Annotated in this window: 52 protein-coding genes, 2 tRNA genes and 2 riboswitches (1 of these 56 only partly in view); of the genes, 21 read left to right on the top strand and 33 right to left on the bottom strand. The window is 73.4% G+C overall.

Annotated features, from left to right (window positions below; genetic code table 11):
• Positions 1 to 844: the beginning of a methionine--tRNA ligase gene (gene metG / locus Q6350_RS13400; protein ID WP_305066448.1), read on the bottom strand. It extends 953 nt beyond the left edge of the window; the window shows 844 of its 1797 coding nt (coding positions 1-844); its start codon is at positions 842 to 844; its stop codon lies beyond the left edge, outside the window.
• Positions 845 to 948: 104 nt separating this feature from the next.
• Here metG and Q6350_RS13395 point away from each other — a divergent pair, with 104 nt between their 5' ends.
• Both Q6350_RS13395 and Q6350_RS13390 read left to right on the top strand, forming a co-directional pair.
• Positions 949 to 1521 carry an isochorismatase family protein gene (locus Q6350_RS13395; protein WP_304603221.1) on the top strand — a complete coding sequence of 191 codons (573 nt, stop codon included), beginning with the start codon at positions 949 to 951 and terminating at the stop codon, positions 1519 to 1521.
• A gap of 176 nt (positions 1522 to 1697) precedes the next feature.
• Positions 1698 to 2207, top strand: a complete 510-nt coding sequence (locus tag Q6350_RS13390) for an LURP-one-related/scramblase family protein (protein WP_304603220.1) — start codon at positions 1698 to 1700, stop codon at positions 2205 to 2207.
• Positions 2208 to 2281: 74 nt separating this feature from the next.
• On the opposite strand, the gene rsmI is transcribed toward Q6350_RS13390, so the two are convergent.
• Positions 2282 to 3154 carry a 16S rRNA (cytidine(1402)-2'-O)-methyltransferase gene (gene rsmI, locus Q6350_RS13385; protein ID WP_305066445.1) on the bottom strand — a complete coding sequence of 291 codons (873 nt, stop codon included), beginning with the start codon at positions 3152 to 3154 and terminating at the stop codon, positions 2282 to 2284.
• Positions 3155 to 3202: 48 nt separating this feature from the next.
• Between rsmI and Q6350_RS13380 the strand changes: the two genes are divergently transcribed.
• Positions 3203 to 5185, top strand: coding sequence for a dolichyl-phosphate-mannose--protein mannosyltransferase (locus Q6350_RS13380; RefSeq protein ID WP_305066443.1), 1983 nt, complete (start codon positions 3203 to 3205; stop codon positions 5183 to 5185).
• A gap of 19 nt (positions 5186 to 5204) precedes the next feature.
• On the opposite strand, the gene Q6350_RS13375 is transcribed toward Q6350_RS13380, so the two are convergent.
• From Q6350_RS13375 to Q6350_RS13325, 11 genes are all read right to left on the bottom strand, one after another.
• Positions 5205 to 6653 carry a family 20 glycosylhydrolase gene (locus Q6350_RS13375; protein WP_304603217.1) on the bottom strand — a complete coding sequence of 483 codons (1449 nt, stop codon included), beginning with the start codon at positions 6651 to 6653 and terminating at the stop codon, positions 5205 to 5207.
• Positions 6654 to 6677: 24 nt separating this feature from the next.
• Positions 6678 to 8282 (bottom strand): hypothetical protein, encoded by a 1605-nt coding sequence (locus Q6350_RS13370; RefSeq protein WP_305066440.1) that lies wholly within the window; start codon positions 8280 to 8282, stop codon positions 6678 to 6680.
• A 55-nt stretch (positions 8283 to 8337) separates the two neighbouring features.
• Complete coding sequence (locus Q6350_RS13365) at positions 8338 to 9447, bottom strand: GGDEF domain-containing protein (RefSeq protein ID WP_305066438.1); 1110 nt, start codon at positions 9445 to 9447, stop codon at positions 8338 to 8340.
• Positions 9448 to 9582: 135 nt separating this feature from the next.
• The gene (locus Q6350_RS13360) at positions 9583 to 9861 is read right to left on the bottom strand and encodes a metal-sensitive transcriptional regulator (RefSeq protein WP_171247119.1); all 279 of its coding nucleotides are present in this window, start codon (positions 9859 to 9861) and stop codon (positions 9583 to 9585) included.
• Between the two features lie 141 nt (positions 9862 to 10002).
• Complete coding sequence (locus Q6350_RS13355; protein WP_304603214.1) at positions 10003 to 10869, bottom strand: sulfite exporter TauE/SafE family protein; 867 nt, start codon at positions 10867 to 10869, stop codon at positions 10003 to 10005.
• A 16-nt stretch (positions 10870 to 10885) separates the two neighbouring features.
• Entirely contained in the window at positions 10886 to 11494 is a 609-nt protein-coding gene (locus Q6350_RS13350; RefSeq protein ID WP_304603213.1) for a rhodanese-like domain-containing protein, read from the bottom strand.
• A 71-nt stretch (positions 11495 to 11565) separates the two neighbouring features.
• Positions 11566 to 12975 (bottom strand): rhodanese-like domain-containing protein, encoded by a 1410-nt coding sequence (locus Q6350_RS13345; protein ID WP_304603212.1) that lies wholly within the window; start codon positions 12973 to 12975, stop codon positions 11566 to 11568.
• Between the two features lie 286 nt (positions 12976 to 13261).
• Positions 13262 to 14116, bottom strand: a complete 855-nt coding sequence (locus Q6350_RS13340; protein WP_304603211.1) for an aldo/keto reductase — start codon at positions 14114 to 14116, stop codon at positions 13262 to 13264.
• Positions 14117 to 14343: 227 nt separating this feature from the next.
• Positions 14344 to 14416 (bottom strand) — tRNA-Ala (locus Q6350_RS13335).
• A 96-nt stretch (positions 14417 to 14512) separates the two neighbouring features.
• Positions 14513 to 15664, bottom strand: coding sequence for a DUF4231 domain-containing protein (locus tag Q6350_RS13330; RefSeq protein ID WP_304603210.1), 1152 nt, complete (start codon positions 15662 to 15664; stop codon positions 14513 to 14515).
• Between the two features lie 80 nt (positions 15665 to 15744).
• Positions 15745 to 16383 carry a GNAT family N-acetyltransferase gene (locus Q6350_RS13325; protein ID WP_369810856.1) on the bottom strand — a complete coding sequence of 213 codons (639 nt, stop codon included), beginning with the start codon at positions 16381 to 16383 and terminating at the stop codon, positions 15745 to 15747.
• Between the two features lie 64 nt (positions 16384 to 16447).
• Between Q6350_RS13325 and Q6350_RS13320 the strand changes: the two genes are divergently transcribed.
• Positions 16448 to 17104: a 5-formyltetrahydrofolate cyclo-ligase gene (locus tag Q6350_RS13320; RefSeq protein ID WP_171247112.1), complete on the top strand. Its 657-nt coding sequence runs from the start codon at positions 16448 to 16450 to the stop codon at positions 17102 to 17104.
• A 16-nt stretch (positions 17105 to 17120) separates the two neighbouring features.
• Here the strand turns inward: Q6350_RS13320 and Q6350_RS13315 are convergent, their stop codons facing one another.
• Positions 17121 to 19778, bottom strand: coding sequence for a penicillin acylase family protein (locus Q6350_RS13315; RefSeq protein WP_370375398.1), 2658 nt, complete (start codon positions 19776 to 19778; stop codon positions 17121 to 17123).
• Positions 19779 to 19849: 71 nt separating this feature from the next.
• On the opposite strand from Q6350_RS13315, the gene Q6350_RS13310 reads away from it, so the two are divergent.
• The 3 genes from Q6350_RS13310 to mscL all read left to right on the top strand — a co-directional run bounded on the left by Q6350_RS13310 (position 19850) and on the right by mscL (position 21477).
• Positions 19850 to 20167 (top strand): FmdB family zinc ribbon protein, encoded by a 318-nt coding sequence (locus tag Q6350_RS13310; RefSeq protein ID WP_171247111.1) that lies wholly within the window; start codon positions 19850 to 19852, stop codon positions 20165 to 20167.
• 94 nt (positions 20168 to 20261) lie between these two features.
• Positions 20262 to 20921, top strand: a complete 660-nt coding sequence (locus Q6350_RS13305; protein ID WP_304603208.1) for an SAF domain-containing protein — start codon at positions 20262 to 20264, stop codon at positions 20919 to 20921.
• 154 nt (positions 20922 to 21075) lie between these two features.
• Complete coding sequence (gene mscL / locus Q6350_RS13300) at positions 21076 to 21477, top strand: large conductance mechanosensitive channel protein MscL (RefSeq protein ID WP_369810854.1); 402 nt, start codon at positions 21076 to 21078, stop codon at positions 21475 to 21477.
• A 64-nt stretch (positions 21478 to 21541) separates the two neighbouring features.
• Here mscL and Q6350_RS13295 read toward each other — a convergent pair whose 3' ends face one another.
• Together Q6350_RS13295 and Q6350_RS13290 are read right to left on the bottom strand one after the other, a co-directional pair.
• Positions 21542 to 21757, bottom strand: coding sequence for a hypothetical protein (locus Q6350_RS13295; RefSeq protein ID WP_304607582.1), 216 nt, complete (start codon positions 21755 to 21757; stop codon positions 21542 to 21544).
• Positions 21758 to 21788: 31 nt separating this feature from the next.
• Positions 21789 to 25919 carry a hypothetical protein gene (locus tag Q6350_RS13290; RefSeq protein WP_305066435.1) on the bottom strand — a complete coding sequence of 1377 codons (4131 nt, stop codon included), beginning with the start codon at positions 25917 to 25919 and terminating at the stop codon, positions 21789 to 21791.
• 297 nt (positions 25920 to 26216) lie between these two features.
• On the opposite strand from Q6350_RS13290, the gene Q6350_RS13285 reads away from it, so the two are divergent.
• Positions 26217 to 27431 carry an MFS transporter gene (locus Q6350_RS13285; protein WP_246246580.1) on the top strand — a complete coding sequence of 405 codons (1215 nt, stop codon included), beginning with the start codon at positions 26217 to 26219 and terminating at the stop codon, positions 27429 to 27431.
• Between the two features lie 104 nt (positions 27432 to 27535).
• On the opposite strand, the gene Q6350_RS13280 is transcribed toward Q6350_RS13285, so the two are convergent.
• From Q6350_RS13280 to Q6350_RS13265, 4 genes are all read right to left on the bottom strand, one after another.
• Positions 27536 to 28051 (bottom strand): DinB family protein, encoded by a 516-nt coding sequence (locus tag Q6350_RS13280; protein ID WP_305066434.1) that lies wholly within the window; start codon positions 28049 to 28051, stop codon positions 27536 to 27538.
• 119 nt (positions 28052 to 28170) lie between these two features.
• Positions 28171 to 29610: a transposase gene (locus Q6350_RS13275; RefSeq protein ID WP_305066433.1), complete on the bottom strand. Its 1440-nt coding sequence runs from the start codon at positions 29608 to 29610 to the stop codon at positions 28171 to 28173.
• 46 nt (positions 29611 to 29656) lie between these two features.
• Positions 29657 to 29729, bottom strand: a tRNA-Arg gene (locus tag Q6350_RS13270).
• 84 nt (positions 29730 to 29813) lie between these two features.
• Complete coding sequence (locus tag Q6350_RS13265) at positions 29814 to 31052, bottom strand: ROK family protein (RefSeq protein ID WP_305066432.1); 1239 nt, start codon at positions 31050 to 31052, stop codon at positions 29814 to 29816.
• Between the two features lie 95 nt (positions 31053 to 31147).
• Here Q6350_RS13265 and xylA point away from each other — a divergent pair, with 95 nt between their 5' ends.
• Together xylA and Q6350_RS13255 are read left to right on the top strand one after the other, a co-directional pair.
• Entirely contained in the window at positions 31148 to 32311 is a 1164-nt protein-coding gene (gene xylA, locus Q6350_RS13260) for a xylose isomerase (protein WP_304603203.1), read from the top strand.
• Between the two features lie 124 nt (positions 32312 to 32435).
• Positions 32436 to 33932 (top strand): xylulokinase, encoded by a 1497-nt coding sequence (locus Q6350_RS13255; RefSeq protein ID WP_305066430.1) that lies wholly within the window; start codon positions 32436 to 32438, stop codon positions 33930 to 33932.
• A gap of 10 nt (positions 33933 to 33942) precedes the next feature.
• Here the strand turns inward: Q6350_RS13255 and Q6350_RS13250 are convergent, their stop codons facing one another.
• Both Q6350_RS13250 and Q6350_RS13245 read right to left on the bottom strand, forming a co-directional pair.
• On the bottom strand, positions 33943 to 34512 hold the full coding sequence (locus Q6350_RS13250) for a dihydrofolate reductase (RefSeq protein ID WP_304603201.1): 570 nt from the start codon (positions 34510 to 34512) through the stop codon (positions 33943 to 33945).
• Between the two features lie 2 nt (positions 34513 to 34514).
• Positions 34515 to 35333: a thymidylate synthase gene (locus Q6350_RS13245; protein WP_305066429.1), complete on the bottom strand. Its 819-nt coding sequence runs from the start codon at positions 35331 to 35333 to the stop codon at positions 34515 to 34517.
• A 45-nt stretch (positions 35334 to 35378) separates the two neighbouring features.
• On the opposite strand from Q6350_RS13245, the gene Q6350_RS13240 reads away from it, so the two are divergent.
• The 6 genes from Q6350_RS13240 (at position 35379) to Q6350_RS13215 (ending at position 40438) form a co-directional block, all read left to right on the top strand.
• Entirely contained in the window at positions 35379 to 35981 is a 603-nt protein-coding gene (locus Q6350_RS13240; protein WP_305066428.1) for a hypothetical protein, read from the top strand.
• Between the two features lie 36 nt (positions 35982 to 36017).
• Positions 36018 to 36485: an OsmC family protein gene (locus Q6350_RS13235; RefSeq protein WP_171247100.1), complete on the top strand. Its 468-nt coding sequence runs from the start codon at positions 36018 to 36020 to the stop codon at positions 36483 to 36485.
• A gap of 11 nt (positions 36486 to 36496) precedes the next feature.
• A complete protein-coding gene (locus Q6350_RS13230; RefSeq protein WP_304603198.1) occupies positions 36497 to 36979 on the top strand; it encodes an SRPBCC family protein in 483 nt (160 codons plus the stop codon).
• A 10-nt stretch (positions 36980 to 36989) separates the two neighbouring features.
• The gene (locus Q6350_RS13225; protein ID WP_304603197.1) at positions 36990 to 37817 is read left to right on the top strand and encodes a hypothetical protein; all 828 of its coding nucleotides are present in this window, start codon (positions 36990 to 36992) and stop codon (positions 37815 to 37817) included.
• A gap of 10 nt (positions 37818 to 37827) precedes the next feature.
• The gene (locus Q6350_RS13220) at positions 37828 to 39114 is read left to right on the top strand and encodes an aminotransferase class I/II-fold pyridoxal phosphate-dependent enzyme (protein WP_305066427.1); all 1287 of its coding nucleotides are present in this window, start codon (positions 37828 to 37830) and stop codon (positions 39112 to 39114) included.
• Positions 39115 to 39373: 259 nt separating this feature from the next.
• Positions 39374 to 40438, top strand: coding sequence for a hypothetical protein (locus tag Q6350_RS13215; protein WP_305066426.1), 1065 nt, complete (start codon positions 39374 to 39376; stop codon positions 40436 to 40438).
• A gap of 146 nt (positions 40439 to 40584) precedes the next feature.
• Here Q6350_RS13215 and Q6350_RS13210 read toward each other — a convergent pair whose 3' ends face one another.
• Genes Q6350_RS13210 through ehuB form a run of 4 tightly spaced genes read right to left on the bottom strand, consistent with a single transcriptional unit; the run spans position 40585 to position 43762 of the window.
• Positions 40585 to 41373, bottom strand: a complete 789-nt coding sequence (locus Q6350_RS13210) for an amino acid ABC transporter ATP-binding protein (RefSeq protein ID WP_171247096.1) — start codon at positions 41371 to 41373, stop codon at positions 40585 to 40587.
• 28 nt (positions 41374 to 41401) lie between these two features.
• On the bottom strand, positions 41402 to 42046 hold the full coding sequence (ehuD, locus tag Q6350_RS13205; protein ID WP_171247095.1) for an ectoine/hydroxyectoine ABC transporter permease subunit EhuD: 645 nt from the start codon (positions 42044 to 42046) through the stop codon (positions 41402 to 41404).
• Positions 42043 to 42795 carry an ectoine/hydroxyectoine ABC transporter permease subunit EhuC gene (gene ehuC / locus Q6350_RS13200; RefSeq protein WP_304603194.1) on the bottom strand — a complete coding sequence of 251 codons (753 nt, stop codon included), beginning with the start codon at positions 42793 to 42795 and terminating at the stop codon, positions 42043 to 42045. Before ehuC ends, ehuD begins: the two co-directional genes overlap by 4 nt.
• A gap of 4 nt (positions 42796 to 42799) precedes the next feature.
• Positions 42800 to 43762 (bottom strand): ectoine/hydroxyectoine ABC transporter substrate-binding protein EhuB, encoded by a 963-nt coding sequence (gene ehuB / locus Q6350_RS13195; protein ID WP_304603193.1) that lies wholly within the window; start codon positions 43760 to 43762, stop codon positions 42800 to 42802.
• A gap of 240 nt (positions 43763 to 44002) precedes the next feature.
• Here ehuB and Q6350_RS13190 point away from each other — a divergent pair, with 240 nt between their 5' ends.
• Entirely contained in the window at positions 44003 to 44758 is a 756-nt protein-coding gene (locus Q6350_RS13190) for a GntR family transcriptional regulator (protein ID WP_305066425.1), read from the top strand.
• A gap of 19 nt (positions 44759 to 44777) precedes the next feature.
• Here the strand turns inward: Q6350_RS13190 and Q6350_RS13185 are convergent, their stop codons facing one another.
• A complete protein-coding gene (locus Q6350_RS13185) occupies positions 44778 to 46256 on the bottom strand; it encodes a serine hydrolase (RefSeq protein ID WP_305066424.1) in 1479 nt (492 codons plus the stop codon).
• A gap of 106 nt (positions 46257 to 46362) precedes the next feature.
• On the opposite strand from Q6350_RS13185, the gene Q6350_RS13180 reads away from it, so the two are divergent.
• Both Q6350_RS13180 and Q6350_RS13175 read left to right on the top strand, forming a co-directional pair.
• Positions 46363 to 47382 (top strand): ATP-binding cassette domain-containing protein, encoded by a 1020-nt coding sequence (locus tag Q6350_RS13180; protein ID WP_305066423.1) that lies wholly within the window; start codon positions 46363 to 46365, stop codon positions 47380 to 47382.
• Positions 47379 to 48203 carry an ABC transporter permease gene (locus Q6350_RS13175; RefSeq protein WP_171247090.1) on the top strand — a complete coding sequence of 275 codons (825 nt, stop codon included), beginning with the start codon at positions 47379 to 47381 and terminating at the stop codon, positions 48201 to 48203. Before Q6350_RS13180 ends, Q6350_RS13175 begins: the two co-directional genes overlap by 4 nt.
• Before the next feature lie 58 nt (positions 48204 to 48261).
• Here Q6350_RS13175 and Q6350_RS13170 read toward each other — a convergent pair whose 3' ends face one another.
• The 5 genes from Q6350_RS13170 to Q6350_RS13150 all read right to left on the bottom strand — a co-directional run bounded on the left by Q6350_RS13170 (position 48262) and on the right by Q6350_RS13150 (position 53624).
• Complete coding sequence (locus tag Q6350_RS13170; protein WP_305066422.1) at positions 48262 to 49269, bottom strand: DUF559 domain-containing protein; 1008 nt, start codon at positions 49267 to 49269, stop codon at positions 48262 to 48264.
• 123 nt (positions 49270 to 49392) lie between these two features.
• Positions 49393 to 50343 (bottom strand): universal stress protein, encoded by a 951-nt coding sequence (locus tag Q6350_RS13165; RefSeq protein WP_304603187.1) that lies wholly within the window; start codon positions 50341 to 50343, stop codon positions 49393 to 49395.
• A 201-nt stretch (positions 50344 to 50544) separates the two neighbouring features.
• On the bottom strand, positions 50545 to 51393 hold the full coding sequence (locus tag Q6350_RS13160) for a C40 family peptidase (RefSeq protein ID WP_305066420.1): 849 nt from the start codon (positions 51391 to 51393) through the stop codon (positions 50545 to 50547).
• A gap of 2 nt (positions 51394 to 51395) precedes the next feature.
• Positions 51396 to 51560, bottom strand: a riboswitch (cyclic di-AMP (ydaO/yuaA leader).
• A gap of 263 nt (positions 51561 to 51823) precedes the next feature.
• On the bottom strand, positions 51824 to 52621 hold the full coding sequence (locus tag Q6350_RS13155; protein ID WP_304603185.1) for a C40 family peptidase: 798 nt from the start codon (positions 52619 to 52621) through the stop codon (positions 51824 to 51826).
• A 2-nt stretch (positions 52622 to 52623) separates the two neighbouring features.
• Positions 52624 to 52787, bottom strand: a riboswitch (cyclic di-AMP (ydaO/yuaA leader).
• Between the two features lie 135 nt (positions 52788 to 52922).
• Entirely contained in the window at positions 52923 to 53624 is a 702-nt protein-coding gene (locus tag Q6350_RS13150; protein ID WP_304603184.1) for a metal-dependent transcriptional regulator, read from the bottom strand.
• 39 nt (positions 53625 to 53663) lie between these two features.
• On the opposite strand from Q6350_RS13150, the gene serC reads away from it, so the two are divergent.
• Entirely contained in the window at positions 53664 to 54791 is a 1128-nt protein-coding gene (gene serC / locus Q6350_RS13145) for a phosphoserine transaminase (RefSeq protein ID WP_304607567.1), read from the top strand.
• Between the two features lie 42 nt (positions 54792 to 54833).
• On the opposite strand, the gene Q6350_RS13140 is transcribed toward serC, so the two are convergent.
• Entirely contained in the window at positions 54834 to 56147 is a 1314-nt protein-coding gene (locus Q6350_RS13140; RefSeq protein WP_305066418.1) for an MFS transporter, read from the bottom strand.
• 84 nt (positions 56148 to 56231) lie between these two features.
• Here Q6350_RS13140 and Q6350_RS13135 point away from each other — a divergent pair, with 84 nt between their 5' ends.
• Positions 56232 to 56699: a hypothetical protein gene (locus Q6350_RS13135; protein ID WP_304603181.1), complete on the top strand. Its 468-nt coding sequence runs from the start codon at positions 56232 to 56234 to the stop codon at positions 56697 to 56699.
• Positions 56700 to 56780: the final 81 nt, after the last annotated feature.

Below are 56780 nucleotides of genomic sequence, written 5' to 3'. Positions count from 1 at the left end.
AGTCACGCCAGGCCTCGGGCGTGCCCCGGCGGCGGGCCCACTCGATGGAGCTGGACAGGTAGCCGATGACGGCGTCGAACCAGACGTACAGGCGCTTGTTCGGGTTGTCCTGCCACCCGTCGAGCGGCACGGGGATGCCCCAGTCGATGTCGCGCGTCATGGCGCGCGGGCGGACGTCGTCGAGCAGGTTGCGGCTGAAGTTCAGTACGTTCTGCCGCCACCCGGTGCGCGTCTCGAGCCAGGAGGCGAGCGCGTCGACGAAGGCCGGCAGGTCGAGGAAGAAGTGGTTCGACTCGACGAACTTCGGCGTCTCGCCGTTGATGCGGCTGCGGGGGTTCTTCAGGTCGATCGGGTCGAGCTGGTTGCCGCAGTTGTCGCACTGGTCGCCGCGCGCCCCGTCGTAGCCGCAGATCGGGCAGGTGCCCTCGATGAAGCGGTCGGGCAGCGTGCGGCCGGTCGACGGCGAGATGGCACCCATCGTCGACTTCTCGACCATGTAGCCGTTCTGGTGGACGGTGCGGAACATCTCCTGCACGACGGCGTAGTGGTTGCGCGTCGTGGTGCGGGTGAACAGGTCGTAGCTGAGGCCGAGCGAGGTCAGGTCCGCGACGATCACGCGGTTGTACCGGTCGGCAAGCTCTTGCGGGGTCACGCCCTCCTGCTCGGCCTGGACCAGGATCGGGGTGCCGTGCTCGTCCGTGCCGGACACCATCAGCACGTCGTGACCCGCCATCCGCATGTGCCGGCTGAAGACGTCGGAGGGAACGCCGAAGCCGGCGACGTGGCCGATGTGCCGCGGACCGTTGGCATAGGGCCATGCCACGGCCGAGAGGATGTGGGTCATGGCCCGAATCCTACTGGCCGGGCCGCCCGGGGGCCGTCGCGTCTCACCGGCCGCCCGCCCGTCGGGACGGCCTCACGGGTTGCGAACGGTGGCAGAGTGGAGGCATGAGCACGCGAGCACTCCTCGTCGTCGACGTCCAGCCGACGTTCTGCGAGGGCGGCGAGCTCCCGGTCGACGGGGGCCACCGCGTCGCGCAGGACGTGGCCTCCTACGTCGCCGCCCACCGTGACCGCTACGACCTGGTCGTCACCACGCAGGACTGGCACATCGACCCCGGCGAGCACTTCAGCGACGACCCGGACTTCGTGAACTCCTGGCCGGTGCACGGTGTCGCGGAGTCGGAGAACGCCCGGCTGCACCCGGCCCTCGCCGACCTCGACGCCGACGTGACGATCACCAAGGGCCAGTACCACCACGGCTACTCCGGCTTCGACGGGACCGACGCCGACGGGCGCTCCCTGGAGCGGGTGCTGCGCGAGGCGGACGTCGACGCCGTCGACGTCGTCGGCCTGGCCGAGTCGCACTGCGTGAAGCACACCGCGCTGGACGCCGTCCGGTCGGGGTTCGCCACCACCGTGCTGACCGACCTTACCGCGCCGGTCTCGACGGAGCTGGGCGAGCAGGCGCGCCGGGAGCTGGCGGCCGCCGGGGTGGAGCTGACGCCCTCGACCCGCTGACCCCGGGACAAGGGTCACGACCCGCGGGTCAGGGCGACCCGCCGCGGGTCAGGGCGACCCGCCGCGAGTCAGGGCGAACCGCCGCCGGTCAGGACCCCGGGCGCGTGCCCGTCCTCCGGCGTGCCCCGGCACTCCCGTCACGCTACGTTGCGAAGACGTCGACTCCGGAGGTCCCGATGCCGCTGCCCCCGCCCCCTGCCGGTTGGGCCCGCTACCTCCTCAAGAGCAGGTTCGGCGTGGGCCGCGACTTCGCCGTCCTCGACCCGGACACCGGCGAGCAGTCCTGGTTCGTCGACGGCAAGGTCGGCATGCGGCCGCGGGCAGACATCCAGGACGGCGACGGCCAGGTGGTGTACACCGTCACCGGCAAGATGTTCGGCATCCCCAAGCACATGACGATCTCCGGGGCCGACGGCACCGAGATCGCCTCGCTGCACGCCAAGATGTTCTCGCCCATCAAGGACCGCATGTCCATGGAGGTGCCCGGGAGCGAGCCCTGGAGCCTCGAGGGGTCGTTCATCGAGAAGAACTACTCGGTCACCGTCGGCGGTCGGCACGTCGTGCAGATCACCCAGAAGTGGGTGACCATCCGCGACGCCTACACCCTCGACGTCGTGGACGGCGTGGACGTCGGGCTGGCGCTGGCCGTCGTGTGGGCGATCGACCGCTGGGTCGAACGGGACTGACCCGCGGCGCCCCGTCCTGAGTCGCGCCGGGTCGCCCTGAGTCGCGCCGGGATGCCCTGACCCGCCGGAGGGGGTCAGCGGGCGGGCCGAGCCGCCAGCGCGGCCTCGTAGAGGTCGCGCTTGGAGACCCCGGCGGCCGCCGCGATCTCGGACACGACGCTCTTGAGCCGTTCCCCGGCGTCGACCCGCTCCTGGACGCGCGGCACGAGCACGTCGAGGCCGGGAGCCTCCGGCGCCGGCGCCCCGCCGACGACGACGCAGATCTCGCCGCGCAGCCCCTGTCCGGCCGCGGCCCGCTCCGCCGCGAGCGCCGCCAGCTCCCCGAGCGGCCCGCGCAGCACCTCCTCGTAGACCTTCGTCAGCTCGCGGCAGACGGCCCCCGGACGCTCGGCGCCGAAGGCGTCCGCCATGGCGGCCAGGGTGTCGACGATGCGGTGCGGCGACTCGAAGAACACCATCGTGCGTCGCTCGCCGGCCAGGTCGCCGAGCCAGCGCGACCGGTCACCGGTCTTGCGCGGGACGAAGCCGTCGAACGTGAAACGGTCCGTGGGCAGCCCGGACAGCGCCAGGGCGGTGAGCACGGCGGAGGCACCGGGCGCCGACGTGACGGCCAGTCCCCGCTCGACGGCCCGGGCGACCAACCGGAATCCGGGGTCGGACACCGCCGGCATCCCGGCGTCCGTGACGACCAGGACGGTGCCGCCGTCGGCGACGACGTCGAGCAGGTCGTCGGCACGCTCGCGCTCGTTGTGCTCGTGGTACGACACGACGCGCCCGCCGACCTCGACGCCGAGCCGACCGGCCAGGGCGTGCAGGCGCCGCGTGTCCTCGGCGGCGACGACGTCGGCGTCGGAGAGCAGGCGCAGCAGTCGCGGTGAGGCGTCCTCGACGTTGCCGATCGGGGTGGCGGCCAGCACGACGGACCCGGCCTCGGGGACACGACTCATGGGGACAACTGTCCCACGGGGCGTCGTCGACCCCCTAGAGTGACCGAGGTGAGCGCCCACGATCCCGACGCCCCCGCCCACACCAGAGTGCCGCCGGAGGAAGACCCGACGGGGTCGCCGAACCGCCAGTACCCGTCCCGTCGCGAGATCCACGGGCACGACCGCCGCACCAACACCCGCGGCATCCCCGCGGTGACGGGAGCACTCCGGGCGCTGACCGGGTCCACGCCCGCGGTCAACGGCGAGGGGCGGGCCACGTCCGCGCCCGACGCCGCGGCGTCCGCGCCCGCCGACCCTCCGGCCCGCCGGCCCGAGACCGGCATGACGCCGGCCGCCGAGAGCCGCGCGGCAGCCGCGGTCGCGACCGTCACCACGGTGTCGGCGACGGCCGACCCGGCCCGGGACGACCACCCGGACGACGCCGCGCAGGGCACGACGGACGGTGCCGAGAGCGGCACGGAGCGGGCTCTCCTCGTCCGGCTGCTGGGCGAACGGCGCCTGGGCCTCGGCGCGACGTGGTCGGCCCGTCTCCACGGCTGGGTGGGGGCCGTCCTGGTCACCCTCGTGGCCGCGGTCGCCCGGCTGTGGGAGCTCGGACGGCCCGGCGCGCTGGTCTTCGACGAGACGTACTACGTCAAGGACGCCTACACCCTGGGCAGCTCGGGCACCGAGCGGCAGTGGCCGGACGACCCGAACGCCGCCTTCGAGGCCGGCGACGTCGACACCTACCTGGACCAGGCCGCCTACGTCGTCCACCCGCCGGTGGGCAAGTGGATGATGTGGCTGGGCATGGAGGCCGGCGGCGGGGCGGCGAACCCCTTCGCGTGGCGTCTGGCCTCGGCCGTCGTCGGCATCCTGGCGGTGCTGCTGCTCGTCCGGATCGCACGGCGGCTGTTCGCCTCGACGACGATGGGCCTGGTCGCCGGGTTCCTGCTGGCGATCGACGGGCAGGCGATCGTGCACTCGCGCACCGCCCTGCTCGACCAGTTCCTCATGTTCTGGGTGCTCGTCGCCTTCGGCTGCCTGCTGCTGGACCGGGAGTGGGCCCGCCGCCGCCTGGCGACGCGGGTGGCGGCCGTCCTGGACGCCGGCGGCACGGTGGACAAGTACGGGCCGCGGCTCGGGATGCGCTGGTGGCGGCTGGCGGCCGGCGTCTCGCTGGGCCTGGCGTGCGGCGTGAAGTGGTCGGGGCTGTGGTTCGTCGCGGCGTTCGGGCTGCTCACCGTCCTGTGGGACGTCACGGCCCGACGTCGGGCCGGGATCGGTCGATGGCTCGAGGACTCGGCGCTCGCCGACGCCGTCCCGGCGTTCCTGCAGATCGTCCCGGTCGCGGCGCTGACCTACGTGGCCTCGTGGTGGCGGTGGATCGCCGGCTCGGAGGGCTACTACCGCGACTGGGCCGCGGAGAACCCCGAACAGGCCGTCTCCTGGCTGCCCGACTGGATGGCGAGCCTGTGGCACTACCACCAGCAGGTGTTCCAGTTCCACACCACGCTGGACGCGGAGCACGCCTACGCGGCCGGTCCGCTGGGCTGGATCGTGCAGTGGCGTCCGACGTCCTTCTACTGGGACCGGCTCGGTGCGGGCGACGGCGCCTGCCCGGCGGGCACGGACGGCGGCTGCGCGGTCGCGGTCACGGCGCTGGGCAACCCGCTGCTCTGGTACCTGGCCGCGATCGCGCTGGTGGTCACGGTCGCCCTGGGGATCTGGCTGCGCGACTGGCGTGCGCTGGCGGTGATCTCCGGGACGATCGCCGGCTGGCTGCCGTGGTTCCTGTACGCGGACCGCACGATCTTCACCTTCTACACGATCGTCTTCACGCCGTTCGTCGTCATGACGCTGGTCTACCCGATGGTCGTCGCGCTCGAACGCACCCGATGGCGTCAGGGCAAGGGCGGCACCGCCGCGTTGATCGCGGTCGTGGTGCTGCTCATCACCCTGGTGTCGGTCGCCTTCTACCCGTTCTGGTCGGCGATGGCGGTGCCGTACGACTACTGGCGCGAGATCATCCGCTTCCAGAACTGGATCTGACCCGAGGTCGCTCCGGGTCCTACCAGGCGACCTGCGGGGTGGGGTGGAACGCCCAGCCCGCAGCCGTCCAGGACGGCGCCGACGCGGCCGTGCGGGCCGTGAACCCGTCGAAGTCCTTCCGCTCCGGGGCAGTCCAGGCGACCTCGGCGACGGCGCCCAGCCGCGGCAGCAGCATGGAGAACAGCTCGTCCCGGGTGGTGAGGGTCTCGGTCCAGATCGCGGCCGACACACCCTCGACGGCGGACGCCGGCAGCCCGTCGATCACCGCGGTGGGCTCCCACTCGTAGGCGTCGCGCAGCTCCACGTGGCCGGCCCACTCCAGCCCGAGGGGGTGCTCGGCGGTGTACTTCATGTCCAGGTAGGCGTGGTCGCCCGGTGACATGACGAAGCGGGCCCCCGCCTCGGCCGCCGCGACGAACCGGTCGAGGTCCTCGCCCCGGGGCTCCCAGTACTGCAGCAGCGTGCCGGGCTCGACCGGGCCGCGCGCCCCCTCCTGCCAGAAGATCGGCGTCTTGCCGTGCTCGCGCACGATCCGTGCGGCGAGCTCGACGAACCGCGCGAACTCCGCGACCTCCATGGTCAGCACCTCGTCACCGCCGACGTGCACCCACGGCCCGCGGGTCATGCGCGCCAGGTCACCGATGACGTCGCGCAGGAACGGTTCGGTGGCGGGGTTGTCGAACCACAGTCGCGAGAACCCGACCTCGATGCCGTCGTAGGCGTCGGTCGGCACCCCGTCGGACGTCAGCGCGCCGTAGACGTGGGTGGCGGCGTTGACGTGCCCGGGCATGTCGAACTCGGGCACGATCGTCACGTGGCGCGCCGCGGCGTACTCCTGCAGCGCCTGGTAGTCGTCCACGGTCAGGCGGCCGGCCGGGCCGCCGCCGACCTGGTGGTCGGCGGCCCTCTCCAGCTCCGGACGGGAGGGGATCTCGATGCGCCAGCCCTGGTCGTCGGTCAGGTGCAGGTGCAGCACGCGCAGCTTGAACGAGGCGACGAGGTCGACGACGGCGCGGAGGTCGTCGGGGCCGAACCAGTGGCGCACGACGTCCAGGCTCAGGCCGCGCCAGGCGTAGCGCGGTGCGTCGTGCACGACGACGGGGGCCACGACGGGTGCGCCGCCCGCGGCGGGGTGCGTCACGAGCTGGCGCAGCGTGCGGGCGGCGTGCAGGAGGCCGACGGGCGCGGCGGCGGTGGCACGGATCTCGCCCTCGCCGACCCGCAGCGTGTACCGCTCCTCGGCGTCCGAGCCGTCCGGGCCGGCGGCCGGGTCGACCTGCAGCGTGAAGGGCACGGCACGCCCCTCCGCCGGGTCGTCGGACACCGGGACGCCGGCGGCCTCGACCTGCTCGGCGACCAGCGCGGCCACGGCGGGGTCGGGGGTGTCGACGCGGATCGCGGGGACGGCGACGGGGTCGTCACCGGTCCCGGCGACGTCGGTGGGCCACGGGATGAGGGGCAGCAGCATGGGTCTCCAGTCGGGCCCGGCCGGTCAGGAAACGGTCACGAGCAACGGGGCGGGGTCCGTCGGCACGAGCTCGACGGAGCGGTAGTACTCGGGCTCCGGGCCCGCCCAGCCGGCGTGCACCCCGTCGGGCAGGCCGTCGGCCACGCGCCCCCACACCCACTCGGTCGTGGTGAGACCACCGGTCCGGTCGGCGGCGACGACGAGCTCGACCGCCTCGGTGCCGGCGGCCGTCCGGCCGAGCTGGTCACGGTCGACGACGGACTCCGGTCGCGTCTGGTGCAGGACCACCATCGTCGGGGGCAGACCGTGATTAGTTACCACCCCTTCAATATAGCGGACCACGTCCTCCACCTCGGCCGCCGACACCTGTCCGGGAGGCTGCTCGCCGTCGGAACGCCGGTCCTCCGGGTGCAGCATCACCCCCACCCCCGGCCTCGCGAGCAGGTCCTCCAGCGGCTCGACCTCCTCACGCAGGGTGGACATGCCGGCCCCCACGTCGAGCAGGACGAACTGGCCGGCGTCCCGGGCCGCGTCCACCAGGGGTTCCAGCTCGGCCAGCGGCTCCTCGGCCACCCAGTCGCCGTCCTCCCCCTCGTGGCCGGCCGCCGCGCTGGCCTGCACGACGACCGTCGGGACGACCGGCCCGCCCTCCAGGCCGGCGTAGGTGTCGGCCGCGGCCGCCGCCGCGTCGACCACCGCCGCGGGGTCGTCGCGCCGACCGCCCTCGACGCTCACGTACCGCGCCGGCAGCAGCTGCTGCGTCCCGGTCGGCAGCAGCTCGCCGCGTTCGGCCGCGGCCACCCGCCACGCGAACTCCTCCGCGCTGCCGAAGGTCGGCCCCACCCCGACGACGGCCAGCGCCTGGACGGAGTCCACGTGCTCGATGACCTCCGGGGCACCGGCGATGTCCCCGCCCGGCACCTCGTGGTCCACGGCGCCCGCGGCGCGCAGGGTGGCGATCGCGGCCTCCTGGCCGGGACGCGGGTCGGTCAGGGCGAGCACCTCGGTCAGGCGCGCGGCGGGTGAGGACGCGGGGGACGGCCGACCGTCCGCCAGCGCCGCGTCGACACGGTCACGCAGCTCCTGCTCCTCGTCCTCGGACAGCGGCTCGACGCCGGGGTCGCTCCCCGGCAGCAGCGCGGGGGTCTCCAGGGTGACCACCTCGACACCGGCCGCTCGGGCCGCCTCCGCCGCCAGCGGCTCGGGCGAGGCGCTGTCCGCCTCCCCCGGGTCGGCGCCCGGACGGACCACGACGGCGACCCGGGCGCCCAGGCGGTCCAGCTCGTCGGACACCCCGCGGTCGGACACCGCTCCCCCGACGAGCAGCGCCGGGGCACCGAGACTCTCGGCGGCCGCGGCGTGCAGGGCCCGGACGGCCCCGTCCGGCAGGTCCGCCCCGGACCCGGCCACGACGGCGACCGGCGACCGCTCGAAGATCTGCTGGCTCGCCGTCAGCGCGAGCTCCGCCGGGTCGGGCGAGTCGAGCAGCACCGTCGAGGCCGGCTCGCGGACCACGGTCCGCACCGCCGGGCCGTCGGACGGCTGCGGGCTCACCTCGTCCCCGCACGCACCGGCGAGCAGCACGACGGTCAGGGTCGACAGGACGAATCGGGCGTTCCGTGCAGGCACCAGAACATCTTCGCGTATCCGGCGCCCCCGGGTCGACAGCACCCGGTGGATCGGCTCAGACCAGCGGCGGCGCGGACGTGCTCGCGGCGCCGGCCCGCCCCTCGCGACGCGGGAGGAGCGAAGGCGCCGCCGCGGGGGTCGGCGGCGTCACCGCGGGCTCACCCGACGTGGTCGGGGCGGGTGACGGCGACCCCGGGCCGTCCGGCACGGCGGGGACGCCGTCGCGGGACCCCAGGTCCCGCGCGAGCCGCGACTCCGCCTCGACGACGAGCTCGTCCGGCGACCCGGCGCCCGCGACGGACCAGACCACCGCCGACCGCAGGTCCGGCCGGACCGGCAGGTCGTCGCCGGGCTCGGTCAGCCGTGCCAGCACGAGCCGACGCAGCTGGTCCGCCGAGGCCGCGGCGTGCACGTCGTCCATCGCCGGCAGGGTGGCGAGCACGGCGAAGCGGTCGCCGTCGACGCGGCCGGGCTCGCACCCGCGGGGCAGCCCGGTGCGCAGCCGCTGCGCGAGCGCCGTCAGCACGTCGTCGCCGACCTGCAGCCCGTGCAGGGCGTTGAGGCCCCCCATGCCGCGCACGTCGACGAGCACGAGCGCCACGCGCAGGGCCGACCCCCGGACCAGCTCGCAGCGCCGTGACAACGAGTGGTAGGTCGCACCGCGGGTGGGCAGCCGGGTGTGGGGGTCCTGCGTGGACCGGTCGGCCAGCGCCGCGACGAGGGCCCGCATGAGGTCCGCCGTCGCGGCGGTGGCCCAGTGCGACCCGGCCACCAGGACGTCGTCGTACCGGTGCGCCTCGTCGCGTTCCATCGCGCGGGTGGCGACCGTCGAGACGGAGTCCTCGGGCGAGACCGTCATCGGGGACCAGTCGGTCACGGACGCGACGGGGCGTCGCTCCAGCACGGCCCGGCCGTAGCCCAGCCGGCCCGTCAGCGCCGCCGTCAGACCGGCTCGCACCACGAGCCCCGTGCGGGACCCGCCGTCGTCGTCCTGCACGGCGACGCACGTCACCTCGGGACTGCGGAACATGACCTCGAGCTGCCCCACGGGCATCGAGGAGCCGACCACGGTGACGGGCCGGGCGAGGTCGGCGACGATGCCGGCCAGCCGGGCACCGCCCCGGACCTGTCGGTGGCGGGCGACCTCTGTGATCTCGTCGTGCACGATCGTGAGCATCGCAGCCGCGGAGGCGCGGCGGGGGCGAGGTCGCCGAGTCTTCCGGCAGTGTTCACCGTCGTTCATCCACCGGTCAGGTGGCGGCTCGTCGTCCGCCGGCCCCGACGCGGCGTCCGCCGGCGGTCAGGCCAGGGTGAGGAACAGCTTCTCGAGCTCCTCGGCGGTGAGCCCGTCCTCGGCCTCGGCCGTGCCGTCCGGGTCGTTGACGCACTCGCGCATCGCCGTGGAGACGATGACGAAGCCCGCCCGGTCGAGCGCGGTCGAGACGGCGGCGAGCTGGGTGACCACGTCGCGGCAGCTGCCGCCGTCCTCGACGGCGGAGATGACGCCGTCGAGCTGGCCCCGGGCACGCTTGAGGCGGTTGAGGATGCGGCGCTGGGTCTGCGGGTCGGCAGTGATCATCGGACGGTTCGCTCCTGGTCGACGGGTGCCGCCGGACACGAGGACGCCCCGGGGCGGACGTCAGGATACGTCCACCCCGGGGCGTTCCGGGAGGCCCCGTCCCGGACGGGCCGGGACGGGGCGGGTGGCGGCCGGGTGGCGTCAGTGCGCCGCGACCCGGCTGCGCACGGGGCACCGGGTGCCCGCCAGGCGGCACGCCACCGCGGCGACCGCGACCACGCCGGCGACGACGGCGACCACGAGGCCCCCGACGCCCGGCAGCTCCTGCACCAGGACGAACACACCCATCACGAGGACGAAGTATCCGAACCCGCGGCGCAGCGCCGCCTCGGGCACCCGGCTGCTCAGCCGGGCTCCGACGAGGGAGCCGACCACGGCCGCGACCGTGACGGCCGCGACGAGACCCCAGTCCAGGGACACCGAGGTGAGGTAGCCCGCCAGGCCGGCGAACGACTTCATCCCGATGACCAGCAGGGAGGTCCCGACCGCCACCGACATCGGCAGCCCGCCGAGGAGGACGAGCGCGGGGACGACCAGGAATCCGCCCCCGGCCCCGACCAGACCCGTGACGAGCCCGACGACGAGCCCGTCGACGATGGTCCGGCCGACCTTCAGCGTGCCGTCGTGCTCGGGCGCACGGCCGTTGCGGCGACCGCGGATCATGGCGGCCGCCGTCGCGATCATCATGGCCGCGAAGGCGATCATGAGGATCGTGCCGGGGACGTGCCCGCCGACGAGACCGCCGGCGAAGGCACCCGCCATCCCGGCTGCACCGAACAGCAGGCCGGTGCGCCACTGGACGTTGCCGCGGCGAGCGTGGGCCAGCATGCTGGTCACCGACGTCACACCGACCACCAGCAACGAGGCGGCGATGGCCTCCTTGGGCGGGAAGCCGGCGACGTAGGTCAGCAGCGGGACGGTGAGGATGGACCCTCCCCCGCCCAGCAGGCCGAGGGAGATGCCCACCACGACCGCCAGCAGGAGCACGGCCACTGTCGTGATGTCCACGATCGTCCCCCGCCGCTCAGGCGGCCCGGGCCGAGACGGCCTGCGGCGCCACCGGGATGGACCGGATGGTGTTCTCGACCGTCGGGCTGACCTCGGTGCGGTTCCACGGCGCCTTGGACAGCGCCGCGGCCATCGCGCAGGAGTCGGACAGGGCCGAGTACGTCAGCCCGGCACCGATCGCGCCGGCGAGGAAGCCGACGCGCGGGTGGATCAGCTTGCTGCCGACGAACCCGGCGAGCACGAGCGAGCCCGCGACCATCCGGACCTGGCGGTCCATGGCCCAGCGCTGGGTGCCGCGCACCACGGCGCCGCCGGCGGACTCGAACGCGGAGATCCCGCCGGCCAGCACCTCGGCGCTGGCCAGGCCGACCGCGGAGAGCCGGTCCTGCGCCTGCCCGGCACGGACGCCGGACTGGCACACCAGCACCACGCGGCCGCCGAGGCGGTCGGCGAGGTCGTGGGTGTGCTCGGACAGCAGCGGCAGCGGCACGTTGTACGAGCCGCGGATGTGCACGGTCTCGAACTCGGCCGGGGTGCGGACGTCGATGATGGTCAGCTCGTCGTCGGCCAGGCGCTGCTTCAGCTCGCCGGGCTCGATGGTGGTGACGGTGGCGGTGGAAGCCATCGGTGAGGTGGTGCCTTTCGTCAGGGGGTGGGGGACGTGCGTCGAGGACGGGGCGTGGGTCGCCGGGGCGGTCACGCGGGCTGCGCGACGCGCTGGGAGCCGCGCCAGGCGGTCCAGCCCGCGTAGCTGCCCTCGAGCTCGACCACGTCGTAGCCGGCACGGCGCAGCGCGCTCGCGGTCACGGCGTTGCGCACGCCGGACTGGCAGTACGTGACGATCGTGCCCTCGTCGGGCAGCTGGTCGAGGTTCCACAGCACACGGCCGCCGCTGAGCTGCTTCGAGCCCGGGATGTGGCCGTCGGCGTGCTCGGTCTTGTTGCGGACGTCGAGCACCAGCGTGGCGTCGAAGGACTCCAGCTCGGCCGGGGAGATCGTCCGCGGCGTGGTCATCGGCAGGCCGTCGAGCTCGGGGGTGAACCCGGCCACGGTGTCGATGCCGACGCGGACCAGGTGGTCACGCATCTCCTCGGCGTACGCCTGGTCCTCGGCCAGCAGGATCAGCGGCCGGTTCTCCTTCTCCGGGTCGTAGACCCAGGCGCCGTAGCTGGCCGCCTTGGCGATCCCGGGGACGTTGAGGCTGCGGGCGACGGTCCCGGCGTGCACGGCGTGCTGGTCGCGGGTGTCGACGAAGATCACCTCGTCCGCCTCGAGACGGCGGGCGAGGTCGTCGTTGGCCATCCGGCCGAGCGGAGCGAGGGGGCCGAGCAGCGCCGGACCGTCCTTGTTCTCGCGCTTCATCCGCCCGAAGTAGGCGTGGGCGTCGGGCTGCCCGTCCAGCAGCTCGTCGATGAAGCCCTGCTCGTCGTTGTCGCGCAGGTAGGGGGCCCACCAGGCGTTCAGGCGCTCGTAGCCGACCGTGGTGGAGGGCAGCGCGCCGAGAGCCTTGCCGCAGGCGCTGCCGGCGCCGTGGGCGGGGAACACCTGGACGTGGTCGCCCAGGGTCAGGAACTCGTCGCGCAGCGAGGCGAAGAGCTGGCGAGCACCCTCGAACCGGGTGTCGACGCCGCCCGCGGCCTCGTCGAGCAGGTCGGGACGGCCGAGGTCGCCGGCGAAGACGAAGTCGCCGGTGAGCGCGTAGCCGGGGGCGTCGCTGAAGGCACCGTCGGTCACGAGCATCGCGAGGTGCTCGGGGGTGTGGCCCGGCGTGTGGCGCGCCTCGATGGTGATGTTGCCGATCCTGATGGTGTCGCCGTGGTACAGGCGGTTGGCCTCGAAGCCGTACTGCCAGTCCTGGCCGCCCTCGCCGGAGACGTAGATGTCGGCACCGGTGGTGGCCGCCAGCTCCCGCGTGCCGGAGAGGTAGTCGGCGTGGATGTGCGTCTCGGTCACGGCCACGATCTGCATGCCGTGCCGCTGGGCGAGGTCGAGGTACTCGGCGACGTCGCGACGGGCGTCGACGACGACCGCCTCGCCCTTGGCCTGGCACCCGATGAAGTAGCTCGCCTGGGCGAGGTCCTCGTCGTAGATCCGTTCGAGCAGCATGGGAAGTGTCTCCTTGAGGTCGGTTCCGCAATGCGTTGACCCCAGTCTGACGCATACCCCCTAGGGTATTCAAGTCACACCCCCCGGGGTATGCGTCACTCTCGACCCTACTGCCCCTGAGCAGCCCCGACGACCTGGTGCGCAGCACCCGGCCGGAACCACCCCGGGAACCTCGGCGACACCGCACCCGGACACATGTCGGGGCCCCTCCGAGCGCTCGGAGGGGCCCCGACAGGACCGTCGGCCGGTCAGGCCCGCGCGGAGGCGGCGACCGGACCGGCCGGGATCACGCGCCGCTGTAGACGGGGAAGACGGCGCTCTTGCCGTAGTCCGTGAACTGCACCCGGAACAGCGTGTCCATGTCCTCGTCCGAGATCTCGAAGTCGACGTCGGCGTTGCTGCGCATGTGGTCGGGGTTGGCGGTCTTGGGCACCGGGAGCGTGCCGAGCTGCAGCGTGTACCGGATGCACAGCTGCGGGACGGTCACGCCGTACTTCTCCGCCATCGCCACGACGTCCGGGTCCTTCAGGATCTCGCCGTGCGCGATGGGCGAATAGGCCTCCACGAGGATCCCGTTGCTCTCGCAGAAGTCGAGGAGGTCGAACGGGGTGTTGCCGACGTGCACGAGCAGCTGGTTCACGTGGGGCGTGACCGTGCTGCCCTCGAGCAGGTTCTCCAGGTCCTTCTGCTCGAAGTTGGACACCCCGATCGACCGCAGCTTGCCGGCCTGGTAGGCGTCCTCGAGCGCGCGCCAGGCCTCGCGGTTGCCGTCGGCGTAGTCCCCGCCCCGGAAGTCGTCCCAGGGCTGCGGGCTGTGGATCAGCATCAGGTCGACGTAGTCCAGGCCCATCGTCTCCAGCGACGCGTCGATCGACGCGACCGCCTCGTCGTAGGACTTGACCTCGGCGGCCAGCTTCGTCGACACGAACAGGTCCTCGCGGGGAACGCCGGCGGTGCGGACACCCTCACCGACCCCCCGCTCGTTGCCGTAGGCCTGCGCCGTGTCGATGTTCCGGTACCCGATCGCGACGGCGTCGCGCACGGCCTGGGCCACCACGTCGTCCTTGATGAACCAGGTCCCCAGGCCGATCCGGGGGACGGTCACGTCGTTGGACAGGGTGTACGTCTCGTTCAGCATCATGGTGGATCGCTCCTTCGGTTCGTGCGACGCCGTCCACGCTAGAACGGGCCCCGAGAACCTGCGAGGCACCACTGGTACACCTCTCGGGGGCGAACCCCACGACGCCGGCAGGACCGTCGCGCGCCAGGGCACGGCGCGGGGAGCGTCCACCCGCATCGACGTGCAGGAACGGGCCGGAGAGACGACGAAGGCCCGGAACCGCAAGGGTTCCGGGCCTTCGTGCCGGGTGGAGCTAGGGGGATTCGAACCCCCGACCTTCTCATTGCGAACGAGACGCGCTACCAACTGCGCCATAGCCCCGTGAAGCGGTAGTCAGATTAGCACCTGGCCACCGCTTCCGACCAAATCGGGGCGGCCCCGACGACGTGACGTGCGTCGCAGCGACCGACGGCGACCTCAGCCCGCCGCGCGCCGCCGCGCCAGGATCTGGTCCAGCGGCAGGCCCAGCGTCTCCGACCGCGGGCGCGGGTCGTCACCGGCCGACGGCTCCGGCGTCGTCGCAGCCGGTCCGTCCGCCGTCGACCGTCGGCCGGCACGGTCCTCCACGGTCCACCGCTCGCTGCGGACCCGGCCGCCCTCGCCGTGGGTCGAGCCGGCGAGCGAAGCCAGCAGCCCGGCCGTCGTGGAGCCGCGCGGCGGAGCCTCCGGCTTGGTCACGTAGGTCGGCAGCGGGACCGGGACCGGGTCCCAGGGAGCACCGCCGACGCGCCACGCCGTCCCGTCCGTGCCGTCCGGCGACCCCGGGCGCTCGTCGGCGGAGCGCTCGCTGACGTCGTCGGACGTCGGAGCCTGCGGAGAGGACCTCGGTTCGTCCTCCTCGGCGGGCTCGGCCGGCCGGTCGGAGGAAGGGGCCACGGTCTCCCGCCGGTCCCGGGCCGACGTGGCCGACGGCGGCGGCTGGACGCGCGGGATCATCTGGGTGTTCGTGTCCGAGGGGTGCACCGCGTACCCGGTCACCCGGGCACGGTTGCGCGGCGCGTACGGCCCGCCGTGCGCCAGCGTGCGGCGCTGGGTCGCACGCTGCTGCTCGGCACGACGCTCGGCGCGCCAGCGGGTGTCCGACCGGCGCGAGGTCATCACCGCCAGCCGGCCCAGCACCAGCACCACCGCCAGCAGCACGGACGGCACCGCGGCGACCGGCCACGGCACGGACCCGAGGGCCACGAGCGTCCACCCGGCCGCCGTCACGAGCGCCAGCACGACGCTCAGCGCGAGCCGGCGGCGCGCACGGGCCGCCCGGCGCTCCAGCACGGCGAGCCGTGACGCCCGCACCTGCGGCGTCATGCCCGACGCCGGGCCGGAGGTGTGCGCGGACACGCGAGGCGTGCTGCCCGTCGTGGGCCCGTGCCCCGCCGCGCGGTTCGTGGGCATCACTCGTCCCTTTCCTGCTCCGTCCGCCACCGTCAGCATCCGCAGGCCGCCGGAGAACCGGTCGTCGACCCTGGCCGCGGCGAGCTCGGTCCGTCGGCGCAGCTGAAGCGGCACCCAGTAGCCGAGCCAGAGCACGAACAGTGCGATGACTGCGAGCCCGGCCGGCGACGTTTCCATGACCTGACGGTAGGCGAGGTGGGCACGCCCGGGCCGCACCACGGGGCGGCGTGTCCGCGACCTGGACGGCGCGCGAGCGTTCAGGCCTCGTCGCGGGTCCGCTGCCAGCGGCTCAGCAGCCCCCCGGGGACCTCCTCGGTGGTGAGCGCGAACGTGCGATGGTCCCGCCAGTCCCCCTGGATGTGCAGGTACCGCTCGCGCACGCCCTCGTCGCGGAACCCGAGCTTGGCCACCACCCGCAGGCTGGCGGCGTTCTCCGGGCGGATGTTGATCTCCACCCGGTGCAGCCCGACCACCTGGAAGCAGTAGTCGGTCACCATGGCCACCGCGGTCGGGGTGATGCCCCGGCCCGCCTGCTCCCGGGAGATCCAGTAGCCGATGCTCGCCGAGCACAACGACCCGTACTGGATCGACGACACGGTGAGCTGGCCGACCAGCTCACCGTCCAGCTCGACGGCGAAGGGCAGCGCCGTCCCCGCACGGGCCTGCGCGCTCAGGGCCCGGACGTACTCGCCGAACGACGACGTCCCGGGCCGGTCCCCCGGCGTCGTGGCCTCCCAGCGGTCCAGCCAGTCCGCGTTCGCACGCCGCAGCCGCATCCACGCGGCGCCGTCGCGTCGGCGCAGCGGCCGCAGCACCACCGCACCACCCGAGGGCATGTCCTCGCGCAGCGTGACCGGCCAGGGCTTGGTCACCGCCCACCCTCTCGTGTCGCTCATCCGACCCCCGTCCACGCCCGGCATGCCGGGCCCCTCGACTCCCGGACCCTGCCACAATGAGGGCATGCACGGCGACCGCAGGCCTCTGACCACCCCGCAGCCGTACCCGATCGTCGACGGCATGGAGACGGGCGACGCCAAGGACGAGCTGCGCCGCGCGATCCGCCACCAGCGCCAGGAGCGCTCGCCGCGGCTGCGCGAGGAGGCGGCGGCCGCGTTCGCCGAGGTGCTGGCCACGCTCCCCTCGGTCACCGAGGCCGCCGTCGTGGCCACCTACGCCTCGCGGCCGACCGAACCCGGCACCGCGGCACTGCTCGAACAGCTCGCCGGCCGCGGCGCCCGGGTGCTGCTGCCCGTCCTCGGCGCGGGACTGGCGCGGGACTGGGCCGAGTACACCGGGCCGGAGGACCTGCTGGAGCGCGCCCCGGGGCGGCCGCCCGAACCGGGGGGCCGCACGCTGGGCGGGGACGCGATCGCCGACGCCGACGTCGTCATCGCCCCGGCACTGGCCGTGGACACCCAGGGCGTACGCCTCGGGCAGGGCGGCGGCTGGTACGACCGGTCGCTGAAGCGGGCCCGCCCCGGCGTGCCGGTGGTCGCGATGGTGTTCCCGGAAGAGTTCTACGACGCCACCGAGCGCCCGCTCCCCGTGGAGGACCACGACGTGCCGGTCCACGCCGTGGCCACCCCCGAGGGCTGGCAGCCGCTGCCCGCCCGCTGACGGGGCGGGCAGCGGGTCAGGGCACCAGGGTCGCGGTGTCCTCGGCGCTCTCCTCGACGGCCTCGCGCGAGAACGGCCAGGCGAACGTCTCCCCCGCCGCCCAGGCGGAGAGCTGGTCGTCGTAGTGCGGCGAGGCCGGGTGGCCCGACGTCCCCGTCACCGTCACCCAGGTCGACGCGTCCAGGTCGGCGAGGTCGACGACCATCCGCATCGAGGGTCCGGTCTGCACCGCGAAGCTCCCGGTGGAGGCGTCCCACCCGGTGGCGTTGACGATCGAGCTGCCGCCCGCCATCTCCACCGCTCCGGGGTTGACGTAGTCGCGCACCACGCCGGGGACGTCCGGACCTCCGAGGACCGGGTGCTCCAGGGAGAGCTCGTGCAGCGCTCCCCAGCTCCAGTCGCCGGGGTCCTTCGACAGCTCGACCGTGAGGTCGTGACGCGCCGTGACCAGCGCCCGGGTGAGCAGCTCGTCACGTGTCTCGAGCACGTTCAGCGTGGAGCGGTCGTCCCAGAACGGGTCGTCGGGCCGCTCGAGCATGTCCCGCACCACGACGAGCCAGCGGGAGCCGCCCGAGGGCAGGGCGTCGGCGGGCAGGTCGTCCCAGAAGGTGGCCGAGAGCAGGTTGCGCCACACGGCGTTGAAGTACGCGGCGGCCGCCGAGTCGGCGTCCGTGCGGTAGTCCCACCCGGCCAGGAGCTCCTGCCCCGCCGCGTCGTAGGGGTCGTCGATCTCCATCTCCAGCAGCACCGGCACGAGGGCCGCGGCGAACGGCGACCAGTCGTCGAGCATGATCTCGTTCATGTCCTCGACGGTGAACTGCCGGCCCGCGCTGATCTGCTCGGTGAGCAGGGTGCGGATCCGTTCGGACCGGAACCCGTGGTCCCAGTCCTTCCCCAGCTCGGGTCCGACGCCGTCGGGCAGCACGGCCTGGTTCGCCGCGACGATGAACCCCTCCTCGGGATCGAGCGCGCGCGGCATGTCGGCCGGGTCGACGTACCCCGTCCAGTCGAACCGGGGGTCCCAGCCGGGTCGAGGCCAGGTGCCGTCCGACGGCACGGGCCCGTCGACGTCCCGACGCATCGGCACCCGCCCGGGCGCCTGGTAGCCGATGTGCCCGTCCGTGGTGGCGAAGACGATGTTCTGCGCCGGCACGTCGAAGAGCGCGGCCGCCTCGGTCACGTCGGCGGCGTCGCTCGCGACACCCAGCGCGAACACGGCATCGGCCGTCCGCCCGGGTTCGAGGGCGGTCCAGGCCAGCGAGACGGCGTACTCGCCGAACTCCGTTCCGTCCTCCGTGGGCGACCCCACGACCGCGCCGACGTCGAGCACGTCCGAGACCACCGGCCCGTGCTCCGTGGACCGCACCGGCAGTTCGACGGGGTCACCTCCGTTGACGCGGATGGTCTCGGTGCGCGACTCCATGTCGACCCACTCCTCGGCGTCGGCGTCGCGCAGCCAGGTGTCGTTGCGGACGCGTTCGACGAAGAAGTCGGTGACGTCGGCACCCAGGTTCGTCAGGCCCCAGGCCAGGTCGCCGTTGTGGCCGATGATCACCCCCGGGAAGCCCGCGAAGGAGAACCCGCTGACGTCGAACGGACACGAGTCGTCGACCTGCTCGCAGTGCAACGAGACCTGGGACCAGATCCCGGGCGCGCCCAGGGACAGGTGCGGGTCGTTCGCCAGCAGGGGTTCGCCCGAGGCCGTCAGGTCCCCCGAGACGACCCAGGAGTTCGACCCGGAGGCCTCCCCCCGCCCGACGAGCACCGGGACGGAGTCCAGCGCGGCCGTGGCGGACTCGATGGCCGCGTCGAGGGCCTCGGTGCCCCACGGCAGCTCGGTGGAGGTCCGGGCGACCGTGTCGGCGTCGGAGGCCCTGAGGTCCTCCTCGGCGAGGATCGGCGTGTTGCCGGCGGCCGCGTAGGCGGGGAACAGCTCGTCGACCAGCTCGACGTCCTCGAGCGTGCTGTAGGCCTTGGCGCGGGCCAGCTCGTCGTCGTAGTTGCCGCGCAGGTCCCACGCCATCGCCTTGAGCCAGGCCAGCGAGTCGACCGGGTCCCAGGGGTCCGGGTCCGCGACGTCCACGGTGACGCCCAGCACCGTGTACTCCACGGCGAGGTCCTCCGGGGCACGGTCGGCCAGGTAGGCGTTGACGCCCTGGGCATAGGCCTGCAGGTAGGAGCGGGACTCCGGGGAGATGAGGTTCCACTCCTCCTCGGCGACGTCGCGCCACCCGAAGGTCCGGATGACCTTGTCGGCGTCGATGGCGGCGGGGACGTCCCCGACCAGCTCGGCGAGCCGGCCGGAGGTGACGTGCCGCCGGTAGTCCATCTCGAAGAAGCGGTCCTGGGCGTGCAGGAAGCCCTGGGCGGCGAACAGGTCCTCCGCGGTCGAGGCGTAGACGTGCGGGACGCCCTGGGCGTCGCGCTGCACGGTCACCTCGCCGCTCAGACCGGGCACCTGCTCGGTCGCGGCGTGGTCGGGCAGCGGCCGCCGGGCGGTGACCACCGTGAACGTGACGGTCGCGACGACGGCCAGCACGACGAGCACGGCGATGCCGACGGCGGTGCGGCGCAGCCGCGACCGTCGGGGCGGGGCGGCGTCGTCCTCGGGCGGTTCGTCGCCCGAGCGGGGCGGGTCGGATTCGTGCGTGACGGGGTCGGTGCTCGCAGACACGCAGGCGAGACTACCGCCCGAGTATGATTGGCACTCGCAGGATCCGAGTGCCAGCCATCTGAGGAGAGACCGTGCCCACGTACGCCTACCGGTGCGCCGACTGCGGCCACGCCTTCGACATCCGCCAGGCGTTCAGCGACGACGCGCTCACCGTCTGCCCCGAGTGCGCCGGGCGGCTGCGCAAGCAGTACGGCTCCATCGGGGTGACCTTCAAGGGGTCCGGCTTCTACCGCACGGACTCGCGCGCCGGCGGGGGCAAGAGCTCGGGTTCCTCCTCCTCGGGCGGGACCTCGTCCTCGGGCGGGTCCTCCTCCGGCTCCTCCGGCTCCTCGGGCGGTTCCTCCTCGAGCTCCTCCTCCGGCGGGTCCTCGCAGGCCGCCTCCGCCTGACCTCAGGGGCCCCGCCCACCCACCGGCGCAGGTGTCCACAGACGGGTGCCCGGCTGCGCCGCGACCCCGCACCGCCGGCCTAGCGTTCCCCGGCATGGACCTCACTGCGAACCGTCAGGTCGGTGCGTACCTGCGCCTGGTCGTGTGGCGGTCACGCTTCGTCGTGGCCGCCTGCTGCTGCGGGCTCGCCGCCTGGGCGGTCGTCGCGGCCGTCCGACCCGCGCCGCCCCCGACCCTGGACGTCCTCGTCACCGCGCACGACGTCACCACCGGCCACACCCTGACGTCCGACGACGTGACCACCGTGCCGGTCCCGGCCGCGCTGGCCCCGGCGACGCTGCTGCGCGACCCCGACGAGGCCCTCGGGCGGACGACGGTCGTCGACCTGGCGGCCGGCACCCCGCTGTCCGCCTCGGTGGTCCGGCCGGGCGGGCCGGCAGGGTCCGCTCCGCCCGGGACCGTCGTCGTCGCGGTGCGCCTCACCGAGTCCGGCTGGCTGCGCCCCGGGGACCGCATCGACCTCGTCGCCACCGACGACGGCGGGACACGACTGGCGCGGCGCGCCCAGGTGCTGCCGCCGGCCGCGGAGGATCCCGGATCCAGCGCCGTCGACGAGCCGGGCGCCGGTCTGCTCGGCGTCCCGGGCGCCGGCGACTCCACCGGCGTGACGTTGGTCGCCGTCTCGCCCGAGGAGGCCCCCGCGGTGTCGGCCTCCTCCGGGTGGGGCGCGATCGCCCCGGTCCTCGTGCCGTGACGGCCGGGCCGGCGACCCGTGCGCCCGGGAGCCGCCCCGCCGGCGCCCGCGACGGTGCGTTGCCTTGCGCGACGGCTCCCGGGCTGATCGGATGCCGGTCGACCGTCGCGCGCGGCGAACCGCCGCGCTCCGCACTCCGAAGGGACGCCGTCAGATGACAGGCATGCTGTCCGGGTTCAAGCAGTTCATCATGCGAGGCAACGTCGTCGACCTCGCGGTCGGCATCGTCATCGGCGGCGCGTTCGCCGGGGTCGTCAGCGCGCTGACCGACGGCCTGCTCACCCCGCTGATCGCGGCCGTCTTCGGCGAGGCCAGCCTGGCCGGGGTCGGGAACTTCACGCTCAACGGCGCCCAGTTCTCGATCGGGCTGTTCCTGGACGCCGTGCTCCGGTTCCTGCTCGTGGCGGCCGCGCTCTACGCCGTCGTGGTGCTGCCGATGAACAGGCTGGCCGAGCGGCGCGCCCGCGGTCAGGAGCCGGAGCCGGAGCCCGTGCCCTCCCCGGACGTCGTGCTGCTGACCGAGATCCGCGACCTCCTCGCCGAGCGCCGCGCCTGACGCCCGAGCACCACCGGTCGGGCGACCGCCCGACCGGAACCGACCTGCGGGGCCGGCGCCGGGGTCACCAGTGCGGGGGCACGTCCCCGCGCAGCCGGTCGTCGTTGGACCCGTGACCGCCGGACTCGTCCGTGCTGACGCCCCAGTGGGTCTCCTTCTCGCTCCCCCGGCGCACGGCCCGGCGGGGCCCGCGTCGGCGTGCGCCCGCCGGCGCGGCGGGCGCCTCCGGGGTCCCGGCCGGGTCGACGGGGTCGACGGGGGGCTCGGCGTTCTCGCTCACGGGACCATTCTGCCCGCCCCGCGGTCGAGGATCAGTCGACCTGGTCCCGGTCCGCGACCGGCCCGACCGGGGAGTCGTCCGGCTCGCCCTCGTCGTCCAGCACCGGCACGACGATCTCCGGCGGCACGGGCACACCGCCCGGGGTGCCGACACGCTCGTCGCGGACCCGCTGCACCAGCCGGCGCACCCGGTCCGCCTCGCCGTCGGGGTCGAGGAACACGGCCGCCGACCACACCTGCGTGACGGTCCAGCCGAGACGTTCGAGCCGCTGCGCGAGCTGCCGGTCGCGCAGCCGCACCGACGGCTCGGCCACGTAGTCCTCGTCGTCGGTGAGCACGGCGACCAGCAGCTCGCCGGGCAGGTCGGGGTGCCCGACCACCAGGGGGACGTGGTCGCCGTCGACGGTGCCGTAGTCGGTCTCGACGAGGTACCCGAGCCGCCACAGGCGCTCACCCAGGTCCGTGACCAGCCGGTCCGGGACGCGGCCCACGTCGACGCCGTTGCCCAGCTCGACCTGGTCGGCGACGCCCGAACGCCGCTCGGCCGTCTCCAGCACCTCGCGCAGCAGCCGCGGACCGGCACCGCGCAACCGGTCGGGATCCAGGGCCGCGGCGTCGAAGGAGCTCACCACGTGCAGGCGGCGCCGCGTGGCGCCGAGCGCGCCGAGCAGCATGGCCTCGCCGCCGTCCTCCCCGAGCACGCCGAACCGGTGCAGCACCCGGCCGTGCGGCGTCCGGCCGAAGCCGACGGACAGCAGGATGGTGTCGCGCGACAGCCCGGCGACCCCGGTGATGTCGGCGACGACCACGGGCTCGGGGCGCCGGCCGGAGAAGAAGGGGGCGAGGGCGGGGTTCGCGCGCACCTCGGCGAGCAGGGCCTCGCGGATCCGGTCGGCGTGCGTCGCCGTGATCGTGACGATGCCGAGGGTCTCCTCCGGTCGCGTCATCGCGTGCTCGATGGACGCCTCGATGACCCGGTCCACCTCGGCCCGCGTGCTCTGCACCGAGCCGCTGGACTGGTCGGGCATCCCGCTGCCGTCGACGAGGTCGAAGCGGATCAGCTCCTCGGACCGCGGCACCGGGGCGGGCCGCAGCAGCTCGTCGTACCCGTGGGCGGCCAGGAGGCGGGTCAGGGCCGGGTCGCGACGGTTCTCCCGCGGCTGCAGCGTCAGGGTCGGCAGCAGCTCCGACAGGTCGGCGACGCTCGTGCCCGAGGCCGACCGCGGGTCACCGACCACGAGCACCTGCCGCCCGCGCGCCAGCGCGGGGAGCACCACCTCCGTCGGCACGTGCTGGACGGCGTCGATCACCACGAGGTCCGCGGTGCGGTGCGCCGGCATCAGGTGCGGCACGAGCGTGGGCGTCGCGAGCACCACCGGCCGCAGCCGCCGCGCCAGGTCCCCGTACCGGTCCACCAGGTCGCGCAGCGAGGTCAGGCGTCCCCCGATGAGCTCGGCGAACAGGTCCTCGGCGCCCTGCCGGTCCGCACGCATCGCCGTGCCCAGGTGCGACCGGGTCGCCACCCGCACCGGCTGCGACAGCGCCGCCAGGTGGCGCGTGTCCAGGTCCCGGAAGCGCCGGGCCAGGGCGTCGAGCCCGGCACCGTCCTGCCCGGCCAGCACCGGGTCCTCGGCGAGGACCTGCTCGAACACGGTCGACCACCAGGCCAGGTCCAGCTCCGCGCAGACCCGGTCACCGGCCACGCGCCGCGTCGTCAGGTCGTCCACGAGCGCGCCGATCCCCGCCTCACGGGCACGGCGCAGCAGCGCCGTGCGCTCCGGCAGCGTCTCGAGGGCCTTCGGGTCCCCCGCGAGCTGGTGCAGCCGCTGGGCCAGCGCGTCCAGGTCGAGGTCGAGCAGACGCCCGCCCGCCGTCGTGGGGGCCAGGACCGGCTCGAGCTCGGTGAGGTCGATCCGCACCGCCTCGTAGGTGTCCTCGATGGTGGCCAGCCCCTCGGGCAGCGTCGGCCAGCCACCGCGCGCCGAGTGCTCCGCCCACAGGTCGCGCTGCGCGGAGACCTCCTGCAGCGCGCCGTGCAGGTCGGTGACCCGCACCCCGGGGCGCACCATGTCGCGGGCGCGCTTGCGCAGCCGGCGACGGGTGAACCACCCCATCTCGATCCCCCGCTCCCGACGCCAGGCGCGCGGGGCGGTCGCCTGCACCAGGTCGGTGGCGGTGCGTTCGAACACCATCGGGTGGAAGACGTCCAGCGTGCTGCGCATCCCGGCGAGCATGCGGAGCTGCTCGCCCCAGGCGCGGGTGGTACGAGGCACCTCCAGACCGGTGACCTCGCCGGTGTAGGCGATCTGGCGCCGCAGCTGCGGCAGCGTCGCGTCCTTGAGGCGTCGCACCCGGGCCAGCGCGTCCCGCGCGGCGTCCATCGTCAGCAGGTCGGCCCCGAACCAGGGCGTGCCGGACGGGCGCAGCGTGAAGGCCCCCAGCGTCGCGGCGCGCTCCAGGTCGGCCGCGAGCCGGTGCCGTCGCTCGGTGTCCAGGGCCAGCGCCGTCGTCGGGTCCAGCCGGACGCGGGTCGACGGCGACGGCCGCTCCGAGGTGAGGCGCGCCAGCTCCTGCAGCGCGTCGTAGGCGGAGACGCCCCACGGCGAGCGCCGCGCGTGCAGGGCGTCGATGTAGCCGGTCAGCTGGGCCCGCGCCCCGATGAGGGCGTCGCGGACCTCGGCCGGCCCGGTCGTGTCCAGGTCCTCCGGTTCGCTGGCCATCGCCGCGAGCAGCCGCCGGGCCATGTCGTCGCGCCAGGTCGGCCGGGGGGTGACGTCGAGCGAGAGGCCGCCCAGGCCGAGCTCGTCGAGCCGCTGGGCCAGGCTGTCCGCCGCGCGGCGGTGCCCCGTGACGTACAGCACCGACCGGCCGGCGGCGGCCGCCTCCGCCACCACGGCGGCGACGGTCCCGGCGACGTCGGCGCCCACCGGGGCGTCGACGAAGAGGTGGTGACCGGTCGCGGCCGCCTCGACCACCTGCCGCTGGTCCGGGTCCAGGTCGCCCACGCCCCGCTCCCGCGCCGGGTCGGGGTCCGTGCGCCGGGGCTCCGGCAGCTCGACGCCGGCGACGCGCTCGCGCGCCGGCTCGGCACCGGCGAGCGCGGCGACCAGCTCGTGACGGCCCAGCGCCGGCGCGAGCTCGTCGAGGTCGTCCACCAGCGCCTGAGCGGGGTGCACGAACGTGCCGGCCAGCACGCGGTGCTCCCAGCTGAAGTCGTCGAGGTGCTCGGCGGCGATGTCGGCGAGGCGCTCCAGCACGTCGTCGGGGTCGAAACCGGCCGCCGTGAAGGTCGCACCGGCGAGCCCGGCCGCGTCCAGCCGGGCACCGCGTGCCCGCAGCGTGCGGACCAGCTGGGGGTTGACCTCGACCGTCGGCTCGAGCGTGAGCTCGTAGTCGGTCTCCCCCTCACCGCGTGGGGCGAGCAGGACCGGGCGCAGCAGCACCGGGGCGTGCACGGTCCGGGTGCCGCCGGCGCCGTCCTCGCCGGACGGCACGCCTCGCGCCTCGGGCTCGCGTGCGGCGACGCTGACCACGGGGATGGAGGTCGTGACGGCCTCGGGCGGGGAGGAGGCGCTCGCGGCGGACGCGGCGCTGGTGCCCGACGCCGCCACCTCGGCGAGCGCCGTCAGCTTCCCGCGGCGCTCGGCGGTGGGCTCGCCGTCGGCGTCGACGGTCTCGGTCCACGTGGCCACGCCGATCGCGAGGTAGGTGGGGGCCATGCCGTAGCGGGCGGCGTGCTCGGCCGACCGCACCATGACGGCCCGGGCCCGGCGTCGTGCCGTGGGGAAGGAGTCGCCCTCGCGGACCAGGTTCGACAAGCGGGTGGCCCGCCCGGCGAACAGCTGCGCGACGCCCGAGGGGTGCGCGGCGGACAGGTCGACGACGGCCTCGCCGAGGAGCCCGACGTCGGCCACACCGGCGCCGCCGGCGGTCTCGACGAGCCCGGCGCGCCACCGGCGCACGGCGTCGACGAGCGGGGTCGTGGTCGTCGGTCCCGCGGCGGAGGAGGCGCTGCGGGCGGTGTCGTCGTCGGAGGTGGCGTCGGTCCGCGACGGCTCCGGCGCGGCGCCGTCGCCCGACCGGTCAGCCTGTCCCGTGGCGTCGTGCGGTCCGGCCGCGGGCTGGGCCCCGGTCGCGGCGGTGGATCGGCGCAACACTCTCACGCCAGCACGGTAGTCCGACCTCCCTCCCGGATGGTGGCGGGCACGCCGGGCCACCGGGGAATCACGAACGCCCCCTCGGTGGGGGGCCGAGGAGGCGCCGTCCGGCACGAGTCCGGATGAAGACAGCGCGCACCGCGCAGGGGGCGGGCGGTGCGCGCTGCCACCCGAGAGTGTGCCGGTGATGTCGCTAACACGTCAATACACGGTGCGCACCTCGAAACGATTCGCACGACCGTCCAGCAGGTAATGATGTGGCATCACGCCTGGTCGGAGGCCTACCATCGGTCGGTGCGAAAGATGCTCGAGGCGATCGTCCCTGCCCGGCTGGGACGCAGCTTTCGCTGGCTCGTGTCGGCGAGCTGGACCAGCAACATCGGCGACGGCATCGCGCTGGCCGCCGGACCGCTGCTCGTCGCCTCCCAGACCGACTCGGCGTTCCTCGTGGCGCTCGCCGCGCTGCTGCAACGCCTGCCCTGGGTCGTGCTCGGACTGTGGGCCGGGGCGCTCGCCGACCGGCTCGACCGGCGCCGGCTGGTCATCGTCTCGAACGTCCTGCGCACCGTCGTCGTGGCGGTGCTGTGCGCGTTCATCCTCACCGACCACGTCAACATCACCGTCGTGCTCGTGGCGATGCTGCTCATGGGCGTCGCGGAGGTGTTCGCCGACACGACGGCCCAGACGCTGCTGCCGATGCTCGTGGACTCGCGCGACCTCGGCACGGGCAACGCCCGCCTGCAGGCCGGGTTCCTCACCGGCAACCAGCTCGTCGGACCGCCCGTCGGCGCGGCGCTGTTCGCCGCGGGGCACGCCTGGCCGTTCGTCGTGCAGGTCGTCACCCTCGCCCTCGCGATCGTGCTGGTGAGCCGGGTCGTGCTGCCGGCCGTCCCGCCCCCGACGACGTCCGGCACCCGCGGCGAGATCCGCGACGGGCTGCGCTGGCTGTGGAACCACCCGCCCGTGCGGACCCTCGCGCTGGTCATCTTCACCTTCAACCTCACCTGGGCCGCCCCCTGGGGCGTGCTGGTCCTCTACGCGCGCGACCAGGTGCAGATGGGGCCGGTGGGCTACGGCCTGCTCATCACGTCCTCCGCCGTCGGCGGGGTCGTCGCCACCGTGCTGTACGGCCGCCTGGAGCGGCGGTTCACGCTGGCCACCCTCATGAAGGTGTGCCTCTCGGCCGAGGTCGCCTTCCACCTGGTCCTGGCGCTCACCACGACCGGCTGGGTCGCCATGCTCGCGCTGTTCGCGTTCGGGCTCTACACGTTCGTGTGGGGCACCGTGTCGAACACGGTGCGTCAGCGCGCCGTGCCCACGGCGTACCAGGGCCGCGTCGGGTCCGTGTACCTGCTGGGGCTGTTCGGCGGGATCGTCGTCGGCAACTTCCTCGGCGGGCTGCTCGCCGAGTGGTGGGGGATCACGGCCCCGTTCTGGTTCGCGTTCGTCGGCGCCGGGCTGACGCTGGCGCTCGTGTGGCGCCAGCTCGCGCACATCGCGCACACCGAGGCCCCCTGACCCCGTGTTGCTGTGGGCATGAAATCTGCAGCCCGGCGGCGGTGCGGAGCCGTGGATTTCATGCCCACAGCGGTAGGGCGGTGGCGGGCCGGCAGCCGGGCGGCCTACTCCCCCGTCGATCCGTCGATCAGCTCCCGCGCGACGTCGAAGTGGCCGGCGTGCCGCGCGTATTCCTGGAGCACGTGGAAGCAGATCCACAGCAGAGTCGGCGGGTCCTCGGCGAAGCGCCCGCCGACGGCGGCACGCTCGGCGAGCTCGTTCTCGGCCAGCACGGCCCGGGTGCGCTCACCCCCGGCGTGCAGCTCCTCGAGCAGCGCCGCCACGGTGACGCCGTCGGGCACCTGCCAGAGACCCTCGGGGTCGCCGCCCGAGTCGCCCCACGGATCGTCGACCTGCTCGCCGAGGAAGCCCCAGACGAACCAGCGGCGCTCCATGTGCACCAGGTGGATCAGCAGGTCGGCGGGCGTCCACCCGGACGGCAGCACGCTGGTGGTGAGCTGGGCGCCCGTGAGGCCGCCGAGCTTCCGCGCGACGGCGGCTCGGTAGTAGTCGAGATAGGCCACGAACTGGGCGGCCGGGTCGGTGGAGTCGAGGCGGGGTTCGACGTCGGAGAGCGGCATGCGGGCAGGGTACGGCGCGGCCGCCGGCAACCTTTCGCTTGCAGCGTGCTCGTCACCGACCCCGTCTTTGCAGCATGCCTGCGGTCGGCAGAGCACCGCCCTCCTCGGGCGTCCGGAGGTCAGGCCGACGCCCGAGCCCCGGTTCCCACGTCCTCCGGGCCCGTTTCGCCGCCGCGGAGGCGGCGGCCAGAGCGTTCCCGTCGGTGGGCGTTGATGACCGGGCCCTCTGCTGGAAGGTCCCGGGCCCAGACGTCTGCACCGTGGTGCAGCTCGGCCCAGGCGGCGAGGTTGGCCGCGGCGTTGAGGTCGCGGTCCAGGGACAGCCCGCACGTGCGGCAGTCGAAACGGCGCACGGCCACCCCACCCATGTCCTGCACGGACCGGCAGGCCGAGCAGGTCTGGGACGAGCGGTACCACCGGTCGGCCCGGACCAGCTCCCCACCGCGCCACGCCTGCTTGTAGGCGATCTGCCGGGTGAGCTGGTACCAGCCGACGTCGTGGATCGACTCGGCCAGGGTGGGGTTGCGCGCGAGCATGCCCCGCACGTCGAGATGCTCGAGGACGAGCCGGTCGTGGGTCTTGACCAGCCGGTTCGAGATCAGGTGCGCGTGGTGACGGCGCCGACGCGCCGTCCAGGCGTAGTAGCGGGCGAGCCGGGCGACAGCCCGCCGACGACGGCGGGAGCCCTGCCGCTTGCGGGTCACGGCGCGATGCAGTGCCCGACGGCGGCGCGCGGTGGAGCGCAGCAGCCGCGGCCAGGCGTCGATGCGGTCCACCTCGGTGCCGTCGCTGCGGGCAGCGACCGCCAGGGAAGTCAGCCCGAGGTCGACGCCGACCCACCGCGCGTCCGCCTCCGCCGCGTCGACTCCCCGGCCCGGATGCCGCTGGGCCGGGTGCAGGTCCGCCGCCTCGACGTTGAGGGACACCCACCAACGACCCTGACCGCGCGAGACGGTGGCGAAGAGGATCCGCGCCCGGTCCTTCGCGAGCATGCGCCGCAGGCGACGCGTGTCCTCGCGGACCCGCAGCGTCCCGACTCCGGGCAGGAGGACCGACCGCGGCGTGGCCTCCCCGACCCGTATCGCGGGCTTGCCGCGCCGCGGGAACTGGTTGCGGATGCGGAAGGACTGCCGAGCGGTGGCCTTCTTCCGGAAGCCCGGGTGCCCGACCTTCCGGCCCGCACGCTCGCCCCGCCGGGAGGCCGACCATGCGGCCAGCCCGCGCCCCAGGTCGACGGCGGCCTCCTCGAAGACCTGCTGGTAGACCTCCCGTCGCCACACGAGGCCCAGGTCGGTGATCTGCGCGGCCCCGTCCGGGGCGACGGTGAAGACGCGCCCCGCCGCTTCGGACTTCTTCCACGCGTTGAACGTGGTGATGAGGTCGTAGCCGGTGCGGGGGACCGTGACGTCCTCGCCACTTTCCCGGGCTCGGCGGGCGTCGAAGACGAAGCGCAGGCACTGGTTGAACGCGAACCGCGACGCCCCGGCGTGCCGCTCGAGCACGCCCCGCTGCTCGACCGTCGGGTCGAGGCTGAAGCGGAAGGTCGTGTGCCGGGTCATCGCTGGTCAGCCTGCCAGGAGGCACCGACATTGAGTCGAACAGGTGTGCGCCCGGCGCGATTCGAACGCGCGACACCGCGCTTAGGAGGCGCGTGCTCTATCCCCTGAGCTACGGGCGCTCGCCGCCTCGATGACGACGCGCCGCCACAGCCGGAGCCCCGGCGACGCCCACAGCCTAGCGCCCGAGCCCGCCGGAGCAGGAATCAGCCCCACGCCGCCGGGTCGGCCACGACCTCGCGCAGCACCTCCCGCGCTCCCCCGGTCAGCGCCGCGTGCTCGCCGGCCACCGCGGCCCGCACCACGACCGGCGCGAACGGCGCCGCCAGCACCCGGTCGGCCAGCCCTGCCTCGACCTCGGGACGCAGCCACTCCTCCAGGTCCGTGTACACGCCGCCGAGCACGACAGTCGAGACGCCGGTGAGGTTAACGAAGTCGGCGAGCGCCGAGCCGAGCGCCTGCCCTGCCCGCACCACGGCAGCACGCGCCTGCCCGGCAGGAGCACCGCCGTCGGCCCGCAGCAGCGCGATCAGCTCGCCCAGCGGTGCATCGGCCGCCAGCCCGGCGGCCCGCAGAATCGCCTCCTTGCCGGCGTACTGCTCCAGGCAGCCGTGGGCGCCGCAGGTGCAGCGCGGCCCGGCGGGGTCGACGACGACGTGCCCGATCTCGCCGTTCCACCCCCGTTCGGCGAGGAAGAGCGCCCCGTCGACGACGATCCCGCCACCGATGCCGACGTCGCCGGAGACGTAGAGGAACGATGGCGGCACATCGCCGGCGAGCTCGGCGAGCGCGGCGAGCTTGGCCTCGTTGGCGACGACGACGGGCAGCTCGCCGAGGCCGAGCGGCGGCACCGGGTCGAGAGAGGACCAGCCGAGGTTCGGGGCGACCTCGAGCTCGCCGGTGCGGGCGTCGACGAGGCCGGGCAGCGCGAGCCGGGCGCCCGCCACCTGCATCCCGTCGGCCCGGACGCCCGCGACGACGTCCGATGCGAGGGCCCCGAGACGGGCGAGCACGGCGGCGGGGTCGGAGTCGCGGAAGCTTCCGGTCTCGACCCGCTCGGCCACGACGTCCCCGGCGAGGTCGAGGACGCGCACGCCCAGGTAGTCGACGTTGACCTCGAGGCCGACGCCGACGACGGTGCGCCGCGCCGGGACCAGTGGCACGGCGGGGCGCCCGGCACGCTGCGCGGGGACGGGAGGGAGCTCGGTGACGAGGCGTGCCGCGAGGAGCCGGTCGACGAGGGTGGACACCGTCGCACGGGTCAGCCCGGTGGCGGTGGCGACGTCGGCGCGGGACGGGGGGACTTGGTCGGGCGACCCGGGGGCCGCCGCGGCGTCGTAGATGGCGCGGGCCACGAGTCGCAGGTTGCGTTCGCGCAGCGTGTGCTGGCGGGATGCACTCGCGTCGTCAGCGGCACCCGGGCTACGCGTCGTCGGCTCGGTCACGTCTTGACTCTAGCCCAGCGACGGGTAATAGTTCATTCATAGAACAAACGCCGTGGCCGTCGTCGCCCGGCGACCGACTCGACGAGGAGAAACCCGTGAGCGACATCAAGTACTCCTTCGGCCTGTGGACCGTCGGCTGGCCCGCGAACGACCCGTTCGGTGCTGCGACCCGCCCCGACCTGGACCCGGCCGACTCCGTCCGCAAGCTGGCGGACCTCGGCGCCTGGGGCTTCACGTACCACGACAACGACGTGTTCCCCTTCGGCGCCTCGGAGTCCGAGCGCCAGGCCGGCATCGACGCCGTGAAGAAGGCCGCCCAGGAGACCGGCATGGTCTGCGAGATGGTGACCACCAACACCTTCAGCCACCCGGTCTTCAAGGACGGGGCGTTCACGTCGAACAACCGGGACGTGCGCCGCTTCGGCCTGAAGAAGGTGCTGCGCAGCGTCGACAACGCCGCCGAGATGGGCGCCTCGACGTTCGTCATGTGGGGCGGCCGCGAGGGCACGGAGTACGACAACTCCAAGGACCTCCACGCCGCGCACGCCCGCTACGCCGAGGGCATCGACACCGTCGCCGCCTACATCAAGTCGAAGGGCTACGACCTGCGCATCGGGCTCGAGCCGAAGCCGAACGAGCCCCGCGGTGACATCTTCCTGCCGACCATCGGTCACGCCATCGCCCTGATCGACACCCTCGACAACGGCGACATCGTCGGCCTCAACCCCGAGACCGGGCACGAGCAGATGGCCGGCCTCAACTACACGCACGGCCTGGCGCTGGCGCTGTACTGCGGCAAGCTGTTCCACATCGACCTCAACGGCCAGCACGGCCCGAAGTACGACCAGGACCTCGTGTTCGGCCACGGCGACCTGCTCAACGCGTTCTTCACCGTGGACCTGCTGGAGAACGGGTTCCCGAACGGCGGGCCGCGCTACGAGGGCCCGCGCCACTTCGACTACAAGCCCTCGCGCACCGAGTACCTCGACGGCGTGTGGGAGTCGGCGAAGGCGAACATGGAGACCTACGACATGCTCGCCGCCAAGGCCGCCGCGTACCGGCAGGACCCCGCGGTCCAGGCGGCGTTCGAGCACGCCGGGATCTTCGACCTCGGGCAGTCCACCCTGGCCGAGGGCGAGTCCTTCGACGCCTTCCTGGCGGACGAGTCGGTCGACGGGCTCGACGTCGACGCCGCCGCCGAGCGCGACTACGGGCTGGTCAAGCTGCACCAGCTCGCGCTGAAGCACCTCATCGGCTGACCACCACCGTCCGTCCTCTCCACCCGGGGCCGACGGCTACGGATTGCTGCAGTAGGCGGCGCTGTCTGCAGCAATCCGTAGCCATCGGTCCTGGGGGGAGGACCTCGATTCCCTCGGAGCAACGATGCCCCTCGTGGCCGGCGTGGACACCTCCACGCAGTCCTGCAAGATCGTCGTCCGTGACGCCGACACCGGCGCCCTCGTGCGCAGCGGCTCGGCGAAGCACCCCGACGGCACCGAGATCCATCCCGACCGCTGGTGGGACGCTTTCCGCGAGGCGGCACGGGACGCCGACGGCCTCGACGACGTCGCCGCGATCGCCGTCGGCGGTCAGCAGCACGGGCTGGTCGCCCTCGACGCCGAGGGTCGGGTGGTCCGCGAGGCCCTCCTCTGGAACGACACCCGCTCCGCCCCGGCCGCCGAGTACCTCATCACCGAGCTCGGCGACGGTGACCGCGCCACGGGCGCCCAGCGCTGGGCCGACGCCACGGGTTCCGTCCTCGTGGCGTCCCTGACGATCACGAAGCTGCGCTGGCTGCGGGATGCCGAACCCGAGAACGCCGCCCGGGTCGCCGCCGTCGCCCTCCCCCACGACTGGCTGAGCTGGCGCATCGCCGGCTACGGGCCGGCCGACGACTCCCCGCTCGGGCCTGACTTCGGCGCCCTGTTCACCGACCGTTCCGACGCTTCGGGCACCGGCTACTACGACGCCGAGGCCCCCGGGGACGACGACGGCACCACCGGTGCGTACCGCCGCGATCTGCTGCGTCTCGCGTTCGATCGCGACGACGTCGCGCTCCCCCGCATCCTCGCCCCGTCCGTGTCCGGCGGTATCGCCCACCCGAGCGTGGCCGGTGCCGACGTCGACGGCGGCGCACTGCTCGGCCCGGGCACCGGCGACAACGCGGGCGCGGCGCTGGGCCTGGGGATGCAGCCCGGCGACATCGCGATCTCGCTGGGGACCTCCGGCGTCGTCTCCGCCGTGGCGCCGCGGCGCACCGCCGACGGGTCCGGGGCCATCAACGGGTTCGCCGACGCCACCGGCAACGCCCTGATGCTCGCCGTGACGCTCAACGCCGCCCGCGTGCTCGACGCCGCCCGCACCGTGCTCGGCGCGGGGTTCGACGAGCTCTCCGACCTCGCCCTCGCCGCCCCCGCCGGCGCCGACGGCCTCGTCCTCGTGCCCTACCTCGAGGGCGAGCGCACCCCCAACCGGCCCGATGCCACCGGCACCCTGCACGGCATCCGGCTGGCGACCTCCACCCGCGAGCACCTGGCGCGTGCCTACGTCGAAGGGATGCTCTGCGGGCTCGCCGACGGCCTGGACGCGCTGCGCGCCCAGGACGTGCCGGTCGAGCGCGTCCTGCTCATCGGCGGCGCGGCGCAGTCGCCGGCCGTGCAGACCGTCGCGACGCAGGTCTTCGGGCTCCCGATCTCCATCCCGGAGCCTGGTGAGTACGTCGCCGACGGCGCCGCGCGCCAGGCGGCCTGGGTGCTCGCGGCGGCGGCGTCACGGGGTGCGCAGGCGCCGGCGTGGTCGGCAGCGGTGGCCACCACGCTCGAGGCCGACCCGCGGCCGGGGGTCCGTGAGCAGTACGCCGCCGTCCGGGACCTGGTCTGAAGGCGCCGCGTCACGGACGCCGGCGGTAGGTGCGGATCCGGTACCGCAGCCCGTCCGCGCCCGACGACGCGACCCAGCCGCCGTCGTCGGCCCCGGTATCCGCGGGTTCGGCCACGAGCTCCCAGGCGTCCGGGTCGACGTCGGGGGCGAAGGCGTCGCCCGCGACCTCCAGGTCGACCTCGGTGACCACGAGCCGGTCCGCGAGCGCCAGCGCGTCCGCGTACACCCGGGACCCTCCCATCACCCAGACCTCGTCGCCGCCGGGTGCCGCGGCGGCCGCGGCGAGCGCCGTCTCGACCGACGCTGCCACGTGGACGTCGTCACGACGCTCCGGCACCGCGAGCGCCACGACATCCGCAGGAGCACCGCGGGTGACGACGACGTTCGTCCGACGGGGCAGCGGCCGCACCCGGTCCGGCAGGGACTGCCAGGTGAGCCGTCCCATGACGACGGGGTGCCCCGACGTCGTGCGCTGGAAGTGCGCGAAGTCCTCGGGCACGTGCCACGGGATGCCGCCGTCGGCCCCGATGACGGGCCGCCCGGCGGCGTCGCGTGCCTGGGCCCAGATGAGTCCGATCACGCTCAGACCGCGACCGGGGCCTTGATGCCCGGGTGGTGCTGGTACCCGAGGACCTCGATGTCCTCGAAGGTGTAGTCGAAGATCGACTCGCACGGTGCGAGCCGCAGCTCGGGGTACGGGTACGGCTCGCGGGCGAGCTGGGTCCGCACCTGCTCGACGTGGTTGTCGTAGATGTGGCAGTCGCCGCCGGTCCACACGAAGTCCCCGACCTCGAGCCCGGTCTGCGCCGCGACCATGTGGGTCAGCAGCGCGTAGGAGGCGATGTTGAACGGGACCCCGAGGAACAGGTCGGCCGAGCGCTGGTAGAGCTGGCAGCTCAGCCGGCCGTCGGCGACGTAGAACTGGAACATGACGTGGCACGGCGGCAGGGCCATGTCCTCGATCTCGGCCGGATTCCACGCGGTGACGACGTGCCGGCGGGAGTCGGGGTTGGTGCGGATCTGCTCGACGACGGCCGCGATCTGGTCGAGGTGGCGTCCGTCCGGGGTGGGCCACGAGCGCCACTGGACGCCGTAGACGGGGCCGAGCTCGCCGTCGTCGTCGGCCCACTCGTCCCAGATCGTCACGCCGCGCTCCTGCAGCCAGCGCACGTTCGAGTCGCCGCGCAGGAACCACAGCAGCTCGTAGGCGATCGACCTCAGGTGCACCCGCTTGGTGGTGATCAGCGGGAACCCGGCGGACAGGTCGTAGCGGAGCTGGCGCCCGAACACGCTGCGGGTCCCGGTCCCGGTGCGGTCACCCTTGGGGGTGCCGGTCGCGAGGACGTCACGCAGGAGGTCCTCGTACGGCGTGGGGATGCTCGTCTCCGGGGCTCCGCTCATGTGCGAGAGTCTACGGACCGCATCGTCGAGCCGGAGGGAGCCGGGATGCCGCGTCGCACGCTGCCCGGGCGGGGACTCACCACGGGCGGACTGGCCGGGCTGGTCTCGGTCCTGGTCGTGCTGCTGGTCATGGCCCGGATCGGCCGCCGGCTGGACGAGCCCGGGGTGTGGCTGATGATCGGCGTGGCCGCAGCCGTGGCGGTCCTCGGCGTGCTGGCCTGGTTCGGTTTCGTCGCGGCACGGGTGCGCGGCCAGGTGCGCCACGTGGCCCGTCACCGCCCGGGGGCGCCGCTGGTGGTGGGACGCCCGACGACGGCACTGACGGCCGAGGCGCGGTCCCTGCGTGCGGGGACGCGCGGCCTGCCGCCCGACTGCCCCGACCGGGAGCACGTCGTCTACGCGTTCCTGCCCGACCGGGTCGAGCTGTGGGTCCGCGGCGACGACGCCCCGCGCTGGTGGGTGACGCTGCCGGCCCCGGTGGCCACCGGCACCGTGCGGCCCGGCCGCCGGGAGCTGACCGCGCTGACCGTCCGCGACCCGGCGGCACGGCTGCAGCTCGTCCCGACGTCGCACGAGGATCGCGCCTGGCCGACGGCGGCGCACCGGGAGGCCGCCGTCGCGCGGACCCAGCAGCTGCTCGCGCGCTGACATCGGCACCCCGCGAGAAGGTGCGAGGATCGACCCATGACCGATCAGACTGTTGAGGACGCCCCGGCCGCCGTCACCCCGTCGCCGACCGACCCGCTGTGGGTCGAGCGCACCGGCACCCGCACCTACCGCGGGTTCAGCGCACGCGGCGCGACCGTGGAGATCGGCCCGTCGTCCGAGGGAGCCGTCTTCACCCCCGGCGAGCTGCTGAAGATCGCCCTGGCCGCCTGCGCGGGCATGTCCAGCGACACGAAGTTCTCCCGCGTGCTCGGCGACGACTACGAGACCACCATCCGGGTCGAGAACGGCAAGGACATGGAGGACGACCGCTACCCGGTGCTGAGCGAGATCTTCGAGATCGACCTGTCCGGCCTCGACGAGAAGACGCGCGCCAAGACGCTGCTGCTCGCCCAGCGCTCCATCGACCGGGCCTGCACCGTGGGCCGCACGCTCAAGGCCGGCGCCGAGGTGCCGCCCGCCGAGTTCCTCCCGCCCCAGGACTGAGCCGAGGAACCATGCACCCGCACCGCGTCGAGGTCTCCCGCGTCGTCCCCGTGCCGGCGAACGTCGCGTTCGCCTGGGTCGCCGACCCGCGCACCCACCCCCGGTTCATCCCGCTGACGCACCTCTCCCCCGAACCGACGGCCCCGCTGGGCCCTGGGGACACGTTCACGATGGTGAGCGGTCCGGGGATCAGGCGCGGCCTGCCGGGGTTCCCGGACCGCATGACCATCACCGCCGAGCAGCGGCCGTCCACGCGGGCCGGGACCATCGGACGCAGCGCGGTGCGCAAGGAGGGTCCGTACCTGCGGGGTGTGGCCGGGTTCGACGTCGTCCCCGTGGACCTGGACCGCACCCGGATCGTCTGGTGGGAGGAGGCCTACCTGGCGGGACCCTGGCCGCGCCGCGCCAACGAGGTGCTGGTGGGACTGTTCCTGCGCGGCATGATGCACGCGTCGCTCTTCCGTCTGAGTCGCCTTCTGCAGCGACGTCGGTAAAGTCGCGGAGATGACCACGCCGCACGACGCACAGCCCCCGCAGGAGCTGGAGTCCTGGACCCGGTACCGGCCGACGCCGGTGCTGGACGCGCTGCTGACCAAGGCCGTCACCATCCCCTCGGCAGCGATCCACCGGCACGTCGACTCCGTGCGCCGCCGCAACCCCCAGGCGGACCCTGCCGAAGTCATCCGGATCCTGGAGAAGGAGTACCTGACGCTCGTCGCGACGGCGGGCGGCGCGGTCGGCGCGGTGGCGGCGGCCCCCGCGGTCGGCACGAGCGCGGCTGCCGTGCTGACGACGAGCGACATCGCGACGTTCTTCGCGTCGTCGGCCGTCTTCTCCCTGGGTGTCGCCAGCGTGCACGGCATCGCGATCGAGGACGTCGCCCGCCGCCGCGCCCTGCTGCTGGCCACCGTGCTCGGCGAGGCCGGCGCCCGTGACGTCGAGAAGGCCGCGGCCGGGTCCCAGATGGCCTGGGGCAAGGTGCTCCTGACCTCGATGCCGCAGTCCACCCTGAAGCGGGTCAACCGCGTGCTCACCCACCGGTTCCTGCGCCGCCAGCTCGCCAAGCAGGGCACGCTGGCCCTGGGCCGGATGATCCCGTTCGGCGTCGGTGCCGTCGTCGGCTTCGCCGGCGGCCGTGCCCTGGGGCACGGCGTCGTCGCGCAGTCACGCAGTGCGTTCGGCGTCCCGCCCGGCCGGTTCCCCCCGGTGATCGAGCAGCCCCCGGCCGACCTGATCGAGGGTCCCCAGGCACCGACACGTGGACGTCGCCGCAGTTTTCGGCGCCGGAATGTGGCCGTTCCCGACGACGACCGCGGCACCACCGGCGCGTAGGCTCGGAGGCGTGAGTACCTCACCAGCCGACCATGCCGCCGTCGACCCCGCGCTCGCCGCACGCCTGCCGGAGCTGCGCGAGCAGTACGCAGCCCTCCAGGCCCGGGACCTGTCCCTGGACCTGACGCGGGGCAAGCCGTCCGCCGAACAGCTCGACCTGTCCGAGCCGCTGCTGGCGCTGCCCGGCGAGGGACGACACACCTCCGCCGCCGGCACCGACGTGCGCAACTACGGTGGCCTCGACGGGCTGCCGGAGCTGCGCGAGATCTTCGCCGAGCTGCTCGGCGTGCCCGTCGACCAGCTGCTCGCCCAGGACAACGCGTCGCTGCGCCTCATGTACGACTCCGTCGTGCAGGCGATGCTGTTCGGCGTCCCGGGCGGCGAGGGTCCGTGGTCGCAGCAGGGCGAGATCACGTTCGTGTGCCCGGTGCCCGGCTACGACCGCCACTTCGCGATCTGCGAGGAGCTCGGCATCCGCATGGTGACGGTGCCGATGACGCCGGAGGGCCCGGACGTCGACGCCGTCGCCGAGCTCGTCGCGCACGACCCGTCCGTCAAGGGCATGTGGGCGGTGCCGACGTACGCCAACCCGGACGGGTCGGTGATCACCGAGGACGTCGCCCGCCGCCTGGTGTCGATGCCGACCGCAGCGCCCGACTTCCGCATCTTCTGGGACAACGCCTACGCGGTGCACCACCTGACCGAGCACGAGACGCCGACGGCGGACGCGATCGGCCTGGCCGCCGAGGCCGGCAACCCGGACCGCGTGCTGATGTTCGCCTCGACCTCCAAGGTCACGTTCGCCGGGGCCGGGGTGTCGTTCTTCGCGTCGTCGCCGGCCAACGTGGCCTGGTTCAAGCAGCACCTGGCGTTCCGCTCGATCGGCCCGGACAAGGTCAACCAGCTCCGCCACGCGGCGTTCTTCGGGGACGCCGACGGCGTGCGGGCGCACATGGCGAAGCACCGCGAGATCCTCGCGCCGAAGTTCCGTGCCGTCGTCGAGATCCTCGCCGACCGTCTCGGGGACACGGGCGTCGCGACCTGGACGGAGCCGGCCGGCGGCTACTTCGTCTCCGTGGACGTCGTGCCGGGCACGGCGTCGCGGGTGGTGCAGCTCGCGCAGGAGGCCGGGATCAAGCTGACCCCGGCCGGCGCGACGTTCCCGTACGGCGAGGACCCGCGGAACGCGAACATCCGTCTCGCCCCGTCGATGCCGCCGCTGGAGGAGGTCCGCGTCGCCATGGACGGCGTCGCGACCTGCATGCTGCTGGCCGCCGCGGAGGCAGCCTCCGCCTGATCCGCACCCTCGCTGTGGGCATGAAATCTGCGGTTCGTCGTCGCCGACGACCGCAGATTTCATGCCCACAAGCGTGTGCAGGGTCGTGAGGCGTCCGTCACAGCACGGAACCTCCCCGGCTCCTCACCGCGGGCGGCACAGCCGCCGACCTAGGCTGCGGGTGAACGCCCGCGGCCGACGCCGGAACCGCAGCAACGCACGGCAGGTCAGCCGACGGGTGGCGCGGGCTCCGCCGTCCCTTCGCACCCAGGAGGCGCCCGTGACCGCGACCAGCCCTCCCCCGACCGACGAGCGCCCGGCCCGCACCGAGGGCCCGGAGAAGCCGTCCGAGTCCACGGCCACGAAGCTCTCGATCACCCAGATCGTGGCCAGCGCGCTCGCCGCCGTCAGCACCACCGTGATGCTCTCCTTCTTCGGCATCGCCGGCACGATCATCGGTGCCGGCGTCGCCAGCGTGCTGACGGTGGTCGCCAACTTCCTCTACACGCGCTCCATCGAGCGCACGCACGCCCAGCTCAAGCCGGTCATGGGCCAGATGGCGCGGACCCGGCCGGGGACGCGCGCCGTCAGCGCCGTGTCCACCGCGGCCGGGACCGTCGTCACCGGGCCCGCCGACGACGGCACCCCTCCGGACGGCACCGGGCCGAACGCCGGCACCGGGCCGAACGCCATGGCGCTGCCCGCCGAGGGGACCGACACGGCCGGCCCGCACGACGCCGCCCGACCGGCCGACGAGGCACCCGCCGCGGGCACGCCTCGCAACGCGTGGCTCCGGCTGATCGACCGTCACGGCACGGTCCGGGTCCTCGCCGCCTCGGCCGGGGTCCTGTTCGTCGTCGTCATGGGGGTCGTGCTCGTCACCGAGCTCGTCCTCGGCAAGCCCCTGTCGGCCGCCGTCCAGGGGGTCGAGGGGTCCGGGACGAGCCTGAGCCGCACGGTGGACCGGGACGCCGCCGAGACCATCGGCTCGGGCAACAGGATCACGGACGACGAGGAGTCCGGACCGGCCTCCGGCACGCAGGGCTCCGGCCCGGAGGACAGCACGACGACGGACGGTTCCACGGACGGCTCGGCCACGGAGACCGAGGACGGCTCGACCGCCACGCCGACGCCGAGCCCCGGAACGACCGAGCCGGTCGAGCCGACCGACCCGGCCGAACCCACCGACCCTGTCGATCCGACAGATCCGGTCGAGCCCACCGACCCGGCCGAACCCACCGACCCCGCGTCGCCCGGCGACGGCGGGGCCTCGTCCGGGACCGAGCCCGGAACCGACGTCGGGTCGAGCACGGACGGCTCCGGAGCGGACGGCACCGCGGGCTGACCGACCGCGATCGGGGGCAGACCGACGGCGACCGGGTGGGGCCGACGGTCCACCCGGCCCGGACGACGAACGGCCCGGGGTGTCCAGAAGAACTGGACACCCCGGGCCGTTCGTGCACGTCACGCGGGTGGTGCGCTGCGCGGAGCTCAGCCGCCGAGGACGGCCTTGAGGAACTCCTTGGTCCGGTCGTGCGTCGGGTTGGTGAACATCGTCTCGGGGTCGGCCTCCTCGACGATCTGCCCCTTGTCGAACATCAGCACGCGGTCCGACACCTCGCGGGCGAACTGCATCTCGTGCGTCACCAGCAGCATCGTGATGTCCGTGGTCTCCGCGATCTCGCGGAGCACGTCGAGGACGTCGGCCACGATCTCCGGGTCGAGCGCCGAGGTGACCTCGTCGAGCAGCAGGATCTCCGGGTCCATCGCCAGCGCGCGGGCGATCGCCACGCGCTGCTGCTGACCGCCCGACAGCTCGTTGGTGTTGAAGTCCCGCTTCTCGGACATGCCGACCTTCTCGAGCAGCCGTTCGGCGTCGGCGACGGCCTCGGCCTTGGACTTGCCGAGCACGTGGATCGGCGACTCGATGATGTTCCCGAGGACCGTCATGTTCGGGAACAGGTTGAACTGCTGGAAGACCATCCCGACCCGGTTGCGCACCACGCGGCGACGCTTCTCCGGCACGGCGACCCACTTGTCACCCTTGTACTCGTGGGTGTACGGGTCACCGTCGATGAGGATCAGGCCGCCGCTGAGCTCCTCGAGGGTCATCAGCAGGCGCAGGATCGTCGTCTTGCCCGACCCTGACGGGCCGATCAGCGTGATGCGCTGACCCTGCGGGACCGAGAAGTTCAGCCCGTCGAGCACGACGTTGTCGCCGAAACGCTTCACGACGTCCCGGAACTCGATGGCGGGCACGTCGCCCGAGGTGTTGGTCATGGTCTGGCTCTCTGCGGAGTTGGTCGGGTCAGGCAAGGCGGATCTCCATCCTGCGCACCAGCAGCGAGGTCGGGTAGCTCACCGCGAGGAAGAGCAGACCGACCATCGTCAGCGCCTCGATGTACGAGAACGTGTTGGCACCGTAGTCCTGCCCCGCCTTGTACATCTCGTTGACGGAGATGGCGAAGAGGAACGGCGTCTCCTTGAACATGGAGATCGCGTAGTTGCCCAGACCGGGCAGGGTGTTGCGGATCGCCTGCGGCAGGATGACGGCACGCCAGGTGCGCCCCTTGGCCATGTTCAGGGCCGTGGCGGCTTCCCACTGACCCTTCGGCACGGCCTCGATGCCGGCGCGGTACACCTCGGACATGTACGTCGCGTAGTGCACGCCGAGCACGACGAAGCCGACCACGTAGCCGGGCACCCAGGTCAGCAGCAGGTAGACGAACACGAGCTGCACGAGCAGAGGCGTCATGCGGATGAAGTCCACGAGGAACTTCAACGGCGCCGTCACCCACCGGCTCGGCGTGCGCATCGCCAGCGCGATGAAGAGACCCAGGATCGACGCGATGAGCATGCCGAGCACGGTGATCTGGATCGTGACCGAGAGCCCTTCGAGGAGGAGGGGGAGAACCTCCCAGGCGCGGTCCCAGTCCCAGATGCTGTCGTTCATCGGGCACCCCCCGTCGGCTCAGGGACCTTCGGGGTGTACAGGCCCCGGGGCTTGAGCCCGAGCGTCTCGCGGAGGCTCGGTCGGGTACCCCGGCCGAGCCGACGCTTGGCACGCTCCTCCAGGATGTTCATCCCCCAGGTCAGCAGGTACGCGATGATGAAGTAGACGAGCAGACCGGCCGTGTAGCTGAAGAACGTGTCGGCCGTGGCGCGGCGCAGCTCGACGGTCCAGAAGTTCACGTCCTGGAGCGTGATGTAGTACGCCAGCGCCGAGCCCTTGACCAGCTGGATCAGCAGGTTCGCCAGCATCGGGATCATGAGGGCCCACGCCTGCGGGAAGATGACGCGGCGCACCTTGTGGAACCACGTCATGTTCAGCGCGGTGGCGGCTTCCCACTGGCCCGGCGGGACGGACGCGATCGAGCCGCGCACGACCTCGGAGGCGTAGGCGCCGTAGTTGAGGCCGAGGGCCACGACGGCCACGGCGAGCGCCTCCATCTTGAAGCCGAACACCGGCAGCACGTAGAAGAGCCAGAAGAGCTGGACCACCAGCGACGTGCCGCGGAAGAACTCGACGACGACGCGGGACGGCCCGCGCACCCAGAGGGACCGGGTGCGCGAGCCGAACCCGAGCAGCACGGCGATGACGATGGCGAGGAGAGCCCCGCCCAGTGTCATCTGCAACGTGACAAGAACTGCGTCTCCGAGAAGTGGGAGCCTCTCGACGAGTTCCTGGATGTCATCGCTCATGCGTTCAGTAGTCCATGCCCAGCTCGTCGGCGAGGTCCGACAGGTCCTGCTCCGGGTCGCAGAGCTGCTCGGCGGTCAGGCCGGACGGCGGGAACTCCGTCTCGCTGAAGCCGAAGGGCTCCATGACCTCGAGCCAGGCGGCCTCGTCCTCCAGGTAGGTGGAGAGGCCGTCGTTGTACGCGGCGAGGAGCTCGGTGTCGTCCTGGCGGAAGACCTCCGCACCGGCACCGATCTGCGGCTCACCGTTGATCGTCGCGACGAACGCCTCGGTGGCCTCGACCGGCTGGTCGGTCTCCTCGGCGAGGGCACGCAGGGAGATGCCGGTCAGCGCGTAGGCGTCGGCACGACCGGACACGACGGCGTCCAGGCCGGCCTGGCGGTCCGGGACCTCCATGGCGTCGACGTCGGTCTCGCTGGCGTAGCCGGCCTCGATGGCACCCGACGTCACCGCGAGCTTGAGGCCGCTGCCCTCGACGGACTGCCAGTCGGTCAGTCCCTCCGGGTTGCCCTCGGGCACGAGGAAGGCCGTGGTGTACATGATCGTCGGCTCCGCGAACGCCACCTGCTCGCAGCGCTCGGGAAGGATCGACATGCCGGCGCTGACGGCGTCGAAACGGTCGGCGTTGACGCCCGGGATGAGGGCGCCCCACTCGACCTGGGTGCCGGTGACCTCGTCGATGCCGAGCTCGCCGTAGATGGCACGGCCCAGCTCGATGGTGGCACCGGTGAGCTCGCCGTCCTCCTCGTAGCTGTAGGGCACCTCGCCGAAGAACCCGACGTTGATGGAGCCGGCCTCCTGCAGGTCGGCGAGCGTGGACATCGACTCGCCGTCGCCGCTGTCACCGCCGCTGTCGCCGCTGTCCGAGCCGTCGTCGACGCTCGAGCACGCAGCGAGGGCGGTCAGAGCGAGAGCAGAGCCGGCCGCGGCCAGGGCCCGGCGGCGATGCGTGGTCCTGATGGACTGCACGGGAGTCTCCTTCCGTCGCCCCGGACGCGTGACGCTGCGGGGCTGGATGTGTGGACAATTCGTTACGGTAGCCGCGTTCTGAACGATCCGACAATGGGCGTGTCGTTGCGTCTGATTGTCCTACAATCGCAGAATCGGCGTGATCACGCCGCTCGGCACGGCGGAAGTCACCCGGCGATACCTGCTGGCAACATCCACGGCCCCGGATCGTTGTCGTGTCGTGACCTCGGAAGGAGCTCCATGCCCCCGTCACACCGTCCCGCACCCGGTGCCGCACCGACCCTCTCGCGCGTCACCCGGCCGTCCACGGTCGACCTCATCACCGTCGAGCTGCGCAACGCGATCTACACCGGCGCGCTGCGGGTGGGGTCGCCGATCCGGGAGATCGAGGTGGCCCGGCAGCTCGGTGTCAGCCGGGGCCCGTTCCGCGAGGCGGCGCAACGGCTGGTGTCGGAGGGTCTCGTCGTCGCCACACCGGGGCGCGGCCTGTCGGTGCGGCAGATCGGCCGCGACCAGGTCCGCCCGCTCTACGCGGCGCGCGCGACGGTGGAGACCTCGGCGGCCCGGATCGCCGTCGACCAGGCCACCGACCAGCAGATCGCCGCCGTCCGCACGGCGCACGAGGAGCTGGCCCGCGCCGACGCGACCCACGACGCGCTGCGCGTCGGCGCCGCGGACCTCAACCTGCACTGGCAGCTGGTGGCGGCGAGCGGCAACGCCTGGCTGATGGGGTGGATGAGCACCCTCATCGTCGAGGTACGCATCGCCAGCTTCACCGTCAGCGAGGTGTACGTCGTGCGCAAGGACGCGGCCGAAGCGCACGCGCCGCTCGTGGAGCGGCTCGAGGCCCGTGACGCCGACGGGCTGGAGGCGGCGATCCGGGCGAACCTGGACGACGCCGTGATGCGACTCCTCGCCCCGGAGTCCGTCGGCGCGGAGACCCTCGAGGACCCCAGCCCGCTGCCGCCCCCGCACCTGGACCCCCTGCACCTGTGACCGGTCGGGCCGGCGGCACCTAGCCCGCGGCGTGCGCCCGCCGCTGCCGCTCGAACGCGTCCGCCGGCCACGACGTCATCCCGCCGACGACGACGGCGCTCGGCAGACCCGCCGCGTCGCGCAGCACCTGGATCGGCTCGCCCACGGGGCCGAACCCGGCGTGCGGCTCCGGCCGCAGCACGTCGCCGTCGACCGTGAGCCGCTCGGCTCCGTCCAACGGGTCCGCACGTCGCGGGTCGATCGCCCACACCCGGTCGCCCAGCCGGGCCAGGTCGGTCATCCCCCACAGGTTCGCGAACCGGCCGGTCCACCGGTCCAACGGGTGCGCGGCGGCGGCGTCGTCCGGAGCGTCGTCCCCGGCATCCGGGTTCTTCCCGTGCTCGGGGTCCGTCCCGTCCAGCGCCGCACCGACCAGCCCGAGCATCCCCAGCGCGAGCACGTCGGCCGGGCCGTCGATCGCGTTCGTCAGCACCGCGACGGCGATCCGCTCCTCCGGGTCGAACCAGGTCCGCGTGATCTGCCCCGGGAAGCCACCCGAGTGCCCGACCAGCCGCCGTCCGTCCACCACGCGGCTCTCGAAGCCCAGGCCGTAGCCGCGCCGGGCGCTGTGCGGACGGTCGATCACCGACTCGTCCCGCTGCAGCAGCCGGCGGGTCTCGGGGCGGACCAGCGTCGCCCCGCCCGCGTGCGCGTCGGCCCAGCGCACCAGGTCGCGTGCCGTGGAGCAGAAGCCGGTGGCCGCGGCCAGCGCTCCCGTCGTCACCGCAGCGACCGGCAGCCGGCCGTCCGCGAACGTCGTGGCCAGGCCCGGGGCGGCGAGAGCGCGGGCGCTGTGGCCGACGACGGCGCGGCGGGCGACGTCGTCGTCCAGCTCGGGCGAGGTGTCGGCCAGGCCCAGGGGCTCGAGCAGGTCCGCCCGGACGTGGTCCGCGTACGACGCGCCGGTGACCTCCTCGATCACCATGCCGAGCAGGCCGTAGGCGAGGTTCGAGTACTTGAAGTGCTCGCCGCGGCCGTACACCTGGCCGTGGTTCAGGACCTCGTCGAGCAGGGTCGCGCGGTCCGGGAACGGGGTCGCGAGCTGCCAGTAGTCGGCGTCGCGACCGTCGCGCAGCATCCCGCCGGTGTGCCCGAGGGCCTCGCGGACCGTCACCTGCCCGACGTCGGTACCGCCGAGCTCGGCGACGTGCCGGGACAGCGGGTCGTCCATCCGCAACCGGCCGGCGTCGACGAGCCGGGCGACCGCAGTGGCGGTGAACGTCTTCGAGTGCGAGGCGACCCGGAAGACGTGGTCGGTCCGCAGCGGTGTGCCGGAGGTGAGGTCGGTGACGCCCCACGCACCGTCGAGCACGAGGTCGCCGTCGACGCTCACCGCGTACTGCACGCCCGGCAGCCGGGCCAGTCCCGCCTGCGTGGCGACCCAGTCGGCCAGGTAGGCGACGTTCAGGCGGTCGGCGGTCGCGCCGACGCGCGCCCGGGGCGAGGTGCGGGAGATCATGGCGAAACCCTAGCGACCCCGGGATCCCGTGTCGGCCGGCGATGAATCCCCTGTCGGTCCCTCGTCCTACGTTCTAGATTGACGTCAGGACCATCGAGGAGACCTCATGACCGCATCGCCTCAGCTCGCCGTCGAGGCCGCCGGACTCGTCCGGCACTTCACCTCCGGCAAGAAGACCACCAAGGCGGTCGACGGCGTCGACCTGTCCATCCCGACCGGCAGCGTGTACGGCCTGCTCGGACCCAACGGGGCGGGCAAGACGACGGTCGTCCGCATGCTCGCCACCCTGCTGCGGCCGGACGCGGGCACCTCGAAGGTCCTCGGGCACGACGTCGTCGCCGAGGCCGACGCGGTCCGGGCCGCGGTCGGGCTGACCGGCCAGTACGCGTCCGTGGACGAGGACCTCACCGGCACCGAGAACCTGCTGATGCTGGCCCGGCTGTACGGGTTCCGGGGCCCGGCCGCGCGACGCCGGGTCGACGACCTGCTCGCCGCCTTCGGCCTGACCGACGCCGGAGGGCGCCAGGTCAAGACCTACTCCGGAGGCATGCGGCGTCGGATCGACCTCGCGGCGTCGCTCGTGCTGTCACCCCGCGTGCTGTTCCTCGACGAGCCCACGACGGGCCTGGACCCGCGGTCGCGCAACCAGGTGTGGGACATCGTGCGGGTGCTCGTGGAGGACGGCGCCACGGTTCTGCTCACCACCCAGTACCTCGAGGAGGCCGACCAGCTCGCGGACCGCATCGGGGTCATCGACCACGGCCGGCTCATCGCCGAGGGCACGTCCAGCGAGCTCAAGCACTCCGTGGGCCAGGGGGCGGTCGCCCTGCGCCTGGCCGACGCCTCCCGGCGCGCCGAGGCGGCCGGGATCGTGCACCGGGTGCTCGGCACGGAGCCGACGCTGCCCACCGACCCCTACGCCCTCACGGCCCGGGTGCCCGACGACGGCACCCACCACGTCGCGCAGGTCCTGCCGGCGCTCGGGGAGGCCGGGATCGAGGTGCCGGAGTTCTCCCTCGGGCAGCCCAGCCTGGACGAGGTGTTCCTGACGCTGACCGGCCGGCCCCTGCCGGAGGACGACCAGGGTTCCGACGAACCCGCGATGGAGCAGGAGATGTCCCGATGACCGCGACCGAGCTGAGCACCACGACGCTGCGGGAGGCCGTCGCGCTGGAGGAGCGGCCGGCGCGGCCCTCCGCGGTCTCGACCTCCCTGACCTTCGGGTGGCGCGCCCTGCTGAAGATCAAGCACGTGCCGGAGCAGCTCTTCGACGTGCTCGTCTCCCCGGTGATCTTCACGCTGATGTTCACGTACCTGTTCGGCGGGGCGCTGGCCGGGTCCACGGACGCCTACATCCAGTTCCTGCTGCCGGGGATCCTGGTGCAGACGATCATCATCGTCACCGTGTACACCGGCTACACGCTGAACACCGACATCACCAAGGGGGTCTTCGACCGGTTCCGGTCGTTGCCGATCTGGCGGCCCGCCCCGATCGTCGGGGCGCTGCTCGGGGACCAGGTGCGATACACGATCGCGTCGATCATGTGCATCGGGCTCGGGCTGCTCATCGGGTTCCGGCCGGCCGGCGGCGTCCTGGGCGTGGTCGCGGGCGTCGCGCTGCTGCTCGTCTTCGCGTTCGCGCTGAGCTGGATCTTCACCATCCTGGGCCTGCTGCTGCGCACCCCGAACGCCGTGATGGGCGTGTCGATGATGGTGCTGATGCCGCTGACGTTCGCCTCGAACATCTTCGTCGACCCCTCGACGATGCCGTCGGGCCTGCAGGCGTTCGTGGACGTCAACCCGGTCTCGCACCTGGTGACGGCGATCCGCGGCCTCATGGCCGGCGTCCCCGTGACCGGCGACATCGTGACGGTGCTCGTCTCGGCCGTGGTGATGACGGCGATCTTCGCGCCGATCACCATGTACCTGTACCGGAACCGCCGCTGACCCCTGCCAGCTGTGGGCATGAAATCTGCAGCCGACACGCCCGGTCGACCGGCAGATCTCATACCCACAACGGGGTGGCGGGTGGCGCGGAGAGCACGTACGGGACGGCCACGGTCCGGGGTGCTCGGGGCGGCAGCGGCGGCACCGGCCCGGCGAGCAGAGCACGCACGCGGTCGACGACGGACCCCGCCCCTGCCGTGAGCGCCTCGACGAAGTCGTCACCGACCACCACGACGACGGTGTACCCGAGCCGCTCCGTCCAGCGCCGTCGCCTCACGTCGTCGCGCCACTGCGCGCGGTCGCTGCGGTGCTGGTCGCCGTCGTACTCGACGATCACGCGGTGGTCCGGATACAGCAGGTCGCAGCGTTTGACGTAGGTCCCGTCGGCCAGCCGGAGGGTGGCGTTGACCAGCGGTTCCGGCAGGCCCGCGTCGGTGAGCCGCAGGCGGGCCCGCGTCTCCATCACCGAGTCGGTGCCGGGTCGGACCCGCGGGACCTGGGCGCGGACCTGGGCGATCCCCTTGACCTTCTGCGTCCGTCCGGCGAGGTCGGCCAGCTGCGCGGGCAGCACGAGCTCGCGCCGGTGCCGCATCATCGCGTCACCGAGCACGACGACGTCGTCCGGCACCCGGAGGCCTGCCGCGACATGCACGAACGTCTGCGCCGGCGTGGTGACCGGGAGCCCTCGGACCACCATGGTGTCCAGGAGCTCCTGCCGCGACCGGTGGGCGACCACGTCCTGACGCTGCGGTCGGTCGGCCTCGCGCGAGGTGACGACGTGCGGCGGCGCGCCGTCGCCCGCCTCGTGCCGCAGGGTCCACGGCACGTCGACCCCGAGCAGCCGCAGCGCCGTGACGTGGCTGAAGACGACACCGTCGTCCAGCACGGCCATCAGTGCCCGGCACCGACCCTCCAGGTCGGAGACGGACGCGGCAGGGGCGCGGACGCCGTGGAACGGCGCGTCGAGGTCGACCCGGCGCAGCGCGGCGGGGTCCGCCCCCTGAGCGAGCGCGTCGGCGACGCGGAACGGTTCAGGGGTGGGTCCCTCCGCCGTGGTTCGCAGCACGCCACGACCGTGGCAGAACCATGCCCCGCCGCGGGCCCGTCATCCACAACCCCACGTTGTGGGCATGGAATCTGCAGGCGCGGACCCGTGTCGGGCTGCAGATTTCATGCCCACAACAGGCGGTCAGGCGGCCGAGTCGGCCTGCAGCTCCTCGTCGCACCGGCGGGTGACCACGAGCACCGGGCACTTGGAGTGGTGCAGCACGGCCTGGCTCGTCGACCCGAGCAGCAGCCCGCGGAACCCGCCCCGCCCCCGCGAACCGACCACGACGAGGTCCGCCGCGCCCGAGAACTCCGTCAGGAGCTCGGCACCGGACCCGTCCAGGACGTGGCGCTTGATCGTCAGCCCCGGGTGCTCGGCCGCGACCCGGTCGACGATGACGTCCAGACCTGCCTTGACGTCGTCGAGGATCTGCTCGTGGTCGATCTGGGACGGCAGCCACGCCAGCACGCCGGCCCCGCTGCCCAGCGGGACCCCGGCCACGGCGACGAGCTCGGCGTCCCAGGTCTCGGCCTGCTCGACGGCGTGCCGCAACGCGATCTCCGCGGTCGGCGACCCGTCGACCCCGACGACGATCCGCCGCACGTCGTGGATCCGGTCGCCGTCGCGCCGCTCCGGGTCGTCGGTCTCGGCGACCTCCTGCCGGTAGGGCACGACCACCGTCGGGCAGTGCGCGTGGGCCGGCAGCGCCGAGGACACCGTCCCCAGCAGACGCTCCGTGAATCCGCCGCGCCCGCGCGTCCCCACGACGGCCAGGCACGCCTCCGCGGACATCTCGACGAGCACCCCGGCGGCGTCCCCGGTGGCGACCGTCCCCGTGACCGGGACGCCGATCCCCTCGACCCTTGCCGTGGCCTCGGACAGCACCGCCTTGGCCCCCTCGGCGATCGCGGTGTCGTCGAGGGCCGCGTAGCCGCCGTCCAGGGAGGCGGCCGTGAAGGACGGCAACGAGTAGCTGCACACGACGTGCAGGCTCCACCCGACACGTGCCGCGTACGCCGCGGCCCAGTCCAGGGCGTGCATGCTCGCGTCGGAACCGTCGACCCCCACCAGGACGACCTCAGGACGTGTCATCTCGCGCCTCCCGTCTGCGTCCGGACCTCGCCGTCCGGCATCCGCCTGGTTCAAGCCTAACGAAAGCGCCCCGCAAGACGCAGCAAAGGCCGCCCGGCGACACCGCGTGGCGCGCTCGGGGGCCGGGCCGTGCCCGGACGCACGACGCCCCGGCACTCACGAGGAGTGCCGGGGCGTCGGGGCGGACGGTCGAGGCGTCGGTCAGCCGGTGACCCGCAGGAAGGTCGGGCTGGACTGCCAGAGGCTGGACTGGCGGACGGTCCAGCCGCCGGGGCGCGTGGCCTCGATCTGCTGGCCGTTGCCGATGTAGATCGAGATGTGCCCCGGGGACCAGATGAGGTCGCCCGGCTGCGCCGACGACTGCGAGATCTGCGTCGTGTTGGACGCGCTGAGGATCGCGCTCGAGGAGTGCGGCAGCGAGACGCCGACCTGCGCGTACACGTAGGTCACCAGGCCCGAGCAGTCGAACCCGGACGGCGAGGCGCCGCCGACGACGTACGGCGTGCCGAGGTAGCGGGCCGCGATGGACACGACCTGCGAACCCCGCGAGCTGTCGGCCGTCGGCGTCGAGGAGCTGGAGCTGGAGCTCTCGGTCGTGCTCGACGAGGACGAGGACGACGACGAGGACGAGCTCGACGTCGACGTCGACGTGGGCTCCCGCTCGGCGGAGCGCGAGGTGGTCGTCTCGCGCACGGGCTCCGGCTCGGGCTCGGGCTCGGGCGCCGCCTTGATGTCCGCCTTCTCGGCGATCTTCGGCGTCACGCGCTCGACCTGGACCTTGGCACCGGAGTCGACGGTGACCACGGGCGCGGACTCCAGGGCCTCGCGGGCCTGGTCGGTCAGCGAACCGAGGTCCACGGTGCTCAGCTTCTTGGCCGCGTCCGAGTCCACGGGCGCGGCGTGCGCGGCGGTGGCGCCACCGATCGTGGAGACCAGCAGACCGCCGGCGGTGGCCATCACGGCAGCACGACGGCTCGCGGCTGCAGATGGTGCGGTGATGGGGCGGCGGGCGGCCAGGTGCCGACCGCGCGTCGTGGTGCGTGCGTTCACGTGTTCCCTCTCCTGTCCGCCTACGAAGTCAGCTGTCGGGTTCGGGTGGGAGAAATCACCCGGCCCCACGGTTCGGACGAACCGTGGGACTTCACCCCGAGGACACCGTGTCCGGTGCCCGAGAGTGGGTCCCCCGCCCCTGCCTAGGGTCTCGGTTCCCGACCGGCGGCAGGGCTCGGCGTCCGGTCGAGGTCCGGCAGACTGCTCCACCGGACGCGAGAACGGTATCTGATACACGCCCCGATGTCACGTTTCGATCACGATCTGCGGCGATACACGTCCGAGGGGCCCCGCAGAGGGCACTGCGCCCCCCGCTGAGTCCCTCGAGGGGTGTCCGGCGTCCGGGACCCCCGGGAGCACCTCGCGGCACGACAGAGGGCCCTGCCGCGCTCTGCGCGCGACAGGGCCCTCGGCACGAGGTGCCGGCGTCTCAGCCGACTCGGATGAAGGTCGGGTTGGACTGCCAGATGTTCCGGAACTGGATCGTCTTGCCCGGACGCGGGGCGTCGATCTGCGTGTTGCCACCCGCGTAGATGGAGATGTGGCCCGGGGTCCAGATGAGGTCGCCCGGCTGCGCGGCGGAGCGGGAGACCACGCTGCCGGCGTAGCGCTGGTCCGAGGACGACCGCGGCAGCGAGATACCGGCCTGGGCGTACACGTACTGGGTGAACCCGGAGCAGTCGAAGCCGGACGGCGTGGTGCCACCGGAGACGTACGGGACGCCCACGTAGCGCGAGGCGATGGAGACGATCGTCGACCCGACGGCGGAGTCCGGCACGGCCGTGGTGGCCGAGGAGGACGTCGTCGTCGAGGAGGAGGAGGACGAGCTCGAGAGCGACTCGCGCTCGGAGGAGCGCGACGGCGCCGCCTCGCGCACGGGCTCCGGCTCGGGCTCCGGCGCGGCCTTGATGTCCGCCCGCTCGACGATCGTGGGCGTCACGCGCTCGACCTGGACCTTGGCCTCGGCGTCGACGGTGACCACCGGGGCCGCCTCGAGCGCCTGGCGCGCCTGGTCGGTCAGCGCACCCAGGTCCACGGTGCTCAGCTTCTTGGCCGCGTCCGCGTCCACCGGCGCCGCGTGGGCGGCGCTCGCGCCACCGATCGTGGAGACCAGGAGACCACCGGCGGTCGCCACCACAGCAGCCCGACGGCCTGCGGCCGCGGAGGGGGCCGCCATCATGGGGCGGCGTGCGGCGCGGTGCTTACCGCGCATGCTGCGAGCAGTCACGTTCAACCTCTCCGTTCGCCTACGAGGTCAGCTGTCGGGTTCGGGTGGGAGAAAACACCCGGCCCCGCGGTCCGTACGAACCGTGGGACTTCACCCCGAGGACACCGTCACCGGTGCCCGAATCGTGGGTCCCCCGCCCCTGTCGTGCGGTCATCCGTGGGAACCAGGACGGTGACAGGGTTAGGCGCCCGTCCCGGTACTCGCGCGAGACACCCGCGCGAGCGAGTCTGACCGTACCGGAACCTCCCCGCCGATGTCACGCTCCGGTCACGTCTCGCGTCCGATGCGTCGCGTCGAGATCTCAGCGGGCTGCGACGAAGAGGTGCTTGGCCAGCTCCTCCGGCAGCTCCAGGGCACCGTCACCGTCGACCAGACGGACGACGAAGTCGTCGCCGGCGCGCTCCACCTCGATGCTCGCGCCCGGGAAGAGGCCCGCGTCGGACAGCCGCAGGAGGAACTCGTCGTCGACCTGGACCGGCTCGGCGATGCGGCGCAGCACGACCGTCGCGGAGGCGTCGGCCCCGGACTCCAGGTACAGCGGCAGGGACTGCACGCCTTCGAGGAACGGCAGCTCCTCGTACTGCTCCCCCAGCTCCGACAGCCCCGGGATCGGGTTGCCGTACGGGTCGTGGTGCGGGTGGTCGAGCAGGGTCACCAGCCGACGCTCGACGAGGTCGCTCATGACGTGCTCCCACCGGCAGGCCTCGTTGTGCACCTGCGGCCAGTCGAGCTTGATGACGTCGGTGAGCAGACGCTCGGCCAGACGGTGCTTGCGCATGACCCGCACGGCCTTCTCCTGACCGTCGGCGGTCAGCTCGAGGTGCCGGTCACCGGTGACGACGACCAGACCGTCCCGCTCCATCCGCGCGACCGTCTGGGAGACGGTCGGGCCCGAGTGCCCCAGACGTTCCGCGATCCGGGCGCGCAGCGGCGTGATGCCTTCCTCACCCAGCTCGTAGATCGTCTTCAGGTACATCTCGGTGGTGTCGATCAGGTCCGTCACGTCCGCTCCCGTCTTGAGGCCCGGGCCTAGTCTATTCGCATGACCCTCCAGATCCCCGCGTCGATGCTGCCCTCCGACGGCCGCTTCGGCTCCGGCCCGTCCAAGGTGCGCACGGGCCAGGTCGAGGCCCTCGTCGCGGCCGGCGACCCGGCACGCCCGGTGCTGGGCACCTCGCACCGGCAGGCCCCGGTCAAGGATCTGGTGCACCGGGTGCGCACGGGCCTGACCGAGTTGTTCGACCTGCCCGCGGGGTACGAGGTGGCCCTCGGCAACGGCGGGTCGACCGCCTTCTGGGAGGTCGCCACGGCGTCCCTCGTCCGACGGCGGGCCCAGCATGCCGTGTTCGGGGAGTTCGGGGCCAAGTTCGCCGCCGCCACCGCCCGGGCACCCTTCCTCGACGACCCCGAGGTGGTCGAGGCCGCACCCGGGACGGTGGCCCACCTGACGCCGTCGGACGCCGTGGACGTCTACGCCACCCCGCACAACGAGACCTCGACCGGGGCGGTCGCCCCCGTGCGCCGCCCGGGCGGCCCCGACCAGCTCCTGCTGACCGACGCGACCTCGGGTGCGGGCGCGCTGCCGGTCGACCTGCACGAGACCGACGTCTACTACTTCGGCCCGCAGAAGGCCTTCGCCGCCGACGGCGGCCTGTGGCTGGCGCTGTGCTCCCCGGCGGCCGTGGAGCGCGCCCGGGAGGTGGAGTCGTCCGGCGACGGCCGGTGGGTGCCGGAGTTCCTGTCGCTGACCACGGCGCTGGAGAACTCCCGCCAGGACCAGACGCTGAACACCCCCGCCGTCGGGACGCTGGTCATGCTGGCCGACCAGGTCGAGTGGCTGCTCGAGCACGGCGGGCTGGACTGGTCCGTGCGCCGCTGCGAGCGCTCGGCGCAGGTCCTGTACGGCTGGGCGGCGGCGACGCCGTGGGCGACACCCTTCGTCACCGACCCGGCGGAGCGCTCCCCGGTGGTGGGCACGATCGACCTGGACCCGTCGGTCGACGCGGGGGCCGTCGTCGGGCTGCTCCGCGACCACGGGATCCTCGACGTCTTCCCCTACCGCAAGCTGGGCCGCAACCAGCTGCGCGTCGGCATGTTCCCCGCGGTGGACCCGGACGACGTCGCGGCGCTCACGGAGTGCATCACCTACGTGGTCGACCGGCTCGGCTGACGAGGCTGACGGGGACGGCGAGCGCGGCCGGCGCGCCCGACGTCAGGCCGGCCGGGCCCGCTCCGCCGGGACCGGCTCGTCCCCGGCCGGGACCGGCGGGTCGAGATAGACGACCTCGAGGTGCGGTCGGCGCAGCAGCCGGTAGCGCACCGTGACGCGCCAGGACCGCATCGCCCAGACGGTGGCCGCGAGCGCCACGGCGAGGGTGGTGATCGACCCGACGAGGATCGACCAGCGCGGCCCGAACGCCTCGCCGATCCAGCCGACGACGGGTGAGCCGATCGGCGTGGAGCCGAGGAACACCATCATGTAGAGGGCCATGACCCGCCCGCGCATCACCGGGTCGATCGAGGTCTGGATGGTGGAGTTGGCCGCGGTCATCATCGTCAGCGCGGACAGGCCGACCGGGATGGTCGTGACGACGTAGAGCCAGTAGGTCGGCATGAGGGCGTTGACCGCCGTCGCGACCGCGAAGGCGAAGGCCGCACCGATGACGAGCCGCACCCGCGGGCGCTCGCGCCGGGCGGCGAGCAGCGCGCCGGTCAGCGACCCGATCGCCAGCACGGAGCCGAGCAGCCCGAACTCGCCGGCGCCGCGGTCGAACTCGACCCGCGCCATCATCGCGCTGGTGAGCTGGAAGTTGAGGCCGAAGGTGGACACGACGGCCATGACCACCATGATCACGACGATGTCGGAGCGTCCCCGCACGTACCGCAGACCCTCGAGGATCTGCCCCTTGCCGCGCGGTGCCCGGTCCTTGAGCCACATGGCGGCGGGGCGCATGAGCGCCACGGCCGCGATCGTCGCGGCGAAGGTCAGGCCGTTGATGACGAACACCCAGCCCGAGCCGACGGCGGCGATGAGCAGGCCGGCGGCGCCCGGTCCGACCAGTCGGGCGGCGTTGAAGGACGCGCTGTTGAGGCCGACGGCGTTGGACAGCCGCTCCGGGGGCACGAGCTCGGCGACGAAGGCCTGGCGCACGGGGTTGTCGAAGGCGGTCGCGACCCCGAGGCCGAGCGCGAAGGCGTACACGTGCCAGAGCTCGGCCGCGCCGGACAGCACGAGCACGCCGAGGCCGAGGGCCAGGACGCCCATCGCGCCCTGCGTGGCCATGAGGAGCTGCCGGCGGGGCAGGCGGTCGGCGAGCAGCCCGGTCCAGGGGCCGATCAGCAGGAACGGCAGGAACTGCAGGGCGGTGGTGATGCCGACGGCGACGCCGGAGTCGTCGGTGAGGTCGGTGAGCACCAGCCAGTCCTGGGCGATGCGCTGCATCCAGGTGCCGATGTTGGCGACGAGGGCAGCGCCGAACCACAGGCGGTAGTTCGGGTAGCGGAGGGAGGAGAAGGTGGCACTCATCAGCGCCCGGGTCAACCATCGCACGGCGAGATGTATTCCCCCGGGGGTTCAGTCCGGTTCGTCCGTTCCATTACCCTGTCGCGGGTGCGCACCGAAATGACTCTTGCAGACACCCTTCACACCCTCGGCCTCCTCGGCGGCACGACCCTGCCCCGCTTCGTCACCGACGTCGGCGGCCGGGGCGACGTCCTCGAGGTCGTCGCCGACGCCCGTGCGGTGAACAACCTCCCGGGCCCCCTCAAGATGGCGACGCGGCTGGTCCCGGCCGTGCGGACGCGACTGCGCGTCGAGGAGTTCGACGGCGGCGTCGCGGTGCTGAGCGTCGACGCCTCCGCGGGCGGGCTGCCCGCCCACAAGCTGCTCGGCCTGGCCAAGAGCCGGATCGAGTCGGTGCTGGCCGCCAAGGGCCTGCCGCCCGGCTCGGTGGAGATCCGCCCGGACGCGCGCATCGCGCTGGACGTGCAGCGTCTCGTGGCGCACCGCTACCCGGGCACCACGGTCACCAACATGACCTTCGCCGACGGGCAGGTCGCGGTCGACACCGCGGCCTGAACCACCCGGCCCGCCCGCTCCGCCCCGCTCGGGGCTGTGGGCAGGAAAGATGCCGCCTCGCACCGGTGCGAGGCGGCATCT

The organism is Isoptericola sp. b515 (assembly GCF_030588125.1).
Lineage (GTDB): Bacteria > Actinomycetota > Actinomycetes > Actinomycetales > Cellulomonadaceae > Isoptericola > Isoptericola sediminis.
Note: the sequence above shows the minus strand (reverse complement) of the source record. Positions and strands in the feature narration are given on the sequence as shown.

Bases quoted from the DNA above. Each gene is read 5' to 3' on its own strand.
- ehuD (WP_171247095.1), bottom strand. From the start codon at position 42,046: ATGAACGACAGCATCTGGGACTGGGACCGCGCCTGGGAGGTTCTCCCC.
- Q6350_RS13340 (WP_304603211.1), bottom strand. From the start codon at position 14,116: ATGATGCTGAACGAGACGTACACCCTGTCCAACGACGTGACCGTCCCC.
- Q6350_RS13245 (WP_305066429.1), bottom strand. From the start codon at position 35,333: ATGAGCGGAGCCCCGGAGACGAGCATCCCCACGCCGTACGAGGACCTC.
- serC (WP_304607567.1), top strand. From the start codon at position 53,664: ATGACCCTCCAGATCCCCGCGTCGATGCTGCCCTCCGACGGCCGCTTC.
- Q6350_RS13185 (WP_305066424.1), bottom strand. From the start codon at position 46,256: ATGATCTCCCGCACCTCGCCCCGGGCGCGCGTCGGCGCGACCGCCGAC.
- Q6350_RS13230 (WP_304603198.1), top strand. From the start codon at position 36,497: ATGCACCCGCACCGCGTCGAGGTCTCCCGCGTCGTCCCCGTGCCGGCG.
- Q6350_RS13320 (WP_171247112.1), top strand. From the start codon at position 16,448: ATGCACGGCGACCGCAGGCCTCTGACCACCCCGCAGCCGTACCCGATC.
- Q6350_RS13175 (WP_171247090.1), top strand. From the start codon at position 47,379: ATGACCGCGACCGAGCTGAGCACCACGACGCTGCGGGAGGCCGTCGCG.
- Q6350_RS13210 (WP_171247096.1), bottom strand. From the start codon at position 41,373: ATGACCAACACCTCGGGCGACGTGCCCGCCATCGAGTTCCGGGACGTC.
- Q6350_RS13345 (WP_304603212.1), bottom strand. From the start codon at position 12,975: ATGCTGCTCGAACGGATCTACGACGAGGACCTCGCCCAGGCGAGCTAC.
- Q6350_RS13240 (WP_305066428.1), top strand. From the start codon at position 35,379: ATGCCGCGTCGCACGCTGCCCGGGCGGGGACTCACCACGGGCGGACTG.
- Q6350_RS13395 (WP_304603221.1), top strand. From the start codon at position 949: ATGAGCACGCGAGCACTCCTCGTCGTCGACGTCCAGCCGACGTTCTGC.
- Q6350_RS13360 (WP_171247119.1), bottom strand. From the start codon at position 9,861: ATGATCACTGCCGACCCGCAGACCCAGCGCCGCATCCTCAACCGCCTC.
- Q6350_RS13275 (WP_305066433.1), bottom strand. From the start codon at position 29,610: ATGACCCGGCACACGACCTTCCGCTTCAGCCTCGACCCGACGGTCGAG.
- Q6350_RS13390 (WP_304603220.1), top strand. From the start codon at position 1,698: ATGCCGCTGCCCCCGCCCCCTGCCGGTTGGGCCCGCTACCTCCTCAAG.
- Q6350_RS13235 (WP_171247100.1), top strand. From the start codon at position 36,018: ATGACCGATCAGACTGTTGAGGACGCCCCGGCCGCCGTCACCCCGTCG.
- Q6350_RS13375 (WP_304603217.1), bottom strand. From the start codon at position 6,653: ATGCTGCTGCCCCTCATCCCGTGGCCCACCGACGTCGCCGGGACCGGT.
- Q6350_RS13325 (WP_369810856.1), bottom strand. From the start codon at position 16,383: ATGAGCGACACGAGAGGGTGGGCGGTGACCAAGCCCTGGCCGGTCACG.
- Q6350_RS13190 (WP_305066425.1), top strand. From the start codon at position 44,003: ATGCCCCCGTCACACCGTCCCGCACCCGGTGCCGCACCGACCCTCTCG.
- Q6350_RS13225 (WP_304603197.1), top strand. From the start codon at position 36,990: ATGACCACGCCGCACGACGCACAGCCCCCGCAGGAGCTGGAGTCCTGG.
- Q6350_RS13255 (WP_305066430.1), top strand. From the start codon at position 32,436: ATGCCCCTCGTGGCCGGCGTGGACACCTCCACGCAGTCCTGCAAGATC.
- mscL (WP_369810854.1), top strand. From the start codon at position 21,076: ATGACAGGCATGCTGTCCGGGTTCAAGCAGTTCATCATGCGAGGCAAC.
- Q6350_RS13305 (WP_304603208.1), top strand. From the start codon at position 20,262: ATGGACCTCACTGCGAACCGTCAGGTCGGTGCGTACCTGCGCCTGGTC.
- Q6350_RS13140 (WP_305066418.1), bottom strand. From the start codon at position 56,147: ATGAGTGCCACCTTCTCCTCCCTCCGCTACCCGAACTACCGCCTGTGG.
- Q6350_RS13280 (WP_305066434.1), bottom strand. From the start codon at position 28,051: ATGCCGCTCTCCGACGTCGAACCCCGCCTCGACTCCACCGACCCGGCC.
- Q6350_RS13285 (WP_246246580.1), top strand. From the start codon at position 26,217: ATGCTCGAGGCGATCGTCCCTGCCCGGCTGGGACGCAGCTTTCGCTGG.
- Q6350_RS13350 (WP_304603213.1), bottom strand. From the start codon at position 11,494: ATGGCTTCCACCGCCACCGTCACCACCATCGAGCCCGGCGAGCTGAAG.
- rsmI (WP_305066445.1), bottom strand. From the start codon at position 3,154: ATGAGTCGTGTCCCCGAGGCCGGGTCCGTCGTGCTGGCCGCCACCCCG.
- Q6350_RS13180 (WP_305066423.1), top strand. From the start codon at position 46,363: ATGACCGCATCGCCTCAGCTCGCCGTCGAGGCCGCCGGACTCGTCCGG.
- Q6350_RS13165 (WP_304603187.1), bottom strand. From the start codon at position 50,343: ATGACACGTCCTGAGGTCGTCCTGGTGGGGGTCGACGGTTCCGACGCG.
- Q6350_RS13330 (WP_304603210.1), bottom strand. From the start codon at position 15,664: ATGGAAACGTCGCCGGCCGGGCTCGCAGTCATCGCACTGTTCGTGCTC.
- ehuC (WP_304603194.1), bottom strand. From the start codon at position 42,795: ATGAGCGATGACATCCAGGAACTCGTCGAGAGGCTCCCACTTCTCGGA.